The sequence below is a fragment of the Pseudomonas sp. HMSC08G10 genome, from assembly GCF_001808425.1.
GTDB lineage: Bacteria > Pseudomonadota > Gammaproteobacteria > Pseudomonadales > Pseudomonadaceae > Aquipseudomonas > Aquipseudomonas guariconensis.
Genome location: NZ_KV793306.1, coordinates 1 through 54,603 on the forward strand (window position 1 = coordinate 1; position 54,603 = coordinate 54,603).

At 63.8% G+C, this 54,603-nt stretch carries 53 protein-coding genes, 1 pseudogene and 1 riboswitch (1 of these 55 only partly in view); of the genes and pseudogenes, 34 read left to right on the forward strand and 20 right to left on the reverse strand.

Going from position 1 to position 54,603, the window contains the following annotated elements; translation table 11 throughout:
* The 5 genes from HMPREF3173_RS24965 to HMPREF3173_RS10425 form a co-directional block, all read left to right on the forward strand.
* A partial coding sequence (locus HMPREF3173_RS24965) for a hypothetical protein (RefSeq protein ID WP_256544477.1) occupies positions 1-123 on the forward strand: 123 nt, incomplete at its 5' end.
* Positions 124-278: 155 nt separating this feature from the next.
* The gene (locus tag HMPREF3173_RS10410) at positions 279-833 is read left to right on the forward strand and encodes a UPF0149 family protein (RefSeq protein ID WP_070572921.1); all 555 of its coding nucleotides are present in this window, start codon (positions 279-281) and stop codon (positions 831-833) included.
* A gap of 158 nt (positions 834-991) precedes the next feature.
* On the forward strand, positions 992-1,621 hold the full coding sequence (locus tag HMPREF3173_RS10415; RefSeq protein WP_070572923.1) for a glutathione S-transferase family protein: 630 nt from the start codon (positions 992-994) through the stop codon (positions 1,619-1,621).
* A gap of 18 nt (positions 1,622-1,639) precedes the next feature.
* Positions 1,640-3,655 carry a pyridoxamine 5'-phosphate oxidase family protein gene (locus HMPREF3173_RS10420; protein WP_070572924.1) on the forward strand — a complete coding sequence of 672 codons (2,016 nt, stop codon included), beginning with the start codon at positions 1,640-1,642 and terminating at the stop codon, positions 3,653-3,655.
* A 46-nt stretch (positions 3,656-3,701) separates the two neighbouring features.
* Positions 3,702-4,601 (forward strand): LysR family transcriptional regulator, encoded by a 900-nt coding sequence (locus HMPREF3173_RS10425; RefSeq protein ID WP_070573408.1) that lies wholly within the window; start codon positions 3,702-3,704, stop codon positions 4,599-4,601.
* Between the two features lie 85 nt (positions 4,602-4,686).
* Here the strand turns inward: HMPREF3173_RS10425 and HMPREF3173_RS10430 are convergent, their stop codons facing one another.
* From HMPREF3173_RS10430 to HMPREF3173_RS10435, 3 genes are all read right to left on the reverse strand, one after another.
* On the reverse strand, positions 4,687-5,937 hold the full coding sequence (locus HMPREF3173_RS10430; protein ID WP_043214574.1) for a ribonucleotide-diphosphate reductase subunit beta: 1,251 nt from the start codon (positions 5,935-5,937) through the stop codon (positions 4,687-4,689).
* A gap of 513 nt (positions 5,938-6,450) precedes the next feature.
* Positions 6,451-6,582 carry a hypothetical protein gene (locus HMPREF3173_RS24970; RefSeq protein WP_256544354.1) on the reverse strand — a complete coding sequence of 44 codons (132 nt, stop codon included), beginning with the start codon at positions 6,580-6,582 and terminating at the stop codon, positions 6,451-6,453.
* Positions 6,583-6,753: 171 nt separating this feature from the next.
* Positions 6,754-9,633, reverse strand: a complete 2,880-nt coding sequence (locus HMPREF3173_RS10435) for a ribonucleoside-diphosphate reductase subunit alpha (RefSeq protein WP_070572926.1) — start codon at positions 9,631-9,633, stop codon at positions 6,754-6,756.
* A 779-nt stretch (positions 9,634-10,412) separates the two neighbouring features.
* Between HMPREF3173_RS10435 and HMPREF3173_RS10440 the strand changes: the two genes are divergently transcribed.
* Both HMPREF3173_RS10440 and HMPREF3173_RS10445 read left to right on the forward strand, forming a co-directional pair.
* Complete coding sequence (locus tag HMPREF3173_RS10440) at positions 10,413-11,126, forward strand: response regulator (RefSeq protein ID WP_070572928.1); 714 nt, start codon at positions 10,413-10,415, stop codon at positions 11,124-11,126.
* On the forward strand, positions 11,123-12,727 hold the full coding sequence (locus HMPREF3173_RS10445; RefSeq protein WP_070572930.1) for an ATP-binding protein: 1,605 nt from the start codon (positions 11,123-11,125) through the stop codon (positions 12,725-12,727). The genes HMPREF3173_RS10440 and HMPREF3173_RS10445 overlap by 4 nt, the downstream gene beginning before the upstream one ends.
* A 3-nt stretch (positions 12,728-12,730) precedes the next feature.
* Here HMPREF3173_RS10445 and HMPREF3173_RS10450 read toward each other — a convergent pair whose 3' ends face one another.
* Together HMPREF3173_RS10450 and HMPREF3173_RS10455 are read right to left on the reverse strand one after the other, a co-directional pair.
* Positions 12,731-13,432 (reverse strand): 4'-phosphopantetheinyl transferase family protein, encoded by a 702-nt coding sequence (locus HMPREF3173_RS10450; RefSeq protein WP_070572932.1) that lies wholly within the window; start codon positions 13,430-13,432, stop codon positions 12,731-12,733.
* A gap of 77 nt (positions 13,433-13,509) precedes the next feature.
* The gene (locus HMPREF3173_RS10455) at positions 13,510-14,301 is read right to left on the reverse strand and encodes a dienelactone hydrolase family protein (protein ID WP_070572935.1); all 792 of its coding nucleotides are present in this window, start codon (positions 14,299-14,301) and stop codon (positions 13,510-13,512) included.
* 131 nt (positions 14,302-14,432) lie between these two features.
* Between HMPREF3173_RS10455 and HMPREF3173_RS10460 the strand changes: the two genes are divergently transcribed.
* The 4 genes from HMPREF3173_RS10460 to HMPREF3173_RS10475 all read left to right on the forward strand — a co-directional run bounded on the left by HMPREF3173_RS10460 (position 14,433) and on the right by HMPREF3173_RS10475 (position 18,935).
* Positions 14,433-15,035 (forward strand): outer membrane beta-barrel protein, encoded by a 603-nt coding sequence (locus tag HMPREF3173_RS10460; RefSeq protein ID WP_043214562.1) that lies wholly within the window; start codon positions 14,433-14,435, stop codon positions 15,033-15,035.
* Between the two features lie 138 nt (positions 15,036-15,173).
* A complete protein-coding gene (locus HMPREF3173_RS10465; protein ID WP_070572937.1) occupies positions 15,174-15,851 on the forward strand; it encodes a response regulator in 678 nt (225 codons plus the stop codon).
* Positions 15,848-17,194: an ATP-binding protein gene (locus HMPREF3173_RS10470; protein ID WP_070572939.1), complete on the forward strand. Its 1,347-nt coding sequence runs from the start codon at positions 15,848-15,850 to the stop codon at positions 17,192-17,194. The genes HMPREF3173_RS10465 and HMPREF3173_RS10470 overlap by 4 nt, the downstream gene beginning before the upstream one ends.
* 418 nt (positions 17,195-17,612) lie before the next feature.
* Positions 17,613-18,935 carry a dicarboxylate/amino acid:cation symporter gene (locus HMPREF3173_RS10475; RefSeq protein WP_043214554.1) on the forward strand — a complete coding sequence of 441 codons (1,323 nt, stop codon included), beginning with the start codon at positions 17,613-17,615 and terminating at the stop codon, positions 18,933-18,935.
* Between the two features lie 140 nt (positions 18,936-19,075).
* Here the strand turns inward: HMPREF3173_RS10475 and HMPREF3173_RS10480 are convergent, their stop codons facing one another.
* Positions 19,076-19,570: a SprT family zinc-dependent metalloprotease gene (locus tag HMPREF3173_RS10480; protein ID WP_070572941.1), complete on the reverse strand. Its 495-nt coding sequence runs from the start codon at positions 19,568-19,570 to the stop codon at positions 19,076-19,078.
* Positions 19,571-19,698: 128 nt separating this feature from the next.
* Complete coding sequence (locus HMPREF3173_RS10485) at positions 19,699-20,298, reverse strand: Yip1 family protein (protein ID WP_043214549.1); 600 nt, start codon at positions 20,296-20,298, stop codon at positions 19,699-19,701.
* 253 nt (positions 20,299-20,551) lie between these two features.
* Here HMPREF3173_RS10485 and ttcA point away from each other — a divergent pair, with 253 nt between their 5' ends.
* Together ttcA and HMPREF3173_RS10495 are read left to right on the forward strand one after the other, a co-directional pair.
* Positions 20,552-21,376 (forward strand): tRNA 2-thiocytidine(32) synthetase TtcA, encoded by an 825-nt coding sequence (ttcA, locus tag HMPREF3173_RS10490; RefSeq protein ID WP_043214547.1) that lies wholly within the window; start codon positions 20,552-20,554, stop codon positions 21,374-21,376.
* A gap of 3 nt (positions 21,377-21,379) precedes the next feature.
* Positions 21,380-22,051 carry a DNA-3-methyladenine glycosylase I gene (locus tag HMPREF3173_RS10495; RefSeq protein ID WP_070572943.1) on the forward strand — a complete coding sequence of 224 codons (672 nt, stop codon included), beginning with the start codon at positions 21,380-21,382 and terminating at the stop codon, positions 22,049-22,051.
* A gap of 93 nt (positions 22,052-22,144) precedes the next feature.
* Here HMPREF3173_RS10495 and HMPREF3173_RS10500 read toward each other — a convergent pair whose 3' ends face one another.
* Genes HMPREF3173_RS10500 through arsC form a run of 3 tightly spaced genes read right to left on the reverse strand, consistent with a single transcriptional unit; the run spans position 22,145 to position 23,506 of the window.
* Entirely contained in the window at positions 22,145-22,558 is a 414-nt protein-coding gene (locus HMPREF3173_RS10500; protein WP_070572946.1) for a DUF2069 domain-containing protein, read from the reverse strand.
* Positions 22,551-23,156, reverse strand: a complete 606-nt coding sequence (wrbA, locus tag HMPREF3173_RS10505) for an NAD(P)H:quinone oxidoreductase (RefSeq protein WP_070572948.1) — start codon at positions 23,154-23,156, stop codon at positions 22,551-22,553. The genes HMPREF3173_RS10500 and wrbA overlap by 8 nt, the downstream gene beginning before the upstream one ends.
* A complete protein-coding gene (gene arsC, locus HMPREF3173_RS10510; RefSeq protein ID WP_043215202.1) occupies positions 23,153-23,506 on the reverse strand; it encodes an arsenate reductase (glutaredoxin) in 354 nt (117 codons plus the stop codon). Before arsC ends, wrbA begins: the two co-directional genes overlap by 4 nt.
* An 85-nt stretch (positions 23,507-23,591) precedes the next feature.
* On the opposite strand from arsC, the gene HMPREF3173_RS10515 reads away from it, so the two are divergent.
* Positions 23,592-24,056: a TlpA disulfide reductase family protein gene (locus HMPREF3173_RS10515; protein WP_043215201.1), complete on the forward strand. Its 465-nt coding sequence runs from the start codon at positions 23,592-23,594 to the stop codon at positions 24,054-24,056.
* Positions 24,057-24,123: 67 nt separating this feature from the next.
* Here HMPREF3173_RS10515 and HMPREF3173_RS10520 read toward each other — a convergent pair whose 3' ends face one another.
* The 4 genes from HMPREF3173_RS10520 to HMPREF3173_RS10535 form a co-directional block, all read right to left on the reverse strand.
* Positions 24,124-24,528 carry an META domain-containing protein gene (locus HMPREF3173_RS10520; RefSeq protein WP_070572950.1) on the reverse strand — a complete coding sequence of 135 codons (405 nt, stop codon included), beginning with the start codon at positions 24,526-24,528 and terminating at the stop codon, positions 24,124-24,126.
* A complete protein-coding gene (locus HMPREF3173_RS10525; protein WP_070572952.1) occupies positions 24,525-24,962 on the reverse strand; it encodes a hypothetical protein in 438 nt (145 codons plus the stop codon). The genes HMPREF3173_RS10520 and HMPREF3173_RS10525 overlap by 4 nt, the downstream gene beginning before the upstream one ends.
* Before the next feature lie 31 nt (positions 24,963-24,993).
* Positions 24,994-25,983, reverse strand: a complete 990-nt coding sequence (locus HMPREF3173_RS10530) for a 2-hydroxyacid dehydrogenase (protein WP_070572954.1) — start codon at positions 25,981-25,983, stop codon at positions 24,994-24,996.
* A gap of 150 nt (positions 25,984-26,133) precedes the next feature.
* Positions 26,134-28,896: a response regulator gene (locus tag HMPREF3173_RS10535; protein WP_070572956.1), complete on the reverse strand. Its 2,763-nt coding sequence runs from the start codon at positions 28,894-28,896 to the stop codon at positions 26,134-26,136.
* Positions 28,897-29,134: 238 nt separating this feature from the next.
* Here HMPREF3173_RS10535 and HMPREF3173_RS10540 point away from each other — a divergent pair, with 238 nt between their 5' ends.
* The 7 genes and pseudogenes from HMPREF3173_RS10540 to HMPREF3173_RS10570 all read left to right on the forward strand — a co-directional run bounded on the left by HMPREF3173_RS10540 (position 29,135) and on the right by HMPREF3173_RS10570 (position 37,441).
* A complete protein-coding gene (locus HMPREF3173_RS10540; protein ID WP_043215192.1) occupies positions 29,135-29,851 on the forward strand; it encodes a response regulator transcription factor in 717 nt (238 codons plus the stop codon).
* Positions 29,852-29,853: 2 nt separating this feature from the next.
* Positions 29,854-31,250: pseudogene (locus HMPREF3173_RS10545) on the forward strand (histidine kinase sensor domain-containing protein).
* Between the two features lie 94 nt (positions 31,251-31,344).
* Entirely contained in the window at positions 31,345-32,244 is a 900-nt protein-coding gene (gene cysM / locus HMPREF3173_RS10550; protein WP_043215206.1) for a cysteine synthase CysM, read from the forward strand.
* Positions 32,244-33,602 (forward strand): 23S rRNA (uracil(1939)-C(5))-methyltransferase RlmD, encoded by a 1,359-nt coding sequence (gene rlmD / locus HMPREF3173_RS10555; protein WP_070572958.1) that lies wholly within the window; start codon positions 32,244-32,246, stop codon positions 33,600-33,602. The genes cysM and rlmD overlap by 1 nt, the downstream gene beginning before the upstream one ends.
* Positions 33,603-33,699: 97 nt before the next feature.
* Positions 33,700-35,940, forward strand: a complete 2,241-nt coding sequence (relA, locus tag HMPREF3173_RS10560) for a GTP diphosphokinase (protein WP_043215189.1) — start codon at positions 33,700-33,702, stop codon at positions 35,938-35,940.
* 103 nt (positions 35,941-36,043) lie between these two features.
* Positions 36,044-36,877, forward strand: coding sequence for a nucleoside triphosphate pyrophosphohydrolase (gene mazG, locus HMPREF3173_RS10565; protein ID WP_070572961.1), 834 nt, complete (start codon positions 36,044-36,046; stop codon positions 36,875-36,877).
* A gap of 24 nt (positions 36,878-36,901) precedes the next feature.
* Positions 36,902-37,441 carry a DUF2058 domain-containing protein gene (locus tag HMPREF3173_RS10570; protein ID WP_043215184.1) on the forward strand — a complete coding sequence of 180 codons (540 nt, stop codon included), beginning with the start codon at positions 36,902-36,904 and terminating at the stop codon, positions 37,439-37,441.
* A gap of 45 nt (positions 37,442-37,486) precedes the next feature.
* Here the strand turns inward: HMPREF3173_RS10570 and HMPREF3173_RS10575 are convergent, their stop codons facing one another.
* The 4 genes from HMPREF3173_RS10575 to purM form a co-directional block, all read right to left on the reverse strand.
* Positions 37,487-37,669 (reverse strand): hypothetical protein, encoded by a 183-nt coding sequence (locus HMPREF3173_RS10575; protein WP_043215180.1) that lies wholly within the window; start codon positions 37,667-37,669, stop codon positions 37,487-37,489.
* 237 nt (positions 37,670-37,906) lie between these two features.
* A complete protein-coding gene (locus HMPREF3173_RS10580; RefSeq protein ID WP_043215178.1) occupies positions 37,907-38,617 on the reverse strand; it encodes a DUF3108 domain-containing protein in 711 nt (236 codons plus the stop codon).
* Positions 38,618-38,625: 8 nt separating this feature from the next.
* Positions 38,626-39,279 carry a phosphoribosylglycinamide formyltransferase gene (gene purN, locus HMPREF3173_RS10585; RefSeq protein WP_070572963.1) on the reverse strand — a complete coding sequence of 218 codons (654 nt, stop codon included), beginning with the start codon at positions 39,277-39,279 and terminating at the stop codon, positions 38,626-38,628.
* The gene (purM, locus tag HMPREF3173_RS10590; RefSeq protein WP_070572965.1) at positions 39,279-40,337 is read right to left on the reverse strand and encodes a phosphoribosylformylglycinamidine cyclo-ligase; all 1,059 of its coding nucleotides are present in this window, start codon (positions 40,335-40,337) and stop codon (positions 39,279-39,281) included. The genes purN and purM overlap by 1 nt, the downstream gene beginning before the upstream one ends.
* Before the next feature lie 343 nt (positions 40,338-40,680).
* Here purM and HMPREF3173_RS10595 point away from each other — a divergent pair, with 343 nt between their 5' ends.
* The 5 genes from HMPREF3173_RS10595 (at position 40,681) to HMPREF3173_RS10615 (ending at position 45,161) form a co-directional block, all read left to right on the forward strand.
* Positions 40,681-41,736: a DUF2066 domain-containing protein gene (locus HMPREF3173_RS10595; RefSeq protein ID WP_070572967.1), complete on the forward strand. Its 1,056-nt coding sequence runs from the start codon at positions 40,681-40,683 to the stop codon at positions 41,734-41,736.
* A gap of 12 nt (positions 41,737-41,748) precedes the next feature.
* Positions 41,749-42,822 (forward strand): AI-2E family transporter, encoded by a 1,074-nt coding sequence (locus HMPREF3173_RS10600; protein WP_043215674.1) that lies wholly within the window; start codon positions 41,749-41,751, stop codon positions 42,820-42,822.
* Positions 42,823-43,014: 192 nt separating this feature from the next.
* Positions 43,015-43,719, forward strand: coding sequence for a DnaA regulatory inactivator Hda (hda, locus tag HMPREF3173_RS10605; protein ID WP_070091725.1), 705 nt, complete (start codon positions 43,015-43,017; stop codon positions 43,717-43,719).
* Positions 43,720-43,845: 126 nt separating this feature from the next.
* Positions 43,846-44,484, forward strand: a complete 639-nt coding sequence (locus HMPREF3173_RS10610; RefSeq protein WP_043215669.1) for a C40 family peptidase — start codon at positions 43,846-43,848, stop codon at positions 44,482-44,484.
* A gap of 140 nt (positions 44,485-44,624) precedes the next feature.
* Positions 44,625-45,161: a C40 family peptidase gene (locus HMPREF3173_RS10615; protein ID WP_070572969.1), complete on the forward strand. Its 537-nt coding sequence runs from the start codon at positions 44,625-44,627 to the stop codon at positions 45,159-45,161.
* Positions 45,162-45,168: 7 nt separating this feature from the next.
* Here HMPREF3173_RS10615 and HMPREF3173_RS10620 read toward each other — a convergent pair whose 3' ends face one another.
* The gene (locus HMPREF3173_RS10620; RefSeq protein ID WP_070573409.1) at positions 45,169-46,470 is read right to left on the reverse strand and encodes a PQQ-dependent sugar dehydrogenase; all 1,302 of its coding nucleotides are present in this window, start codon (positions 46,468-46,470) and stop codon (positions 45,169-45,171) included.
* Between the two features lie 126 nt (positions 46,471-46,596).
* Positions 46,597-47,175, reverse strand: a complete 579-nt coding sequence (locus HMPREF3173_RS10625) for a hypothetical protein (protein WP_070572971.1) — start codon at positions 47,173-47,175, stop codon at positions 46,597-46,599.
* 139 nt (positions 47,176-47,314) lie between these two features.
* Positions 47,315-47,539, forward strand: a riboswitch (cobalamin riboswitch).
* A gap of 121 nt (positions 47,540-47,660) precedes the next feature.
* Between HMPREF3173_RS10625 and cobO the strand changes: the two genes are divergently transcribed.
* The 8 genes in view from cobO to cobT are tightly spaced (at most 1 nt apart) and all read left to right on the forward strand, a layout consistent with a single transcriptional unit that may run on beyond the window.
* On the forward strand, positions 47,661-48,272 hold the full coding sequence (gene cobO / locus HMPREF3173_RS10630) for a cob(I)yrinic acid a,c-diamide adenosyltransferase (RefSeq protein WP_043215681.1): 612 nt from the start codon (positions 47,661-47,663) through the stop codon (positions 48,270-48,272).
* On the forward strand, positions 48,269-49,564 hold the full coding sequence (locus HMPREF3173_RS10635; RefSeq protein WP_070572973.1) for a cobyrinic acid a,c-diamide synthase CobB: 1,296 nt from the start codon (positions 48,269-48,271) through the stop codon (positions 49,562-49,564). The genes cobO and HMPREF3173_RS10635 overlap by 4 nt, the downstream gene beginning before the upstream one ends.
* Positions 49,561-50,211 carry a 5,6-dimethylbenzimidazole synthase gene (bluB, locus tag HMPREF3173_RS10640; RefSeq protein WP_070572975.1) on the forward strand — a complete coding sequence of 217 codons (651 nt, stop codon included), beginning with the start codon at positions 49,561-49,563 and terminating at the stop codon, positions 50,209-50,211. The genes HMPREF3173_RS10635 and bluB overlap by 4 nt, the downstream gene beginning before the upstream one ends.
* Positions 50,208-51,116, forward strand: a complete 909-nt coding sequence (gene cbiB, locus HMPREF3173_RS10645) for an adenosylcobinamide-phosphate synthase CbiB (RefSeq protein ID WP_070572977.1) — start codon at positions 50,208-50,210, stop codon at positions 51,114-51,116. The genes bluB and cbiB overlap by 4 nt, the downstream gene beginning before the upstream one ends.
* A complete protein-coding gene (cobD, locus tag HMPREF3173_RS10650; protein WP_070572979.1) occupies positions 51,109-52,101 on the forward strand; it encodes a threonine-phosphate decarboxylase CobD in 993 nt (330 codons plus the stop codon). The genes cbiB and cobD overlap by 8 nt, the downstream gene beginning before the upstream one ends.
* Positions 52,098-53,552 (forward strand): cobyric acid synthase, encoded by a 1,455-nt coding sequence (locus HMPREF3173_RS10655; RefSeq protein WP_070572981.1) that lies wholly within the window; start codon positions 52,098-52,100, stop codon positions 53,550-53,552. Before cobD ends, HMPREF3173_RS10655 begins: the two co-directional genes overlap by 4 nt.
* 1 nt (position 53,553) lies before the next feature.
* Positions 53,554-54,075, forward strand: coding sequence for a bifunctional adenosylcobinamide kinase/adenosylcobinamide-phosphate guanylyltransferase (gene cobU / locus HMPREF3173_RS10660; protein ID WP_070572983.1), 522 nt, complete (start codon positions 53,554-53,556; stop codon positions 54,073-54,075).
* A protein-coding gene (gene cobT, locus HMPREF3173_RS10665) for a nicotinate-nucleotide--dimethylbenzimidazole phosphoribosyltransferase (RefSeq protein ID WP_070572985.1) crosses the window boundary here: on the forward strand, positions 54,072-54,603 show its 5' portion. The gene runs 524 nt beyond the window's last position; the window shows 532 of its 1,056 coding nt (coding positions 1-532); its start codon is at positions 54,072-54,074; its stop codon lies beyond the right edge, outside the window. Before cobU ends, cobT begins: the two co-directional genes overlap by 4 nt.

The following is a 54,603-nucleotide window of genomic DNA, read 5'->3' on the forward strand; positions in this document are numbered from 1 at the left end:
CTGCCGCTGCTCGAGCACTGCATCAAGACCCCAGGTGTACACGTGATTGACTGCCCGGTGGACTACAGCGAGAACGACCGCATCCTCAACCAGGAACTGCGTGAGCGCGCACTGGCGGTCTAACGACTGACGGCCTGTTGCGGGTAAGCCCCGCTCCCATGGCATTACACCTTGGGAGCGGGCATGACCGGCGATGACTATCGTTCAACCCACAATTCCCGCTATACCTTCCCCCATGTGCTAGGGTGCACCCAAACTTCTGCCCTAGGACACTCATGATGCTCCCCGCCCTCAACGAAAAAGAACTCGACCGTCTCGAAGACCTGTTGATCACCTACGGCAACGACTATTCGGTACTCAACCTGGCCGAGCTCAACGGTTTTTTCACCGCCCTGGCCAGCTCACCGAATGCCGTCATGCCTGAGCAGTGGCTGCCTGCGGTCGCGGGTGGCAAGGTCCCCAAGTTCAAGAAGCCCGCCCATGAGGAGGCCTACACCGCACTGATGCTGCGTTACGCCAACCAGGTGGCTGAATCCCTGGCCGATGATCTTGAGCACTTCGAGCCGCTGTTCGAAGAGAGCGAAGGCGAAGAGGGGCCGTCGATCATTCTCGAGGAATGGTGCTTCGGCTACATGCGCGGTACCCAGGTGGCCGAGTGGAGCGAGTTGCCGCCGGAGCAGGACGGGCTGCTCAAGGCCATTTCCCTGCATGGGTTGGAGGATAATTTCGAGTTGCTCGACGCGATGAGTTTCGATGAGCTCCAGGCATGCGTGCCGCAAGTGGTCGAGGCAGCGCGGGGGTTGTACCTGTATCAGAAGCGGCAGCCGCACTGAGCATGGATCTAATCCGACGCCTGCGATAGCGCGGTTCACACGATTATTCCACCAGCCGAAATACTGGATTGCTCACAGCACTGATTCTGTTGCTCACCGATCCGGGGCAGCATGTCCTCCAGCAGCGCCACTCCCGGCGCTGATCCGGAGCCCAGAACATGCCAAGCCCGATCAAACTCTACAACTTTCCAAAGTCCGGCCATGCTCACCGCATCGAGCTGATGCTGTCGCTGCTCGAACTGCCCACCGAACTGGTCTTCGTCGACCTGGCCAAGGGCGAGCACAAGCAGCCCGATTTCCTGGCCATCAACCCATTCGGCCAGGTGCCGGTGATCGACGACAACGGTACTGTCATCGCCGACTCCAATGCCATTCTGGTGTACCTGGCCAAGGCCTACGGCGGTGAGCGTTGGCTGCCCGAGGATCCGGTCGGCGCCGCTCGCGTGCAACGTTGGCTGTCGGTCGCGGCCGGTCCTCTGGCCTTCGGCCCGGCGGCTGCGCGCCTGGTGACGGTGTTCGGCGCTTCGTTCAACACCGATGAAGTCATCGGCCGCGCCCACACCCTGCTCAAGGTGATCGACGGCGAGCTGGCCAAGGGCCCGTTCCTGGTCGGTGACCACGCGACCATCGCCGATATCGCCAACTACTCGTACATCGCCCATGCACCGGAAGGCAACGTGTCGCTGGAGCCTTACCCCAACGTGCGTGCCTGGCTGGCCCGTATCGAGGCGCTGCCAGGCTTCGTACCGATGCCGCGCACCGTTATCGGTTTGCAGACCACGCTCTGAGTCCCGAGGAATGCCGCCATGCGATCACCCTGGCATGCAGGTGAGAAACGGCTGCAGGAGCAAGCCGGTGTTGCAGAGCGCATGGAGGCATTTGGGCAAAAAGTCATCCGCGACTACATGCCCGACCAGCATCGCGCGTTCTACCATCAGTTGCCGTTCATGGTGGTCGGTGCCGTGGATGCCGAGGGCAAACCCTGGGCGACGCTGCTCGAAGGCCCCGAGGGCTTCGTCAGCTCGCCTGATCCGCGGCAGTTGCTGATTGGCACCGAGCTTGCCGCCGACGATCCGGCAACGCCGGGATTGGTGGCTGGCGGTGCCGTCGGTCTGTTGGGGATCGAGTTGCACACCCGCCGGCGCAATCGTCTCAATGGCGTGATTCGCAGGGCCAGTGCCGGCCAGTTGGAGGTGGAGGTCGAGCAGTCGTTCGGCAACTGCCCGCAGTACATTCAATTGCGCGAATACACCCGTGTCGACGTACCGTCGCAAGGGCGTCAGGATTCAACGGCGATCGATGCCAGGGCTCGCGCCATGATCGAGAGCGCGGATACGTTCTTCGTGGCCAGCTACGTCGAGCATGAAAGCGGCCAACGCTCGGTGGATGTCTCCCACCGCGGTGGTCGGGCCGGATTTGTGCGGGTCGAAGGCAACCGCCTGACCGTCCCCGACTATGCCGGCAATCTGCATTTCAACACCCTCGGCAACTTGTTGGTGAACCCTGTCGCAGGCCTGCTGTTCGTTGATTTCGCCAGTGGCGACGTGCTTCAGGTGGTCGGGCGGGCCGAGGTCATTCTCGACAGCCCACTGATCAGTGCTTTCGAAGGTGCCGAGCGAATCTGGACCCTGGATGTCGAACAGGTGGTGTTGCGTCCAGCTGCCGTGTCGCTGCGCTGGGCATTCCATGAGTACGCCCCCACCAGCATGGCGACCGGCATCTGGGCCGAAGCCGAGCTGCGCCTGCAACAGCGTGAACGGCAACGTCAATGGTTGAGCTGGCGAGTATCGCGCATCGAGCAGGAGAGCCGTGATATCCGCTCGTTCTACCTGCAACCTGGGGACGGCGCCGCCGTAACCTTTGCGCCCGGCCAGCATATTCCCGTGCGTTTGCGGACTGAAGGGCAGACGCCACTTATCCGCACCTATAGTTTGTCCAGCGCGCCGTCCGACGGTTACTTGCGTATCAGTGTCAAGGCGCAGGGGCCGGCTTCATGGCATCTGCACCGAGCGTTGAAGGTCGGTGATCTTTTAGATGTACGCCTGCCTATGGGCAGCTTCACGCTGGACCAAGACAGCGAACGCCCCCTCGTGCTGATTGGCGCGGGCGTCGGCATCACGCCGCTGATCGCCATGCTCCGTGAGCAACTGGCCAGCGGGCAGGGCCGGCGCATTTATCTGTTCCATGGCGGACGTACCTTGGCTGACCTGCCGTTCCAGCAGGAGCTAGACGCACTCCAAAAGCAATCCGCTGGCCTGCTGAATATCCATCGTGCCCTGAGTCAGCCGGAAGCGCACGCGGTGCAGGGCCGTGACTATACCTTCGCCAGCCGCCTGGGCATCGACCAGATCAAGACCACACTGGCACTGGACGACTACGACTTCTACCTCTGTGGTCCGGCCAGCTTCACCCAGGATCTGTACGAAGGCCTGCGCAGCGTGCATGTGCCCGATGCGCGCATTCATGCCGAAGCCTTTGGCCCTTCCACCTTGCGTCGTCACACCGACGACAATCAGCCCACGCTGCAACAGCCTCCGCCTGCCAAAGAGCCTGTGCCGGTGTACTTCGCCAGCTCCGCCAAGGAGGCCCGCTGGGCACCGGACAGTGGCACGCTGCTAGAACTGGCAGAGCGCCGTGGCCTGTCGCCGGAGTTCAGTTGCCGAGGCGGCTCCTGCGGCACCTGCAAGACCCGACTGGTCAGTGGGCAGGTCCACTACCTGAACCCGCCCGCCGAACTGCCTGAACCTGGTAGCGTACTGATCTGCTGCGCCATTCCGGCTCAGGCTGAAGAAGGTGTGCAGCCCTTGGTGCTGGAGCTCTAGCGTCAGCGCTGGAATAATCGCCCCATGACAACGCATGGGGCGCGGCATGGACCAGATTCACCTAATGAAAGTGTTCGTGGCCGTGGGCGAGCAGGAAAGCTTCGCCGCCGCTGCCCGCCGCCTGGCGATTTCGCCTGCGGCCGTGACCCGGGCGGTCACCGCGCTGGAGGAGCAACTTGGGGTCAAGCTGCTCTTGCGCACCACCCGCAGCGTGCGTCTGACCGAGGCCGGTGGCCGTTACCTGGAAGATACGCGGCACATTCTGGCCAGCATCGTCGAAGCCAATGAAGCCGCTGCCGGCATCAACGCCGCGCCCAAGGGCGACCTGGCGGTGACCGCGCCGATCCTGTTCGGCAAGAAGTTCGTCATGCCCTGCATCGTCCGTTACCTGCAGCAGTACCCCGAGGTGGACGTGTCGGCGTATTTTCTCGACCGTGTGGTGAATCTGGTGGAGGAGGGCCTGGACGTGGCTGTACGCATCGGGCAGTTGCCGGATTCTGGGCTCAAGGCACTGCGCGTGGGCCAGATGCGCCGCTTACTGTGCGCCTCGCCGGAGTATCTGGAGCGCCACGGCACACCGCGCCATCCTTCGGAATTGCACGGGCATCAGATCATCGCTGCCGGGGCGCTGTCGCCGCGCACGGACTGGCGCTTCGGCGCGATCGACGAGCCGACGCTGGTACGCATGAAGCCGCGCCTGACCGTGACCAGCAACGACGCTGCAATCGCCGCCGCCAGCGCTGGCCTCGGCATCGCCCGGCTGCTGTCCTATCAGGTGGCTGATGAACTGGCGGACGGGCGCCTGCAGGTGATCTTGGCCGATTACGAGGAGGCGTCCTGGCCGATCCACATCCTGCACCGCGAAAGCAAATACGGCTCGACCAAGGTGCGCACCTTCATCGACATGCTGGCCGAGCACCTGCGCAGCCAGTCGCATCTGGCCTGACTGTTGGCACGCGAAGCGGTCCCAGAGGTATCAACTCAAAATAAAAAGGCTGCCCGGAGGCAGCCTTTTCTAGGTGGCTGGACGATCAGTCCCAGCTCAGCGCACCACCGGTCTGGTACTCGATAACGCGAGTCTCGAAGAAGTTCTTCTCCTTCTTCAAGTCCATGATCTCGCTCATCCAAGGGAACGGGTTGGTGGTCCCAGGATATTCTTCTTTCAGACCGATCTGGGTCAGGCGACGGTTGGCGATGAACTTGAGGTAATCCTCCATCATCGCGGCGTTCATGCCCAGTACGCCGCGTGGCATGGTGTCACGGGCATATTCGATCTCCAGCTGGGTCCCTTGCAGGATCATCTGGGTCGCTTCTTCCTTCATCGCGGCATCCCACAGGTGCGGGTTTTCGATCTTGATCTGGTTGATCACGTCGATGCCGAAGTTCAGGTGCATGGATTCGTCACGCAGGATGTACTGGAATTGCTCGGCGACGCCGGTCATCTTGTTGCGGCGGCCCATGGAGAGGATCTGGGTGAAGCCGCAGTAGAAGAAGATGCCTTCCAGGACGCAGTAGTAGGCGATCAGGTTGCGCAGCAGCTCTTTGTCGGTCTCGACGGTGCCGGTGTTGAACTCGGGGTCGGAGATGGCGCGGGTGTACTTCAAGCCCCAGGCTGCCTTTTTAGCGACCGATGGGATCTCGTGGTACATGTTGAAGATCTCGCCTTCATCCATGCCCAGCGACTCGATGCAGTACTGGTAGGCGTGGGTGTGGATCGCCTCTTCGAAGGCCTGACGCAGGATGTACTGGCGGCACTCGGGGTTGGTGATCAGGCGGTACACGGCCAGGGCCAGGTTGTTGGCCACCAGGGAGTCGGCGGTGGAGAAGAAGCCGAGGTTGCGCATGACGATGCGGCGCTCGTCTTCGGTCAGGCCGTCCATGCTCTTCCACAGGGCGATGTCGGCGGTCATGTTGACCTCTTGCGGCATCCAGTGGTTGGCGCAGCCGTCGAGGTACTTCTGCCAGGCCCAGTCGTACTTGAACGGAACCAGCTGGTTGAGGTCGGCGCGGCAGTTGATCATGCGCTTTTCGTCAACGCGCACGCGGGCGGAGGAGCCTTCGAGTTCGGCCAGGCCTTCGGCGATGTCGAGTTCGTTCAAGGCGGCCTTGGCGCGCTTGACGGCGTCGGAGTCGTCGGCGGTCGCTGCGCGGGCTTCCTGGGCGGCGGCGTCACCGGCGCTGTCGAGTTTGTCGAGGGTGGCGGCGGCGTTGGCCTGTGCGGGGGTGGCGCCTTTGGCGGCGACTTCACCGTCTTCCTTGTCGAATTCGTCCCAGCTCAGCATGGTCCTGGCTCCTGCTAGAGGGTTGCGCGGGGCAACCGATTGGATTTTAAAAGGTGACGCCTGCAAGGCCCCAAGGGCGATACGGCAGGCAGTGAGCGCGCGCGCTCGTCACGTTTGAAGGTGTCGGATCAGCGCCTGTCCATGCCTCGCAGGAGGGGCCAGGACGCCTGAATACAGTGTGGCAACGATAAAACGTGCGGGCTGGCCAAGCGGTTGGGTACGGCTTGTGTCACGCAGTCGATCATTGGCTAAACCCTTTTTCGAGGGGGGCGAAGTATAACGGAATTCGCTACCGATCGGAGCGACGCTGGGCCGGTCTGCTGTAATTTTTCGACCGGTATCAGGCGCGTCCGTTCACGAATCACGCGTCGTTTCCACGGGGAAGGAGTTTAGCGGAAAAATCGCAGATGTGGTGTTTGATTTTTTGATCTAACACAAAATATTGTGTTTTTGAGGTGGGGTTTTCAGCGTCGAAAAACCGCACCCGGAGGGCCTTGGCCTTCCGGGCGGGTCTTAGCGGCAGCGGTTGCGCAGCGTCTGGACGATGTGCGTCCTGGGGTTGTTGCGCGCCTCTTCGACCGTGGTGAAACGGCCGGTTTCGGCATTGCGGCCAATCTTGCGAGTTGCAGGTTTCTTCCGAGCCATCGTGATGTCTTCCGTGTGGGTCAGTGAAGCCCGTGTGCTGGCGTCCAGGGCACGGGGCAGTACTGTTTTATCCCTTCGCGAAAGCGACGTGCAGAGGGCAGAGTCTCTCGATGACGCGGATACAAAAATGCCGCAAGCGGCGCCCTAAGGCGCCTCCCGCGGCATGGGGTGTTACTGGCAGGCTTCGCAGTCTGGCTCGTCGATCGCGCAGGCCTTAGGTACCGGGGCTGGGCCCGCTGCCTGGACCGGGGCGCTGTCGCCGCCGCTGGAAACGGCGTTGAGCTTGCCGGTGTTGATGGTCGACTTCTCGGTGCTGGTGGCGGCCAGGGCACGGAGGTAGTAGGTGGTCTTCAGACCACGGTACCAGGCCATGCGGTAGGTCACGTCCAGCTTCTTGCCCGAGGCGCCGGCGATGTACAGGTTCAGCGACTGGGCCTGGTCGATCCACTTCTGGCGACGGGAGGCGGCGTCGACGATCCACTTGGTCTCGACTTCGAACGCGGTGGCGTACAGGTCCTTGAGCTCTTGCGGAATACGCTCGATCTGCTGCACCGAACCGTCGTAGTACTTCAGGTCATTGATCATGACCGAGTCCCACAGGCCGCGAGCCTTGAGGTCTCGGACCAGGTACGGGTTGATCACGGTGAACTCGCCCGACAGGTTCGATTTGACGTACAGGTTCTGGTAGGTCGGCTCGATCGATTGCGAAACGCCGGTGATGTTGGCGATGGTCGCGGTCGGCGCGATGGCCATGATGTTCGAGTTGCGGATGCCTTTCTTGACGCGCTCGCGAACAGGAGCCCAGTCCAGGGACTCTTCCAGGTTGACGTCGATGTACTTGGCGCCACGGGCCTCGATCAGGATCTGCTGGCTGTCCAGCGGCAGGATGCCCTTGGACCACAGGGAGCCTTCGAAGGTCTGGTACGCGCCGCGCTCGTCGGCCAGGTCACAGGATGCCTGGATGGCGTAGTAGCTGACCGCTTCCATCGACTTGTCGGCGAACTCGACCGCAGCGTCCGAGCCGTACGGGATGTGCTGCAGGTACAGCGCGTCCTGGAAGCCCATGATGCCCAGGCCGACCGGACGGTGCTTGAAGTTCGAGTTCTGAGCCTGGGGCACCGAGTAGTAGTTAATGTCGATCACGTTGTCGAGCATGCGCACGGCAGTCTTGACGGTACGCGCCAGTTTCGTGGTGTCCAGCTTGCCGTCGACGATGTGGTTCGGCAGGTTGATCGAACCCAGGTTGCACACGGCGATTTCATCGGCGTTGGTGTTCAGGGTGATTTCGGTGCACAGGTTCGAGCTGTGCACCACGCCCACGTGCTGCTGCGGCGAACGCAGGTTGCACGGGTCCTTGAAGGTCAGCCATGGGTGGCCGGTCTCGAACAGCATCGACAGCATCTTGCGCCACAGGTCTTTGGCCTGGACGGTCTTGAACACCTTGATCTTGTTGTACTCGGTCAGGGCTTCGTAGTACTCGTAGCGCTCTTCGAAGGCCTTGCCGGTCAGGTCGTGCAGATCAGGCACTTCCGAAGGCGAGAACAGGGTCCACTTGCCGTCGTCGAAGACGCGCTTCATGAACAGGTCCGGGATCCAGTTGGCGGTGTTCATGTCGTGGGTGCGACGACGGTCGTCACCGGTGTTCTTGCGCAGCTCGAGGAATTCCTCGATGTCCAGGTGCCAGGTTTCCAGGTAGGCGCAGACCGCGCCCTTGCGCTTGCCGCCCTGGTTGACCGCGACGGCGGTGTCGTTGACGACTTTCAGGAACGGCACGACGCCTTGCGACTTGCCGTTGGTGCCCTTGATGTACGAACCCAGGGCACGTACCGGAGTCCAGTCGTTGCCCAGGCCACCCGCAAACTTCGACAGCATGGCGTTGTCGTGGATGGCTTTGTAGATGCCCGACAGGTCATCCGGCACGGTGGTCAGGTAGCAGCTCGACAGCTGCGGACGCAGGGTACCGGCGTTGAACAGGGTCGGGGTCGAAGCCATGTAATCGAACGAGGAGAGCAGGTTGTAGAACTCGATCGCACGGGCTTCTTTGTCTTTTTCCTGCAGCGCCAGGCCCATGGCCACGCGCATGAAGAACACCTGTGGCAGCTCGAAACGTACGCCATCCTTGTGGATGAAGTAGCGGTCGTACAGGGTCTGCAGGCCCAGGTAGGTGAACTGTTGGTCACGCTCGTGCTCGATGGCCTTGCCCAGACGCTCCAGGTCGTAGCCTTTGAGGGCAGGGTCGAGCAGCTCGAACTCGACGCCTTTCTCGACGTAGGCCGGCAGGGCCTTGGCGTACAGGTCGGCCATTTCGTGGTGGGTGGCGCTGTCGGCCACGCCCAGGAAGCCCAGGGCCTCGGCACGCAGGGTGTCCATCAGCAGACGGGCGGTGACGAAGGAGTAGTTCGGCTCGCGCTCGACCAGGGTACGGGCGGTCATAACCAGGGCGGTGTTGACGTCCTTGATGGCCACGCCGTCGTACAGGTTCTTCAGGGTGTCGCGCTGGATCAGCTCGCCATCGACTTCGGCCAGGCCTTCGCAGGCTTCGCTGATGATGGTGTTCAGGCGCGCCATGTCCAGCGGCGCCAGGCTGCCGTCGGCCAGGGTGATGCGGATGCTTGGGTGCGGCTCGACCACGGATTCGGTGTTGGCGCGGGTGGCACGCTCCTTGGCGCGCTGTTCGCGGTAGATCACATAGTCACGGGCGACTTTTTGCTCGCCGGCGCGCATCAGGGCCAGTTCGACCTGGTCCTGGATTTCCTCGATGTGAATGGTGCCACCCGATGGCATGCGACGTTTGAAGGTCGCGGTGACCTGCTCGGTCAGGCGAGCGACGGTGTCGTGGATGCGCGACGAGGCAGCGGCAGTGCCGCCTTCAACTGCGAGGAACGCCTTGGTGATGGCCACGGTGATCTTGTCGTCGGTGTAGGGAACGACAGTACCGTTACGCTTGATCACGCGCAGTTGACCGGGTGCGGTCGCGGCCAGATCCTGGTTCGAATCGGCGGCCTGCGGCACCTTGGCCTGCGGGTTCTCGCGAGTTGTGTCGGTTTGCATGGGTGGGTGTCTCCACAGTTTCTATATTGTTCAGGCGCCTTTGGGGCGCCCACCGTTCCATCCACTAGCCTGATGGCCACGAGCGGGGACGCGCATGCACGCGCATCCGCCCGCTCGGGCGTACCGACTTCGGGACAGACTCAGGAATAAGGGGCAATAACCTGCCGCTCCCTGGCCGAAGTCAAAGGTTTTGGGCTGAGCCCAAAAACTGTTGCTGATGAGTGCCAGGCCTGGCCTGCAACACCCATGCCCGAACAAGACCCTGGACGGGCTTGCCTCGGTCGCCTCCGCAGGAGCGGTTTGGCTGTTGGAATCACGTTAAGTTCAGCCAGACAAATCGCTTGAACTTCTCTGTTGACTTGTGTTTGTGATTTTGCTCGAACCCCAATATCTAGTGGTTCGCTGCGATGGGGATACAAGATAATGCGGTCTCAGGGGCTTTGCAAGGTGAGCGCCTGTGGATAACTTGTGCGTACTTTGTGTGTGATCCGTGGGTATTCGCTGTAGGCCTTGTCCTAGCTGGCCTTCACTTTTTTTCTGCGTTCCCATGCCCTGTCGCTGATTTTTTCGGGCGCGAACCCTATCACAAAAATCGCCCCGGTCGAGGGCCTGCGACAGGCGACTTGGCGTGGTTGGCAGGGGGCGAGGGTGGGACGTAGTATCCAGGGGCAATGTTGCCTTTTGGTGACCGGTGGCTGACGGGCCCGATGCCATCGCCGGTTGTACACTGCAACGCCAGCAGGCGGCTCCAGAACAAGAATAATCAGTGAAGGCGGACCATGGACCAGCCCAACAACCGGATATTGATCGTCGAGGACGACCAGCGACTGGCGGAACTCACCGCCGAATACCTGCAGGCCAACGGCTACGAGGTGGCAGTGGAGGGCGATGGCGGCCGGGCGGCGCGGCGTATCATCGACAGCCAGCCGGACCTGGTGGTCCTCGACCTGATGCTGCCCGGCGAAGATGGCCTGAGCATCTGTCGGCGCGTCCGTGGCCAGTATGCCGGCCCCATCCTCATGCTCACCGCTCGCAGCGATGAACTCGATCAGGTCCAGGGCCTGGACATGGGCGCCGACGACTATGTGTGCAAACCGGTGCGTCCACGCTTGCTGCTGGCGCGCATTACCGCCTTGCTGCGGCGCAGCGAAGCCCCGCAGAGCAAGCGTCAGGCGCTGCAGTTCGGTGCATTGCGCATCGACAACCGCGTGCGCGAGGCCTGGTTGGGCGAGCAGGCGATCGAACTGACCGGCGCCGAGTTCGACCTGCTCTGGCTGTTGAGCAGCAATGCCGGGCGGGTGTTGTCCCGCGAGGAGATCTTCACCTCTCTGCGTGGCGTGGGCTACGACGGCCAGGACCGCTCCATCGATGTGCGTATTTCCAAGATCCGCCCCAAAATCGGCGACGACCCGATCCACCCGCGTCTGATCAAGACCCTGCGTAGCAAGGGCTACCTGTTCGTCGGCGAGGCCGCTCAGGCAGCGGCCCCATGAATTCGATCTTCCTGCGCATCTACGGCGGCATGCTCGCCGTGCTGGTGCTGGTGGCAGTGCTTGGGGTGCTCAGCCTGCATCTGGTCAACCAGGTGCGCGCTGAACGGCACCGCGAGGGGCTGGCCCAAGGCACCTTCAGCCTCATGGCGGATAACCTGGCCCTGCAAGATCCGGTCGAGCGCAAGCGCTCGCTGTTGATCTGGGAGCGCTTGCTCGGCGTGCCGCTGGATTTGCAGCCGTCCTCGGCCTTCACCCTGGATGGTGGACAGCGCACGCGCTTGCGTCGGGGCCTGGTGGTGGTGGAAAAGACCGGCCCGCATGCCGTGCGCGTTTTGCGCCAGGTCGGCGATGAAGACCAGCTGTTGGTGGCCCAGGTCAAGCAGGTCAGCGAACAGTTGGCTCGCGCCACGCTCTATCTGCTGGCCGATGAGCTGGTGCGCTACCCGGTCACCGAACAGCAGCGACGCCTGGCCGAGATCAGCAAGAGCAAGGGCTTTGGCTTCGAGATCGCCCTGCAGCGCCTGGAGCGGGCAGGCCTGGACGACGACCAGCGGCGTCGGGTGGAGGAGGGCGACACGGTGATGGCGTTGGGCAAAGACGGCGATTCGGTGCGGGTGTTCTCCGGATTGACCGGTTCGCCCTGGGTGCTGGAGATCGGACCGTTGCATCAGCTCAACCCGTATCCGCCGCAGTTGCTGGTCCTCATCGCCTTCCTTGGTTTGTGCCTGATCGGCCTGGTGGTCTACCTACTGGTGCGTCAGTTGGAGCGACGCCTGTCGGGGCTGGAAGTCGCGGCCACGCGCATTGCCCAGGGCAGCCTGGAGACCCGCGTGCCCGAGGGGGACGCCGACTCGGTGGGGCGCCTGGCGGCAGCCTTCAATGGCATGGCCGAGCACCTGCAGCGCTCCTTGACCATGCAGCGCGAGCTGGTGCGGGCGGTGTCCCATGAATTGCGCACGCCGGTGGCGCGCCTGCGCTTTGGCCTGGAAATGATCGAAAGCGCTAGCACCGAGCAGGCCAGGGCCAAGCACCTGGCCGGCATGGACAGCGACATCCAGGATCTGGACAAACTGGTGGACGAGATGCTGACCTACGCCCGCCTGGAGCAGGGCACACCGGCCTTGAAATTCCAGGCGGTGGACCTCGACGCCCTGCTCGAGCGCGTGATCCAGGAGCTGTCGCCGTTGCGGGTCGAGGTCAAGGTGGTACGCGGCGACTGCCAGGGTGCGGATGCGACAGGCGCCTGGGTCGATGCCGAACCCCGCTACCTGCACCGGGCGCTGCAGAACCTGGTGGGCAATGCCATGCGGCACGCCGAATCCCAGGTCAGGTTGAGCTATCAATTGGGCCTGGAGCGCTGCCGCATCGATGTGGAAGACGATGGGCCCGGAATTCCCGAAGGGGTCTGGGATCGCATCTTCACCCCTTTCACCCGCCTCGACGACAGCCGTACCCGCGCCTCCGGCGGGCATGGCCTGGGGTTGTCGATCGTGCGCCGGATCATCTACTGGCACGGGGGGCGGGCAATGGTCGGGCGCAGCGAAGCGTTGGGCGGGGCCTGCTTCAGCCTGATCTGGCCGAGCCACCGGGCGCAGGTCTAGGGGTTACACGCTGATCAGGCTGAGCAGGTAGCCGTCCTGGACGCAGAACTGGCCCTCCAGCTCGCGGCCAGCCTGCCAGTCGGCTGACAGGTCGGTGAGCAGGCGCAGGCGGGCATAACCCTCGACAGACCATTCCAGCAGCTCGGCGTGTTCGAAGTAGAAGCGCTGCCGGGTCAAGGGGTAGAGCGCCTTGAACAGGCTTTCCTTGAGTGAGAACGTCAAAGTCACGCCCAGGCCGAGCTGGCTGTAGTCCAAGCGCTGGAGCTCGGCGGGGGTGAGGATCTCGCCAGCCAGGCGTTCGGCGCGTTCGTCGTTCAGCAAGGATTCCTGGTCCAGGCCCAGGCCACCGCTGTCGCCGTCGGCGGCAACCACAGCGGCGGCCCAGCCTTTGCCATGGGTGATCGAGCCGTGAATGCCGGCCGGCCAGATCGGCGAACGGTCCTCATGGGTGGCGGGCACGTAGTCGCGTCCATCCAGGGCATGCAGCGCCGCACGTGCGCAGACCCGGCCTGCCAGGTACTCGGCCTGGCGCTTGGCCACCGAGCGCTGCAGGCTGGCGCTTTGTTCGATGCCAGCGCGCTGGAAGTCGTCCGCCGCCAGGCGCGCGGGGTCGAAGGTGCAACTGACTAGCACCGCGCCGGGAACCGGGCGGGGCAGGGGCCAGTGGTGCTTGAGGGGGGAGCAGCAGGTGGGGTGTCTGGTCATGGTGAGTATTGTGCCAGTGGCGCCCTGATGCGCAAACCAGGCGAGTGCCGCACCCTCGACTGCCACCCCGACAGTCTTCAGTCGAAGGATTTCTTGAGGAAGGCCTGCATGTCCGCCCACGAGCGGTCATCCGCCTCTTTGTTGTAGCCAATGTCCGGCCCGCCATGGTCGCCGTGGCTCAAGCGGTCGGCATCGGGGTTGGTGAATCCATGCTTGGCTCCGGCAATGGAGACGAATGTCATGTCGGCGCCGGCGTTTTGCATTTCCTGCTTGAACGCCGCCACTTGCGCTGGCGGGATCATGCTGTCGGCCTCGCCGTGCTCTACCAGGATTTTCGCCCTGATCACACCCGGCTTGGCTGGCGTCTGAGTGGCCAGTGGGCCATGGAAGCTCACCACGGCGTCGAGTTTCTCGCCTCGGCGCGCGGCATCGAGCACTACCTTGCCGCCGAAGCAGTAACCCACCGCCGCCAACTGATGTTTGTTGGTGTTGGGCTGGATTTTCAGCAGCTCAAGCCCCGCATCGAAGCGCCGTGCAGCAGCCTTGGGGTCCTTCGTCGCCGCCGCCATGAACGCTTGGGCGTCCTTCGGATGTTCGGTGTGCTTGCCATCGCCATACATGTCGATGGCCAGGGCGTTGTAACCCAGCGCCGCCAGGTCCCGGGCCCGGCGCTTGGCATAGTCGTTCAGCCCCCACCATTCATGCACCACGATAATGCCGGGGCGCTTGCCCTCGACCGCATCGTCGTAGGCGTAATAGCCCACCAAGCGCTGGCCATCGGCGTCCTGATAGGGAATTTCGCGGGTCTGCACCGCCGCTTGGGCGACGGCAACGCTGCACAACAGGGCCAGGGCAAGCAGGGAACGCATGGTCGGTACTCCTTGGGCAAAGGGTGCGATTCGTTCAGCCGGGGTTCAGGCAGGGTTCAGCCGCGGTTCAGGGCTCACTCCCTACTCTAGCCACCAGACACAGACATCGCATCCAACTGGAGTATCCCACCATGAAAACACTCAATACCTTGATGGTCGCCATGGCCGTATGTGCCGCCAGTCTCACCGCCCAGGCCGCCGATGACACCTTCGCAAGCCTCACCTATGGCCAGACCAGCGACAAGGTCCGTAAGTCCGGCCTGCTGCAACGCAACACCGATCACCTGAACGCCGACGGCATCATCGGCAAGGACGGCACCTGGGGCGTGCGCGTGGGCAAGATCAATGACGATGCCCGCTATTACCTGACCTACGACAATGTCTCGGGCGATCACAGTGGCATCAAGCTACGCCAGGAAAACCTGCTTGGCAGCTACGATGCGTTCTTGCCGGTGGGCGACACCACCAAGTTGTTCGGTGGCGGCAGCCTGGGCTTGACCAAACTGTCCCAGGAATCCTCCGGTTACAGCCGTGACACCGATGTGGGTTATGCCGTAGGCCTGCAGGCCGGCGTGCTGCAGCAGATCACCAACAACGCCTCGGTGGAGCTGGGCTACCGTTACCTGCGCAGCAACGCCAGCACCGAACTGGCCGAACATGGCGGTCCCAAGGCAGGCACCCTGCGTCTGACCAGCAGCGCCCAGACCTACCTGTCGGCCAACTACACCTTCTGACCCAGAAGAGGGGCCAGGGCAACGCTGGTATGCTGCACCGGTCCCTCCGCGACCAAGCCCGCTCCTGCCGCCAGGTCGTGCAGAAGCGGGCTTGACCGGCACGGGAGGCGGATACAGGTATGAATCAAGGAGAGTGACATGAAACTGCTGGTGGTCGAGGACGAGGCGCTGCTACGCCACCACCTGTACACGCGCCTGGGCGAGAGCGGGCATGTGGTCGAGGCGGTGGCCGATGCCGAAGAGGCGCTCTACCAGGCCGAGCAATACAACCACGATTTGGCCGTGGTCGACCTTGGGCTGCCGGGCATGAGCGGCCTGGACCTGATCCGCCAGTTGCGCAGTCAGGGCAAGACCTTCCCGATCCTGATCCTCACCGCCCGCGGCAACTGGCAGGACAAGGTCGAAGGCCTGGCCGCCGGGGCCGACGACTATGTGGTCAAGCCGTTCCAGTTCGAAGAGCTGGAGGCGCGCCTGAATGCCTTGCTGCGCCGCTCCAGCGGTTTCACCCAGTCGACCATCGCGGCAGGGCCCCTGGTGCTGGACCTCAATCGCAAGCAGGCGACCTTGGACGAGCAACCGCTTGCCCTGACCGCCTATGAATACCGCATCCTCGAATACCTCATGCGCCATCACCAGCAAGTGGTGGCCAAGGATCGTCTTATGGAGCAGCTCTACCCCGATGACGAGGAGCGCGATCCGAATGTCATCGAGGTACTGGTCGGACGTCTACGGCGCAAGCTCGAGGGCGACCGTGGTTTCAAACCGATCGACACGGTGCGTGGCCTGGGCTACCTGTTCACCGAGCGCTGCCGATGATCCGCTCCCTGCGTGTGCGCCTGATGCTGGCGGCGGCGCTGTTGGCGTTGTTGTTCATGCTGGCGCTGCTGCCGGCCCTGCAAAAGACCTTCAGCCTGGCGTTGCAGGAGTCGATCGAACAGCGCCTGGCCTCGGATGTGACCACCTTGATTTCCGCCGCGCGGATCGAGCAGGGGCGGCTGCAGATGCCCGAGCAGTTGCCCGACGAACGCTACAACCTGCCCTACACCGGCCTGCTCGGCTACATCTTCGATCGCCAGGGCGCTCTGGTGTGGCGTTCGCGCGCCACCAACGGGCAGAACATCAACTACCGCCCCCGATATGACGGGCGCGGCAATGAGTTTGCCCGGATTCACCAGGATGACGGCGAGGAATTCTTCGTCTACGACGTGGAGGTCAAGCTGCTCGGGGGCAAGAGTGCCGCATTCAGTATCGTGGCGCTGCAGCCGGTGCGTGAGTACCAGCACACCCTCGATGGCCTGCGTGAAAAGCTCTACTTGGGTTTCGGGGCCGCCCTGCTGGCGCTGATGGTGCTGTTATGGGCCGGCCTGACCTGGGGACTTCGTTCGTTGCGCAGGCTGAGCCTGGAGCTTGACGAAGTGGAAGCGGGGGCGCGTGATGGCCTGAGCGGCGAGCACCCGCGTGAACTGCTGCGCCTGACCGGTTCGCTCAACCGCCTGCTGCGTAGCGAGCGTGAGCAGCGCCAGCGCTACCGCGATTCGCTCGATGACCTGGCGCACAGCCTCAAGACGCCCCTTGCGGTGCTGCAAGGCGTCGGTGAAAGCCTCGGCCAGGGTGACAGCGAACGCGAGCAGGCGCGGGTGCTGCAAAGCCAGATCGAACGCATGAGCCAGCAGATCGACTACCAACTGCAGCGCGCCAGCCTGCGCAAGAGCGGTCTGGTCCGCCATCGGGTGCAACTGCGACCGGTGCTCGACAGCCTGTGCAACACGCTGGACAAGGTCTACCGCGACAAGCGCGTGGCCGTCAGCCTCGACATGCCCCCGGATGCCTGGGTGCCGATGGAGCAAGGGGCAGCGCTGGAGCTGTTCGGCAACCTGCTGGAGAACGCTTATCGGCTGAGCCTAGGCCAGGTGCGTGTGAGCTTGCAGGAAGCGCCTGGGCAGTTGGTGCTATGCGTCGAAGACGATGGCCCTGGCGTACCGGGCAGTCAGCGTGAGCGCATTCTCAAACGGGGCGAACGGCTCGATCGGCAGCATCCGGGGCAGGGCATCGGCCTGGCGGTGGTCAAGGACATCATCGACAGCTATGACGCCGAGCTGAGCCTGGATGATTCGACACTAGGAGGCGCGGCGTTCCGGATCGTGTTCCATCTGGAGTGAAACCCATTGGGGTCGCTGCCCGGTCCATCGCACGCTCCGTTAGCTCACCTCTGGGGCGCGCAGATCCTGGGGGGCGGGTTTACCCGCGAAGCTAACGCCAAAGGGCGGGCCACGCGTACGTTTTCCCTCCCTGGGCGGATTCCCGCCAACAGCCTCGTTCCAATCCCGCCAACGGGCGGAAATCCGCCAACCTCAACCTACGCGACTGCCCCGCCATGGGGCGCCGAAAGCCCCGTAATACGGGGTCTGCACTGATTACGAGCATTTTGGCATCGGCCTTGCTATCGACCTGGCAGAGGCCTGTCACAAGGCAGCTCGAACACAACGACAAATCCCTCCAAGTGCAGGAGGGTTCGCGCTTTAGGTGCCCCACCGCCCTGGGAAGGGTGGGCTCGGCACACTTGAGGAAAAACTAGCCATGACGACACGTCAGCCGTTGTACAAATCCCTGTATGTCCAGGTGTTGGTCGCCATCACCATCGGTATCCTGCTCGGTCACTACTACCCGGAAACCGGCGTAGCCCTCAAACCCCTGGGCGACGGATTCGTCAAACTGATCAAGATGGTCATCGCCCCGATCATCTTCTGCACCGTCGTCAGCGGCATCGCTGGCATGCAGAGCATGAAGTCGGTCGGCAAGACCGGCGGCTATGCGCTGCTGTACTTCGAGATCGTTTCCACCATCGCCTTGATCATCGGCCTGGTCGTGGTCAATGTGGTCCAGCCCGGTGCCGGCATGCATGTCGACGTCAGCACCCTGAACGCCAGCAGCGTCGCCGCCTACGCCGCCGCGGGCGCGCAGCAGACCACCGTGGGCTTCCTGCTCAACATCATCCCCAACACCGTGGTAGGCGCCTTCGCTAATGGCGACATCCTTCAGGTGCTGATGTTCTCCGTGCTGTTCGGCTTCGCCCTGCACCGCCTGGGCAGCTACGGCAAGCCGGTGCTGGACCTGATCGACCGCTTCGCCCATGTCATGTTCAACATCATCAATATGATCATGAAGCTGGCCCCGGTCGGTGCCTTCGGCGCCATGGCCTTCACCATCGGCCAGTACGGTGTGGGCTCGCTGGTGCAACTGAGCTACCTGATGATCTGCTTCTACGTCACTTGCCTGCTGTTCATCCTGGTGGTGCTGGGCGGTATCTGCCGGTTCCATGGCTTCAGTGTACTCAAGCTGATCCGCTACATTCGTGAAGAGCTGATGATCGTGCTCGGCACCTCCTCCTCGGAATCGGCCCTGCCACGCATGCTGGCCAAGATGGAGCGCCTGGGTGCCAAGAAGTCGGTGGTCGGCCTGGTGATCCCTACCGGCTACTCATTCAACCTGGATGGCACCTCGATCTACCTGACCATGGCTGCAGTGTTCATCGCCCAGGCTACTGACACCACCATGGACATCACCCACCAGATCACCCTGCTGCTGGTGCTGCTGATCGCCTCCAAGGGTGCAGCAGGCGTCACCGGTTCCGGCTTCATCGTGCTGGCCGCGACCCTGTCCGCCGTGGGTCACCTGCCGGTGGCAGGCCTGGCGCTGATCCTGGGTATCGACCGCTTCATGTCCGAGGCGCGTGCGCTGACCAACCTGATCGGCAACGCCGTGGCCACGGTAGTCGTGGCCAAGTGGGTCAACGAGCTGGACACCGACACGCTGCAGGCCGAGCTGGCCTCCGGTGGTTCACCGCTGGTCGACCCTCGTCCGGTCGATGACCTGGGCGTGGCCGAAGGCCCGGCGCGTTGATTGCGTTGTGAAATCGAAGAAGGCGACCCTCGGGTCGCCTTCTTTATTTGAAATGCCTGCCGGCCTGTTTGCAGGTAAACCCGCTTGCACAGGTTTGGCGCAAGCCTTGTGGGGGCGGGTTTAGCCGCGAATGCTGTTTGTCATTCGACGCGGGTCTCGCCGCTGTAAACCAGGATCTCACGACACCGCCTGCACAGGTAGCGTCGCCCCTGGCGCACCAGCTTGTGCCGCTGGGCGGTAAACGGGAAGTCACTTTCCGGGCAGGGGCAGCGATAGATATAGCGGGTGGCCACGCGCCGCTGCACTTCATAGTTATGGCAACGGTTCGGTGGCAGTTCGTACACGCCCCGCATGATCAGTTGCCATTCCTCGCCATGGGCCTGGATCTTGTCGCCGAATAACTGATGCGCCACCAAGTGCGCGACTTCGTGGGCGACGGTCTGGCGCAGGAAGTCTTCCTGATTTTCTCGGTACAGCTGCAGGTTGAAGCGCAGCAGGTTTTCGTGCAGATGAGCGACGCCGGCTTTCTGGCCGCGCAGCTTGAAGCTGACTTGCGGACGAGGGAAGGTGCGTTTGAAGAAGAATTCAGCTTGCTGGTAACAGGTTTCGACGCGTTGTTTGAGCAGCTCGGGCATGGCGGGGTGGTTCTCCTGAGCGGGCAATTATGCCGCAAGCGCCAGGTGCCTGCCGGGCCATCTGTCAGCACACAGCCAGAGGCCGCCTTGCGGCGGCCTCGGGGTGACGCTCCTATGTTGCGTTGGATCTAGTTGGTATAGACAGGCCCCACACCCAGCCCCCAGATGATCACCGTGGAGGCCATGATAGCCACCAGCACCACCAGGCCTACCGCCAGCACGGAGCTGGAGAACAGGAAGCCTTCGTCGGTGGGGATGTTCATGAAGGTCGGCAGGCCGACATAGAGCAGGTAGACCGTGTAGCAAATGGCCGCCGTGCCCACCAGCATGCCAAGCCAGAGGTGCGGGTAGAGCGCCGCCAGGCCGCCGATGAACAGCGGGGTGGCGGTGTAGGTGGCAAACGCCACGCATTGCGCCATGGATGGGGTGGCATCGTAGGTGCGGGCCATCCAGTGGATGAAGGCCCCCATGACCGCGACCCCGGCGAGCATCGCCAGGTAGGACATGATGCTCATCCATAGTGCGCTTTCCATCGTCAGCATCACCGCCGGTCGATCACCGATGACCCAGCCGACCTGGGTGGTGCCGATGAACGCCGACACAGCCGGGATCGCGGCGAGTATCAGCGTGTGGGTCAGGTACATGTGGCTGATGCTTTCGTCCTCGCCACGAATCTCCTTCCACTCCTGGTCAGGGTGGGTAAACAGCCCCAGAACGTGATGGATCATGCCGGTCACTCCTATCGTCGTTGTCAAACGCCCCCCAAGTGGAGCGCTTGCGGCCCGAGGCCTGGACACCGATGCAAGCGGTCGTGTGGCCTTATCTCGCAGTATAGGAAGCCGTTACCTACATAAACCTGGGTTTTTAGAGCAAATTGCGCTGTCAGATGCGCGCTTGATTCTTTATCGGAATGGCCTACGCCCCCGCTCGGTTTGTGCGTAAAATAGCCCGCTTTTGTCACACCTCGCGGATCCAAGCGCTATGGGCACCCTCTCGGTCAACCAGAACAAACTGCAAAAACGCCTGCGTCGCCTCGCTGGCGAAGCCATCACCGACTACAACATGATCGAGGATGGCGACAAGGTCATGGTCTGCCTGTCCGGCGGCAAGGACAGTTACACCATGCTCGACGTTCTGTTGCACCTGCAGAAGGTGGCGCCGATCAAGTTCGAGATCGTCGCTGTGAACATGGACCAGAAGCAGCCAGGCTTCCCTGAGCACGTGCTGCCGGCCTATCTCAAGGAGCTGGGCGTCGAGTACCACATCGTCGAGAAGGACACCTACTCGGTGGTCAAGGAGCTGGTCCCGGAAGGCAAGACCACCTGCTCGCTGTGTTCGCGTCTGCGCCGCGGCACGCTGTACACCTTCGCCGACGAGATCGGTGCGACCAAGATGGCCCTCGGGCACCATCGCGACGACATCGTCGAGACCTTCTTCCTCAACATGTTCTTCAACGGCTCGCTCAAGGGCATGCCGCCGAAGCTGCGCGCCGACGACGGTCGCAACGTGGTGATCCGCCCGCTGGCCTACTGCAGCGAGAAGGACATCCAGGCCTACTCGGACATGAAGGGCTTCCCGATCATCCCTTGCAACCTGTGCGGCTCTCAGGAAAACCTGCAGCGCCAGGTGGTCAAGGACATGCTGGTGGAATGGGAACGCAAGCACCCGGGCCGCACCGAGAGCATCTTCCGCGCTCTGCAGAACGTCGCGCCATCGCAGCTGGCCGATCGCAACCTGTTCGATTTCACCAGCCTCAAGATCGACGAAAGCGCCACTCCGCGTTTTCTCGATGTACTGAACATCTGACCCATGCGCGACTACCAGTGGCTGCATGAGTACTGCCTGAACCGCTTCGGCTCGGCACAGGCCCTGGAGGCCTTCCTGCCGCAGCCGCGCACGCCAGCGCAATTGCGTGACATCAGCGATGACCGCTACCTGTCGACGCTGGCCCTGCGGGTGTTCCGTGCAGGGCTCAAGCACAGCTTGGTGGACGCCAAGTGGCCGGCCTTCGAGCAGGTGTTCTTCGGCTTCGATCCGGAAAAGGTCGTGCTGATGGGCGCCGAGCACCTTGAGCGGTTGATGCAGGACGAGCGGATCATTCGCCATTTGGGCAAGCTTAAGAGCGTGCCACGCAATGCGCAGATGATTCTCGACGTGGCGAAGGAGCAGGGCAGTTTCGGCGCGTTCATCGCCGATTGGCCGGTGACCGACATCGTCGGGCTATGGAAGTACCTGGCCAAGCATGGCAATCAGTTGGGCGGGTTGTCGGCGCCGCGCTTCCTGCGCATGGTCGGCAAGGACACGTTCATTCCCACCGATGACATGAGCGCAGCCCTCATCGCCCAAGGCGTGATCGACAAGCAGCCGACCAGCCAGCGCGATTTGGCGCTGGTGCAACAGGCGTTCAATCAGTGGCATGAGCAGAGTGGGCGACCGTTGTGCCAGCTGTCGGTGATGCTGGCGCATACCGTCAATCATTGAGAGGTGCGACGCGTGCTTCGCGGGTAAACCCGCTGCCACAGGGGCGGTGCAGTACTTGTGGCAGCGGGGTTACCCGCGAAAAGGCCGTCGCTTCTACTGCCCTTCACCGGCCACACGCCGCTCATGCTGGAACTTCCAGCGCACATACAGCAGGGCACTGACGAACAGCCCCAGGCTCACCAGCACCTCCATCCAGCCGAACACCGCCCGTGCCGGGTCGAACGCCGCCAGCACTCCCTTGATGAAATAGATATTCACCACGAAGCACGTCCAGGCATGGGCCCGGGCGCTGCCCGTCAGCATGCCCGGCACCAGCAGCAACAGAGGGATCAGCTCGATGGCCAGGATCACTTCGACCCGCGCCCCATGCAGGTCCGCGAACCACAGGTTGTTGACCGCCAGCAGGGCGATCAGGCCGAAAAAGCAAGCCAGGCTCAGCGCCCGGGTGACGCGCACCCGTGGAATGAGCCACTCCAGCGCTGGCAATACCTTGGGCTTTCTAGCCACGCTCGCCCCCCAAAGCCTTGGCGGTGCTCGCCAGGCGTTGGCCCAGGGCGCGGCACAGGGCGATTTCGTGCGGGTCGAGTTCGCGCTTGCCATCAGCTCCAGCGTGGTGGCTGGCGCCATAGGGCGTGCCGCCACCACGGGTCTCGAGCAGCGCCGACTCACTGTACGGCAGGCCTAGCACCAGCATGCCGTGGTGCATCAGCGGCAGCATCATCGACAGCAGTGTGGTCTCCTGGCCGCCGTGCAGGCTGGCGGTCGAGGTGAACACGGCCGCTGGCTTGCCGACCAGTTCGCCGCCCAGCCACAAGCTGCTGGTGCCGTCGAGGAAGTACTTGAGCGGCGCGGCCATGTTGCCGAATCGGGTTGGGCTGCCCAGCGCCAGGCCCGCGCAGTGGCGCAGATCGTCGAGGGTGGCGTAGAGCGCGCCGCTGGCCGGGATGTCCGGCGCCACGGCTTCGCATTCGGTGGAGATCGCCGGCACAGTGCGCAGGCGCGCCTCCAGGCCGGCCATCTCGACGCCGCGGGCGATATGCCTGGCCATCTCGCTGGTCGAGCCGTGGCGGCTGTAATAGAGCACTAGAACGTAGGGATCGCTCACGGCAGGATCTCCAGTACTTTCTCCGGCGGACGGCCAATCACCGCCTTGTCACCGGCGACCAGGATCGGACGCTCGATCAGCTTGGGGTGCTGGACCATCGCGTCGATCAGTTGCGCGTCGCTCAGGGCGGGGTTGGCCAGATCCAGGGCCTTGTATTCTTCTTCACCGGTGCGCAGTAGCTGGCGCGGGGCGATGCCCAGCTTGCCGAGCAGGGTTTTCAGGGTGACGGCATCCGGCGGGGTGTCCAGGTAGCGCACGATGGTCGGGGCCAGGCCGCGCGCTTCGAGCAGTTCCAGGGCGCCGCGGGATTTCGAACAGCGCGGGTTATGATAGAGGGTCAGATCAGTCATGACGGGTCGCATCCAGCTGGGTGTGACGGCTATTCTAACCGCAGCGACTGTGTCGTTTGCTTGAAACTTCTAGAAGGATTGACCCATGGCAAGGCGTTTGGCAGCAGTACTGGCCATCACCGCGAGCCTGTTGCTCGGCGGTTGCGGTGCGGACTACGGCGTGGACCAGCACGGCAACACGGTAAAGGCCGAGCAGATCGACGGGCACTGGCTGGTGCTCAACTACTGGGCCGAGTGGTGCGGCCCGTGCCGTACGGAAATTCCCGAGCTCAACGCTGCGGCCAAGCAGTGGGAGGCCCAGGGTATCAAGGTGGTCGGGGTGAACTTCGATGGATTGCAGGGCCAGGATCTCAAGCAGGCAGCCGAAACTCTCGGCATCGCCTTTACCGTCCTCGCCCAGGACCCGGCCGAGCGCTACGAACTGCCGCGCAGCGAGGCGCTGCCGGTGACCTACATCATCGATGACAAAGGCAAGGTGCGTGAGCAACTGATGGGGGAGCAGACCCTCGAAGGGCTGCAAGCGAAGATCAAGGCCCTAAAGGGCGCTTAAGCGCTTCAAGCGGCAAGAAAGAGCGGACCGTGTTGGGCATGCTTTTTCTTGCAGCTTGCAGCTGCTCCTAACCTTCCTCGGGCCAGAAGCGCAGTGGCTTGCCCTCGGCCGGCCAGAAGCGGATCTGCTCGATGGACGAAACGTCCCAGCGCTGCACGGTCTCCAGCGCCTGAAGGAAGCGTTTTTCCTGATCCATCAAGGCAGGGGCGCACAGCTTGCGGGTCTTGCCGATCTTGCCGAAGCTGATGCGGTCGCCCTGCAGGGTGTAGGGCGCGAACCAGTGGTTGCAGCCAGCATTGCCATAAGCACGGCCGTCCTCGCCGAGGATCAGGGTCAGGTGGCTGTAGTCGATCAACGGGCGCTCGCCGATCCACTCCAGCACATAGCTTTGCTCCGGTTGCAATTTCGAAGGCTCCGATGCGCAGCCGAGCAGGCCGACGGCAATCAGTGCACCGGTCAACAGATGCTTCACTGCGCGCTCCCTTGGCAGGCCGGGCACAGGTGCTGGTCGCCACGGCTGGCCCAACCCAGCTCGGCGATGCGGGCGCTGGCCGCGGGCTGGCGGGCCTTGTTGCCGAGCTTGCCGTCGACGGCGAACTCGAAGTCCAGCTCAGCCTGGCAGCTGTTGCACTTGACCTTCCAGTTGAGGATCTCCAGCTCATTGAAGATCGGGCCGCTGGCCACGGCGACCCATTGGCCGCGCGGGTTGATCAGGTGGCGCACGCTCTCCACGGTCAGGCGCATGGAAAGATCCTTGCTGCCTTTGAGGGTCACCAGCAGGACATCGTCCCTCTGGATCGAGCCACCGTTGCCAGTCACCTGATAGCGGCCTGGCACCAGGGCGCGGCATTCGATCAGGGTGTGTTGCGGGTTGAAAAGGGTGTAGCGGAAATCGTGTTCGACCATGGGTCCTCCAAAATTGCCGCGTATCCTAGCATCAACCGTTCACCAGATTCTGCGGATCGCCCGCCGTCCAGCGGATGATGTTGTCCAGGGTGGTCGAGGCGATGGCCGCCAGCGCTTCATGGGTGAGAAACGCCTGGTGTGCGGTGACGATCACGTTGGGGAAGGTCAGCAGCCGGGCGAGCACGTCGTCCTGCAGCGGCAGGTCGGAACGGTCCTCGAAGAACAGCTGCGCCTCCTCTTCATAGACATCCAGCCCCAGGTAGCCGAGCTGGCCACACTTGAGCGCGTCGATCAGGGCCGGCGTGTCGACCAGCGCGCCGCGCCCGGTATTGATCAGCATGGCGCCGGGTTGCAGGGTGGCCAGGCTCTGGGCGTTGATCAGATGGCGGGTGTGCTCGGTCAGCGGGCAGTGCAGGCTGATGATGCGCGCCTGGCTCAGCAGTTCGGGCAATTCCACGTAGCGGGCGCCCAGGGCAAGCAGTTCAGGGTTGGGGTAGGGGTCGTAGGCCAGCAACTGGCAGCCGAAACCGGCCATGATGTGGGCGAAGGCGGCGCCGATCTGGCCGGTGCCGACCACGCCGACCGTCTTGCCGTGCAGGTCGAAGCCGGTCAGGCCATGCAGGGTGAAATCACCTTCGCGGGTGCGGTTGTAGGCCCGGTGCAGGCGTCGGTTGAGCGCCAGGATCAAGGCCACGGCATGCTCGGCCACGGCATGGGGTGAATAGGCCGGTACCCGCACCACCGCCAGCCCCAGGCGCCGGGCGGCGGCCAGATCGACGTGGTTGTAGCCTGCCGAGCGCAAGGCGATCAGACGGGTCCCGCCGGCAGCCAGGCGTTCGAGCACCGTGGCATCGAGTTCATCGTTGATGAACGCGCAGACCACCTCGAAGCCCTGGGCCAGGGCGACGGTGTCCTGGGTCAGCCGCGCCGACTGGTAGTGCAGCTCCAGGCCACTGTCGCGGGCGGCCTGGGTGAAGCTTTCCTGGTCGTAGTGCTGGCTGCTGAACAACAGGACACGCATGGTGTGAATCTCCAGGTTTCGTCATCGCGGCAGTGTAGACAGCCTGCGAAGAAGGGCGTTGATCTTGCTCAGTGGCGTCACTGTTCGGAAAAGTGCAACGCCCCCGATTTTGGGGCCGTCCTGCGGCCCCAGGGCTTTGCGCTCAGGCGCTCAGGCGCTCAGCCGAGCCTGAGCCGCGAGCCGCACAATGGCCCGGTCCAGCTCGTCCAGGGCTTGCGCCGCCTGGGGGCTGTCCTGCTTGAGCAAGGTCTCGCTGCGCTGGCAGGCCGCGCGCAGTTGCGGCACGCCACAGTAGCGTGAGGCGCCGTTGAGGCGATGGACCCGTTCGATCATCGCCGTGCGATCACCCAGCTCGCGGGCGGCGCGGATCGATTCACGGTCGGTCTCAAGAGACGCCAGCAGCATGGCCAGCATGTCCGCGGCCAGGTCCGGCTTGCCGGCGGCCAAGCGCAGGCCTTCCTCGGGGTCGAGCACCTTCAGCTCGTTACTGTCGATGGCCCGTTCGCTGCCGCGCTCCGGCATGGACGGCACCAGGCTCATACCGGTCCATTTCATCACCACTTGGGACAGCTGGCGCTCGCTGATCGGCTTGGTCAGGTAATCGTCCATGCCGCTGTGCAGCAAGGCCCGTTTCTCGTTGGCCATGGCGTGTGCGGTGAGCGCGACGATGGGCAGCGGGCTGCCGCTCTGGCTGGCTTCCCAACGGCGGATCTGCTCGGTGCAGGCGCGTCCGTCCATTCCCGGCATCTGCACATCCATCAGCACCAGGTCGAAAGGCTCGTCCTGCACTGCCTTGACCGCGGCATAGCCGTTGTCCAGCGCCAACACCTCGGCGCCCAGGCCTTCGAGCAGGGTCTGCACCAACAACAGATTGGCTGGGTTGTCGTCCACGCAGAGAATCCTCGGCGCCCGGGTATTGCCGCTGGCGCGCGCGTCGTTGGTCGCTCGGCGCGGTTGCACCAGTTCGAGCAGCAGGCGGCGCAGCTTGCGCGTGCAGGTGGGCTTGGACAGCAACTGGCCATGGGGATTGGGCAGGTAGGGGTGATAGAGCGCCTGCTCGGTAGTCGGGCAAAGCACCACGCACAGGCAGCCCAGGCGTTCCAATTGCTGGTGATAATGGCCCAGTTGCTCCGGCGAGAGCGTGCCCAGGTTGGCCCCCAGCACCGCGAACTCGAAGGGTTGGCCTGCCTGGCTCGCCGCCTGCACGCCTTGCAGCAACTGGTCGAAGGAGGCGAACAGGCTGACGCTCAGGCCGCAATCTTCCAACTGGTGCTCCAGGGCATGGCGCGCCAGTTCGTGGCCATCAACGATGGCGGCGCGGCGCCCGAGCAACGGTTGCAGCGGTTGCTCCTGCGCGTCGTCATGAGCGCGCGGCAGGCTGAGGCTGATCCAGAACTGCGAACCTTCGCCTGGGGTGCTGTCCACGCCTATCTCGCCACCCATCTGCTCGATCAGGCGCTTGGAGATCACCAGGCCCAGGCCGGTACCGCCGGGCTGGCGTGACAACGAGTTATCGGCCTGGCTGAAGGCCTGGAACAAGGTGCGCACATCCTGGGGCGAGAGGCCGATGCCTGTGTCTTGCACGCTGATGCGCAGTTGCACGCTGTCTTCCTGTTCATCCTCGATCATGGCGCGCACGACGATGGTGCCTTCGCGGGTGAACTTGATGGCGTTACTCACCAGATTGGTGAGGATCTGCTTGAGCCGCAGCGGGTCACCGATCAGCGACAGCGGGGTGTCGCGGTAGACCAGGCTAAGCAGCTCCAGCTGCTTGGCGTGAGCCGCGGGGGCGAGGATGGTCAGCGTGTCCTGGATCAGGTCGCGCAGGTTGAACGGAATGCTGTCGAGCACCAGTTTGCCGGCCTCGATCTTGGAGAAGTCGAGGATCTCGTTGATGATCCCCAGCAGGTTGTCGGCGGACTTCTCGATGGTATTGAGGTAGTCGAGCTGGCGCGGGGTCATCTCGCTGCGTTGCAAAAGGTGGGTGAAGCCGAGGATGCCGTTGAGCGGTGTGCGGATCTCGTGGCTCATGTTGGCCAGGAACTCGGACTTGATGCGGCTGGCCTCCAGCGCCTCCTTGCGCGCCATGTCCAGTTCGATGTTCTGGATCTCGATGGTTTCTAGGTTTTGGCGCACGTCTTCGGTGGCCTGGTCGATACTGTGCTGCAGTTCCTCATGGGCATTTTGCAGGGTCTCGGCCATGCGGTTGATGCCCGCCGCCAGTTCATCCAGCTCATGGCTGCCCATCGCCGGCAGGCGCTGTTCCAGGTTGCCTTCCTTGAGTTGGGTGACGGCGTGCTTGATGCGACTGAGCGGATCGTTGATCGTCCGGCTCATGCGCAGGGCGAGCAACACGGTGAGCGACAGGCAGCCGAAGATTAACAACAGGCTGGTGAACAGGTTGCGATAGCCGCGCAGCAAGGTGCCGTCGTGGGACAGTTCGATTTCGACCCAGCCGAGCAGGCGCTCGGCTTCGGCGGGGACCGCCTGGGAGGCCAGGTCACGATGATGGCCGAAGACGGGCATCAAGTAGCGGGTAGCGTCATTGCCGGAGCGTTGCAGTAATTGAGTGCCGGTGCCCCCGGTCGGCGCCTGGTTGAGCATGCTCGGGCCAGCATGGGCCAGGCGCGAGCGGTCGGGGGCCAGGAATGCCACGGCGCGCACATCAGCTTGCTCCAGGGCTTGGGCGGCGATGCGTTCGAGCAGCTCCTGGGCTTGGGCCGGGTTGGCCAGGGAGGGCGCTGCCAACGGCGCGAGCTGCTCGGCGAGCATCTTGCCGCGTTGGAGCAACTGAGTACGCAGCTCGTTTTGCTGTAGCCAGTTGAAATAACTTCCCAGCACCAGGGCCATCAGGCTGGCTGGCAGCAGGGCCAACAGCAGGACCCGGCTTCTGATTCCCAAACGATCGAGCACATTTGTCTCCTGTCATGTGCTTGCCTGCCGTCAGCATAAAGACGGCCCCAGGCGGAACGTTACTCTCCAGGGCCGTCTGATGCACTTCTTTGTAGCTCTTTTTGCGGTTCCCAGCCTTGGCGGCCTGAATCATCAGTTGCGCCTGCGTTGGCCTCAGGTCATCGGCGAGCGCGACCCGGTTGCCTTGGCTGGATGCATGGCCAATAATCATGCAGTTGAGAATTAATGTCAGAAGCCAATGAATCCCGAAGCTATTCACCCGTCTACCATTCTGGCCATCGAGGACGACCCGGTGCTGGGTGCCTACCTGCACGACGAGTTGCAGCGCGACGGCTTCCTGGTGACCTGGTGCCGTAACGGCCTCGAGGGCCTGGAGGCCGCCAGCCGCCAGGCCTTCGATGTGGTGTTGATGGATATCCTGTTGCCCGGCCTCAATGGTCTGGACGCCTTGGCCCGGCTGCGCAAGCACAGCACCACCCCGGTGATTCTGATGTCCGCGCTGGGCGCCGAGTCCGATCGCATCAGCGGTTTCAAGCGCGGCGCCGATGACTACCTGCCCAAGCCCTTCAGCATGGCCGAATTGCGGGTACGCATCGAAGCGATCCTGCGACGGGTGGCGCTGGAGCGCCGGCACCAGGCGCCACGGGAGGTGGTCAGCGGGCAGCTGCGTTTCGACGAAGCGGCTTGCGATGTCTGGCTCGACGGCCGTTCGGCAGGGCTCACACCCAGCGAGTACCGCCTGCTCGAGACGCTGCATCGCAGTCAGGACGAAGTGCTCAGCAAACCCTTCCTTTACCAACAGGTCTTGCAGCGCGGTTATTCCCGCCATGACCGTAGCCTTGACATGCATGTCAGCCAGATACGTCGCAAGCTCAAGGCGCTCGGCTACCACGAACGGCAGATCCGCACTGTCTGGGGCAAGGGCTATACCTTGTGCGCCGGCGAGGCCGAGTGACAGTGCTGGATCGGCATTCGCTGTTCTGGAAGCTGGCCATTCTGCTGGTGGGCTTCTGCCTGTTGATGATTGGCCTGAGCTACACCTGGGGCCGGCACATGGAAACCCGCAACGCCTTCCTCGACGCGCCGGCCCGGGCACAGCTGCTCGGTTATGCTGCCGAAGCCGAGCAGGCCTGGCGCCAAGAAGGCAGGGCAGGCGTGGACCGCTGGCTAGCCGGCATGCACCAGCGCGAGTCCGGCTGGGTGAATGTGCTCGATGCCCAACTGCGCCCTTTGGGCAGCGCCACGCTGTCCACCGATGAAATCCAGCAACTGACACGTCTGCGTGGAGTCGACTGGCCCATGAGCCGGCGCAGCATCACCCAGCCTTGGCTGCGCCTGCCGTTTCCAGAGGCGCCGGAGCAGGGCATGTTGGTGATCGAGTTGCCGCAGCGGCTGAATCCCGGGCGGTACCTGCTGTTCTGGCAGATCCTGACCAACGGCGTGATTCCTGGCCTGTTCACCTTGTTGTTGTGTGTCGGTCTGTACCGGATGCTGATCGTGCCGCTGAATCAGTTGCGCGAGCAGGCCAACGCCTGGCGTGCCGACCAGCTGTCGGCCCGTCTGGATTCGCGTACCGTCGGGCGGCATGACGAGCTGGGCGAGCTGGCCAGGGCGTTCGACCAGATGGCCGAGCGCCTGCAGGAGAGCGTGGCCATGCAACAGCAGATGCTGCGCGACCTTTCCCATGAGATGCGCACGCCCTTGAGCCGCTTGCGCGTGGCCTGCGACGGCGAGACCGATCATCAGTGCCTGCGCGAGCGGGTGGCGCGGGAAATCGACTGCATGCAGCAATTGGTCGAAAACACCCTGCAACTGGCCTGGCAGGATGCCGAGCGGGCACCGATGAACCTCGAGCCGATCCAGCTCCAGGCCCTGTGGGACATGCTCGCCGAGGATGCCTGCTACGAAAGCGGCTGGACGCCTGAACGCTTGCGCTGTGAATTGCCCGCCCAATGCTGGGTGCAAGGCAACCTCAACCACCTGGCCCAGGCACTGGAGAACATGCTGCGCAATGCGATCCGCCATTCGCCCGAACACGGGCTGGTGCGCTTGGGCGGCTACCGCGAAGGTAATTATTGGCGGCTATGGCTGGAAGATCAGGGGGGAGGCGTGGACGAGGCGGATCTGGATCGGATCTTCGCGCCATTCTCCCGCCTCGATGGCTCCCGACCCGGGGATGGCGGCTTCGGCCTGGGGCTGAGCATTGCTCGCAGTGCGATTCAGCGCCAGGGTGGCACGTTGTGGGCCGAAATGGCAAGCAAGGGCTACGCCTGTGCATGCGTTTGCCGGCGCATGTGGCATCGGATCGAGAGGCAGGTCCGCGCTCTCAGGTGTGGGCCGGTACGAGCTTATAGCTTGTAGCTATAGCGACTACAGATTGCGTGATATGGCGAGCAAAGGTTTGCCGGTATGATAGTCGCCCCTGCCGTCCGGATTGCGAACAACGCCATGACCTTGCAGTACCCAACCATCGCCGATTGCGTCGGCAATACGCCTCTGGTTCGCCTGCAGCGTATCGCCGGCGAGACCACCAACACCCTCCTGCTCAAGCTCGAAGGCAACAATCCCGCGGGTTCGGTCAAGGACCGCCCAGCGCTGTCGATGATCACCCGCGCCGAGTTGCGTGGCCAGATCAAACCGGGCGACACGCTCATCGAAGCCACGTCCGGCAACACCGGCATCGCCCTGGCCATGGCGGCGGCGATAAAGGGTTACAAGATGATCCTGATCATGCCGGACAACTCGACCGCCGAGCGCAAGGCGGCGATGACCGCCTACGGTGCCGAACTGATCCTGGTCACCAAGGAAGAGGGCATGGAAGGGGCGCGAGACCTGGCCGAGAAGCTGCAGGCCGAAGGTCGCGGCCTGGTGCTCGACCAGTTCGCCAACGGCGACAACCCGATTGCCCATTATTCCAGCACTGGCCCTGAGATCTGGCAGCAGACGCACGGCACCATCACCCATTTCATCAGCTCCATGGGCACCACCGGGACCATCATGGGCTGCTCCCAATACCTCAAGGAGCAGAACCCGGCAGTGCAGATCGTTGGCCTGCAACCGATGGAAGGCTCGGCCATCCCTGGCATTCGCCGCTGGCCCGAGGAGTACCTGCCGAAGATCTTCGACGCCACCCGGGTCGACCGCGTGGTCGATATGTCCCAAGACGAAGCCGAGCAGACCACCCGTCGTCTTGCTCGTGAAGAGGGGATTTTCTGCGGCGTTTCTTCCGGTGGTGCGGTCGCGGCTATGTTGCGCCTGTCCCGCGAGGTCGAGAACGCGGTCATGGTGGCGATCATCTGCGACCGTGGCGACCGCTATCTGTCCACTGGCCTGTTCGACGCAACCTGATGTCCAGAAAGAAAAGCAACAGCGGCCTGCGCTTCCAGCCGGCTGGCGGCAATCGTGCGCCACAAGTGCCGGTCGGCAAGAAACAACGCCTGCACATCGAGCGCCTGGCCGGTGACGGTCGTGGCATCGCCTTTGTCGAGGGGCGCACTTGGTTCGTCAGTGGCGCTTTGGCTGGAGAGTCCGTCGACGCCCGCGTGCTGGGCGCCCGTGGCAAGGTGGTCGATGCACGCTTGGAGCGGGTGCTGCAGGCTAGCCCCGAACGGCGCGAGGCGCCGTGCCAGTATTATGAGCGTTGCGGTGGCTGCAACCTGCAGCACCTGCCTCACGACGGTCAATTGACACTCAAGCAGCGGCTGCTCGCCGAGCAACTGCAGCGGGTGGCCGGCGTACAACCCGAGCAATGGGCCACGCCACTGGTCGGCCCTGAATTCGGCTATCGGCGCCGGGCCCGGATCGCCGTGCGCTGGGACCTGAAGGCGCGTCACCTGGACGTGGGCTTTCGGGCCGAGGCCAGCCAGGACGTCGTAGCCATCGACGAATGCCTGGTGCTGGTACAGCCCTTGCAGGCGATTTTCCGCCATCTGCCGACGGTGCTGTGCAGCCTGAGCAAACCTCAGGCGTTGGGGCATGTCGAGCTGTTCAGCGGCACCGCGCAAGCGGTTCTGGTGCGGCATGTGGCGCCGTTGCCGGCGGAGGATCTGGCGCGCCTGGAGGCCTTCTGCAAGCAGGCTGGCGCCCAGCTGTGGTTGCAGGGCGACGGCGAACCGGCGCCGGTTGAGGCCGGTCAGACGCTTGGTTTTGCACTCGAGCCCTGGGGGCTGGAGTTGGCTTGGCGGCCGGGGGATTTCGTCCAGGTCAATGCTCAGGTCAATACGTTGATGATCGAGCAGGCGCTGGCGTGGCTGGCCCCTCAACCCGAGGATCGGGTGCTGGATTTGTTCTGCGGCTTGGGCAACTTTGCCCTGCCGCTTGCCCGGCGGGCCCGGGAAGTGGTGGCCGTGGAAGGTGTACAGGCCATGGTCGAACGGGCCGAGGCCAATGCCCGTAGCAACAATGTGCATAATGCACGGTTTTTTCAGGCCGATTTATCGCAGCCTTTGGCGGGCGCCGGATGGGCCGCCGAGGGCTTTTCTGCGGTACTCTTGGATCCACCGCGCGACGGTGCTTTCGAGGTGGTGCAAGGCATCGCACGCCTCAAGGCCAAGCGGCTGGTCTATGTGTCCTGCAACCCGGCCACGCTGGCGCGAGACGCCCAGGTTCTGGTCGGGCAGGGGTACCGGTTAACAAGGGCCGGGATCCTCGACATGTTTCCTCAGACGGCACATGTCGAGGCCATGGCGTTATTCGAAGCGGGCTAGCCAGGCTGGCCCCTTGGTGCGGCGTCCAGGGACTGGGCGGCGTACGGTGATTGCCAGCGCACCCGCGTGGTGCGCTGTATGGAAAGGTAAAAGAAAGATGGTACAGGTGAGAGTGCACCAGCCGGTCAATACCGACGGTAGTATCAATCTCGAAGCATGGCTGGATCATGTGGTGAGCGTCGACTCGGCGCTGGACCGCAAGGCGCTCAAGGAGGCCTGCGATTTCGCCCAGGAGGTCGAGAAGAAGGGCAACCCGGCCAAGCATTCCTGGGCCGACGGTACGTCCAGCTTCCAGGCGGGCCTGGAGATCGCCGAAATTCTTGCCGACCTCAAGCTCGACCAGGATTCCCTGGTGGCTGCGGTGATCTATCGCTCGGTGCGCGAGGGCAAGGTGACCCTGGCCGAGGTCGGCCAGCGCTTTGGCCCGGTGGTGTCCAAGTTGATCGACGGCGTGCTGCGCATGGCCGCCATCAGCGCCAGCCTCAGCCCGCGCCAGTCGCTGGTGCTCGGTTCCCAGGCGCAGGTCGAGAACCTGCGCAAGATGCTGGTGGCCATGGTCGACGACGTGCGCGTTGCCCTGATCAAGCTGGCCGAACGTACCTGCGCCATTCGAGCGGTCAAGGCCGCCGATGACGAGAAGCGCCTGCGTGTGGCGCGCGAAGTGTTCGACATCTATGCTCCGCTCGCCCACCGCCTGGGCATCGGTCACATCAAATGGGAGCTGGAGGACTTGTCCTTCCGCTACCTCGAACCCGATCAGTACAAGCAGATCGCCAAGCTGCTGCATGAGCGCCGGCTCGACCGCGAGCGCTTTATCAGCGACGTGATGAACCAGCTGCAGAACGAACTGCTGGCCACGGGCGTCAAGGCCGACATCAGCGGCCGGGCGAAACACATCTATTCCATCTGGCGCAAGATGCAGCGCAAGGGCCTGGAGTTCAGCCAGATCTACGACGTGCGCGCCGTGCGTGTGCTGGTCCCGGAGATCCGCGACTGCTACACCGCGTTGGGCATCGTCCATACCCTGTGGCGGCACATCCCCAAGGAATTCGACGACTACATCGCCAACCCCAAGGAGAACGGCTACCGCTCCCTGCACACCGCAGTGATCGGCCCGGAGGGCAAGGTGCTGGAAGTGCAGATCCGCACCCATTCCATGCACGAGGAAGCCGAGCTCGGTGTGTGCGCCCACTGGCGCTACAAGGGCACCGACGTCAAGTCCAGCTCCAACCACTACGAAGAGAAGATCTCCTGGCTGCGCCAGGTGCTCGAGTGGCACGAGGAACTGGGCGATATCGGCGGCCTGGCCGAGCAACTGCGGGTCGACATCGAGCCGGACCGGGTCTATGTGTTCACCCCCGATGGCCATGCCATCGACCTGCCCAAGGGCGCCACGCCGCTGGACTTTGCCTACCGCGTGCACACCGAGATCGGCCACAACTGCCGGGGCGCCAAGATCAATGGGCGTATCGTCCCGCTCAACTACAGCCTGCAGACAGGCGAGCAGGTGGAGATCATCACCAGCAAGCACGGCAGCCCGAGCCGTGACTGGCTGAACTCCAACCTCGGTTACGTCACCACGTCCCGGGCGCGGGCCAAGATCGTTCACTGGTTCAAGCTGCAGGCGCGCGACCAGAACGTCGCTGCCGGCAAGACCCTGCTCGAGCGTGAACTCAGCCGCCTGGGTCTGCCCCAAGTGGACTTCGAACGCCTGGCCGAAAAAGCCAACGTCAAGACCGCCGAGGACATGTTCGCTGCCCTGGGCGCAGGTGACCTGCGTCTGGCGCATATGGTCAACGCGGCCCAGCAGTTGCTCGAACCGGAGCGCAGCGAGCAGATCGAACTGATCCCGCGCAAGGCCAGCGGTACCCGTTCCGGCAAACGTGGCGATATTCAGATCCAGGGCGTCGGCAACCTGCTCACCCAGATGGCCGGCTGCTGCCAGCCGCTGCCGGGCGACGCCATCGTCGGCTATATCACCCAGGGTCGCGGGGTGAGCATTCACCGCCAGGACTGCGCCTCGGTGCTGCAATTGGCCGGCAAGGAGCCGGAGCGGATGATCCAGGTCAGCTGGGGGCCGATCCCGGTGCAGACGTATCCGGTCGACATCATCATTCGCGCCTACGACCGTCCGGGGTTGCTGCGCGACGTGTCGCAGGTGCTGCTCAACGAGAAGATCAACGTGCTGGCGGTCAACACCCGCTCGAACAAGGAAGACAATACCGCGCTGATGTCCTTGACCATCGAGATCCCAGGCCTGGACGCCCTCGGGCGTTTGCTGGGCAGAATCTCGCAGCTGCCGAACATCATCGAGACGCGGCGTAACCGTACCCCTTGAGACCGAGGTGCCTTTTGGCGGGTGAACCCGCTCCCACAGGGATTTCACCCCGCTTGTGGAAGCCGGTTCAACCGCGAGAAGCCGCCGCCGAAGGACCTGCCCGATGACCTACACTGTCGATGACCTGCTGCACCTGATGGCCCGTCTGCGCGACCCGCAATACGGCTGTCCGTGGGACCTGAAGCAGGACTACGCGAGCATTGTCCCGCATACCCTTGAAGAGGCCTACGAGGTCGCCGACACCATCGAGCGTGGCGATTTCGAGCACTTGCAGGGTGAGTTGGGCGACCTGTTGTTCCAAGTGGTCTACTACAGCCAGCTGGCGCGGGAGGAGGCGCGTTTCGAGTTCGCAGGCGTGGTCGACGCGATTACCCGCAAGCTGATTCGCCGTCACCCTCATGTGTTTCCTACCGGCGACCTGTATGCCCCGCTGGACACTCCGCGTCTGGACGAGGCGCAGGTCAAGTCGCGCTGGGAAGAGATCAAGGCCCAGGAGCGTGCCGAAAAGAGCAAGCCCGAACAGTTGTCGTTGCTCGACGACGTGCCGGCGGCCCTGCCGGCCTTGTCCCGCGCGGCTAAGCTGCAAAAGCGCGCGGCCACGGTCGGTTTCGACTGGCCGGATGCCCTGCCGGTGCTGGACAAGGTCCGTGAGGAACTGGACGAAGTGCTGCAGGCCATGGCCGATGGCGACGCTGATGCACTGGAAGATGAAATCGGCGATTTGCTGTTCGCCGCGGTCAACCTGGCCCGCCATCTCAAGCAAGACCCGGAAAACGCCCTGCGCCGCGCCAACCGCAAGTTCGAGCGGCGTTTTCGTTTCATCGAACAGGCATTGCGCGACAATGGCCGGCCGATCGAAGATTGTACCCTCGATGAACTGGACGCCCTGTGGGGCGAAGCCAAGCGTCAGGAAAAGAACCTGCCCAGCTGCGGCTGAGCTGTTGCATAAGTGAGTGAATACATGAGCCTTTCCCTTCGCGACCAATTGCTCAAGGCCGGTCTGGTCAACCAGAAACAGGTCAAGCAGGTCAACAAAGCCGAGAAGAAACAAAAGCGCCTGGAGCATAAAGGCCAGGCCGAGGTCGACGACACCCAGCAGCGCCTGGCCAAGGAAGCCATGGCCGAAAAGGCCAAGAAAGACCAGGAGCTGAACCGCCAGCTTCAGGAAAAGGCCGAGCAGAAGGCCCGGGCCGCGCAGATCAAGCAACTGATCGAGGCGACCCGCCTGCCCAAGCTCAATACCGAGGACTACTACAACTTCGTCGACGACAAGAAGGTCAAGCGCATCGCCGTCAACGCCTTGATGCGCAGCAAACTGAGCAACGGCGCCCTGGCCATCGTGTCTTTCGGCGGCGGTTACGAAGTGATCCCGCGTGAAGCGGCGGTGAAGATCCAGGAGCGTGACCCCAATCGCATCCTGCTGCTCAACACCCATGTCGAAGAAGCGGACGAGGACGATCCGTACGCGGCCTACAAGATCCCAGACGATTTGATGTGGTAAAAGACGAAAACCCCGCTCAGGCGGGGTTTTTCGTGGGCAGTGCGGTCATTGTGGGCTGTGCTGGTTCTCCAGGCATTCCAGCTCGCTGCGGTACTGTTGGGCTTCGTGTTCGGAGTGGAACATCCCCACCAGTTCGCCCTGCTGATGTACATCCCAGATCCGCAGGCCGTGGGCCTGGCTTTCGTGGGACATTTTCGATTCGTCGCGTTCGGTTACTTGGACAGTCATCGTTAAACTCCACTTTCGGTTGGCTGCGGCAACATGTCGCAGGCCTTCTTTATAGAGTTAGTTAGCAGGCTAAGTAAATAAAACGACGATGAAACAAAGTTCATGAAGGGCTGTTTGCGGCTAAACCCGCTCCCATAGGTAAACAGTGTTTATAGGAAGCGGGTTTGCCCGCAAGCCGGCGGGACAGGCAACAAAAAGCCCCGCACTAGGCGGGGCTTCGGGGGCTCACAACGGTGATCAGTTGCCTTTCACCGACTTGCCGTCGACCGTGCCATCCTGCAGCACGATCACGTATTCCTTGCCATCGGTCTCGACCTGGCGCAATTGCACCAGCAGGTAGTCCCACTCCTTGGCGAACCACAGCTCGGTGATGCGCTTGCTCTGGCTCGGATCGCGGACGCGCTCGACCTTCACGGCATCGACCTGGCCGGTCTTGGTGGTGACTTTCTCGGTACCGAGCACGCGGAAGTCATAGGTGTCGATCTCGTCACCGTCGACGACCTGGTAGGTCATGCTCTTCTTGCCTGCGGCCACGTCATGCTGCAGGGCCAGCTGATAGGACGATTTGTCCAGCACGCCGCGGTTGAGCGGCAGGTTGATCGCATCGCCACGGTCGGTGCCGGTGACCTTCTTGCTGTTCCAGTCGAAATCCAGATCGACTTTCTTCGCCTTGCCCAGGCCGCCGCGCTCGAAGTGATACTTCTGCGGCAGCAGGGTGTCGTTGTCCAGGCGCAGGGTACTTTGCTCGGTCAGGCTGGCGATCATCATGGACGCCTTGAAGTTCAGGCTCCAGGTACCGTTGGCGTTTTTTTCCAGGCTGCGCTCGGCGGTGCCGCTCATGGGCAGCTGCTTCCAGTCGGCGGTGTAGCTGGCCGAGAAAGGCTTCAGATCAGCTGCCTGGAGGGGCAGGGCGAGCACGGCGAGAGCCAAGAGCAGGGCACGACGCATAAATTCTCCTAGGGTCGAATCAAGTGACCGCTGGCCGCCAGGGGCTGGCCATCCAGTAGTGCACCTTGTTCGCCCAGACGCAAGCGTCCTTCGGCGAACCAGCGCACCGCCAGCGGGTAGATCTGGTGTTCCTGGCGATGAACGCGCTGTGCCAGGCTGTCGGGTGTGTCGCCTGGCTCCACCGGTACCACTGCCTGTACGACCAGAGGGCCGCCATCGAGTTCCTCGGTGACGAAGTGTACGCTGCAACCATGCTCCGCGTCGCCCGCCTCCAGCGCGCGCTGGTGAGTGTGCAGGCCCTTGTATTTGGGCAGCAGCGACGGGTGGATGTTCAGCAGGCGGCCTTGGTAGTGGCGCACGAAGCCGCCGCTGAGGATGCGCATGAAGCCCGCCAGCACCACCAGATCAGGCTTGAAGCCGTCGATCAACGCCATCAGCGCCGCATCGAAGGCTTCACGGCCATCGAAGCCGCCGTGCGCGAGCACGGCGGTCTCGATGCCCGCTGCCTGGGCCCGTTGCAGGCCATAGGCATCGGCGCGATTGGAGATCACGCCACGGATGCGCACCGGGCTGTCTTCGCCACGGCTGTTGTCGATCAGCGCTTGCAGGTTGCTGCCGGAGCCCGACAGCAGTACTACGACATTGCAGGTCTTGCTTGGCATCAGTGCGCCTTGAGGTTCTGCAGTTCGACCTGGGCGGCGCCAGCCGGCGCTTCGGCGATGCGGCCGATGACCCATGGCTGTTCGCCGGCGTCACGCAGCACTTGCAGGGCGCTGTCGACTTTGTCCTGGGCCACGCAAATGACCATGCCCACGCCGCAGTTCAGCACGCGGTGCATCTCGTGCTCGTCGACGTTGCCTTTTTGCTGCAGGAAGTCGAATACCGCCGGGCGCTGCCAGCTGGCCACGTCGATGATGGCCTGGGCGTTGTCGGGCAGGACGCGTGGGATGTTGTCCAGCAGACCACCGCCGGTAATATGGGCCATCGCCTTGACCGCGCCGGTGTCCTTGATCAGCTTGAGCAGCGGCTTGACGTAGATGCGGGTCGGAGCCATCAGCAGATCGGCCAGAGGCTTGCCGTCGAGTTGGGTATTCTCGATGTCGGTGCCGGAGACTTCGAGGATCTTGCGGATCAGCGAGTAGCCGTTGGAATGCGGGCCGGAGGATGGCAGGGCGATCAGGGCGTCGCCGGTGACGACCTTGGAGCCGTCGATGATTTCGGATTTTTCCACCACGCCGACGCAGAAGCCGGCCAGGTCGTAATCCTCGCCTTCATACATGCCAGGCATCTCGGCGGTTTCACCACCGACCAGCGAGCAGCCGGCCAGTTCGCAGCCGGCGCCAATGCCGGTGACCACGGTGGCGGCCACGTCGACGTTGAGCTTGCCAGTGGCGTAGTAATCGAGGAAGAACAGCGGTTCGGCACCGCAGACCACCAGGTCGTTGACGCACATGGCGACCAGGTCCTGGCCGATGCTGTCGTGCTTGTTCAGGTTCAGCGCCAGGCGCAGCTTGGTGCCGACGCCGTCGGTGCCGGAGACCAGAACCGGCTGCTTGTAGCCGGCCGGGATCTCGCAAAGGGCGCCGAAGCCGCCCAGGCCACCCATGACTTCAGGGCGTGCGGTGCGCTTGGCCACGCCCTTGATGCGTTCGACCAGTGCTTCGCCGGCGTCGATGTCTACACCGGCGTCCTTGTAGCTCAGGGAGGGTTGCTTGCTCATTGATCCAGGCCTTTAAGAGGGAGGGATTCGGGAAAACGACCGCGACGGCCAAGGCCGGCTCGAAGGGCGGCGGCTGCCTGTACGTCACTGGTCTGCGAAGGCGCGCGATTTTATCAGGGTTGCCGGGCAGCGGCCATCCTCAGGCCGACGGGCAGGCCGCGAATCTGGCAAAAAACATCCTTTCACAGGCCGCGACTGGTTGCCGCGCCAGTGCCTGTATAAGGTAATAGCAATGGCGGCGGGCCGAATCTGTCCGGCATGGCGGAGCGTTTTGCGCGGTGTCGTGGTCACAGCAGCAGATTCGGGGCTCGGTGCCCCTTGGTTATCTGGACAGGAATCCTCCATGCGTTTTCTCAATTACCTGGCTGCCGCCTGCCTGGTCGCGGGCAGCGTCGTCGCACAGGCCGAGCCGGTTTCCGGGCTCTACCAAGTCCGTGAACCGATCGAAGGGCAGGGCAGCGAAGCCCGCGCCCAGGCCACTGGCAAGGCTTTGGACACACTGGTGCTGCGTTTGACCGGCGATCCCAAGGCCGCGCAAAGTCCAGCCCTGGCAGCCCTGCGCAAGGACCCGCAACAAATCATCAACCAGGTGGGCTCCGAAGCCGGCCCACCTGAAACCCTGTTGGTGGAATTCGACCCCGGCAGCACCGAGCGTGCCCTACGCCAGGCTGGCCTGGCACTGTGGGGCAGCAACCGTCCCTCGATACTCGGCTGGTGGCTGAACGACAGTGCCGAGGGCAGCAACCTGGTCGGCGACGGCCAGTCGACAGCTGCGCCACTGCGCCGCGCCGCCCAGCACCGAGGTTTGCCGCTGCGCCTGCCTTTGGCCGATCTGCAGGAGCAACTGGTCGCCACCGCCAAGCAGCTCGAAGGCAGCGACCCTGCGCCGCTGCGCGAGGCATCCGAGCGCTACGGCGCCGATGCGTTGCTGGCTGTGCATGCCCACGAGGCCGATGGCAAGTGGCAGGGCAAATGGCAGTTGTGGCTGGGCGACCAGCGTGAGCAAGGCACTGCCGAAGGCGCTGATCAGGCCGCCCTGGCCGATGCGGTGATGCTGGCGATCAGCACGCGTCTGGCGCCGCGCTACGTCACCCGCCCGGGCGCCAGCAGTGAGCTGCAATTGCAGGTGCAGGGCATGAACCTGCAGCATTATGCAGAGCTCAGTCGGGTACTCGAACCCTACGCCCCGCGTTTGCGGCAAGTCGACGGCGGTACCCTGACCTACAGCGTCACCGGTAACCGCGAACAGTTGCGTGCTCAGCTGGGGCTGGCCAAGTTGCAGGAGTTGCCCCCTGAGCAGTCCTCTGCTCCGGCACCTGCTCCGGCGGCAGATGGACAACCCGCCGCCGCCCAGCCGGCTGCGCCCAAGCCGTTCGACGGCCTGCGTTTTCGCTGGTAAGGAGTGCCAGGCATGATCGAGGTTCGCCGTTGGGCGTGGCTGGGTGTGGCGCTGCTGGTCGCTGCGCTGCTTTATTTCCTGCACAACATATTGTCGCCGTTTTTGGTAGGCATTCTTTTAGCGTATCTGGCCGACCCGCTGGTCGATCGGCTGGAGCGCATGGGGCTGTCGCGCACCTGGGGCGTGGTAGTGGTGTTCAGCCTGTTCACGCTCATTTTCCTGGCCTTGCTGCTGGTGCTGGTTCCGATGCTGGCCAAGCAGCTGGTGCGCCTGTACGAACTGACACCACAGATGCTCGACTGGTTGCAGCATGTCGCCTTGCCCTGGGTGCAGAGCCGCCTAGGCCTGGCCGACGGGTTCTGGAAGTTCGACAAGATCAAGGCCGCCATCGGTGCGCACATGGGCCAGACCACCGATATCGTCGGCATGCTGTTGTCCCAGGCCACTGCCTCGGGCCTGGCATTGCTCGCCTGGCTGGCCAATCTGGTGTTGATTCCGGTGGTGGGCTTCTACCTGCTGCGCGATTGGGACCTAATGATGGCCAAGCTGCGCAGCCTGCTGCCGCGTCAGCGTGAGCGCCAGGTGATGGGGCTGGCGGGCGAGTGTCATGAAGTGCTGGGGGCGTTCGTGCGAGGCCAGTTGCTTGTAATGCTGGCGCTTGGTTTGATCTATGCAGGAGGTCTGATGCTGGTGGGCCTGGAGCTGGGCCTGTTGATCGGCCTTCTGGCAGGGCTTGCGGCCATCGTGCCTTACATGGGCTTCATCATCGGTATCGGTGCGGCCTTGATCGCCGGTCTATTCCAGTTTGGCGGCGACCTGTACCCGATGTTGGGCATCGTTGCGGTGTTCATGGTCGGCCAGGCTCTCGAGGGGATGGTGCTTACGCCACTGCTGGTGGGCGATCGAATCGGGCTGCACCCGGTAGCGGTGATTTTCGCCATCCTGGCCGGGGGCGAGCTGTTCGGCTTTACCGGTGTGCTGCTCGCGCTGCCAGTGGCGGCGGTGATCATGGTGCTGTTGCGCCATGTGCACGACCTCTACAAGGAGTCGGACATGTATGCGGGGGATATCGATCCGCAGCTTTGAGGCGAGAGGGCTGCTTTGCAGCCCTTTTCCTAGGCAAGGGGTGCGATGGGCTTCAAACGGTAAAATGCTCTCGCAACTCCTTGATTTTCCTTATGCTCTTACCCTCGCGCATTGTGCCGCCCGCGCTGCGGGTATAGACTTTGCACACTGTTCACCAAAGGCCCCCTGTGGTCCTCGCGACCGCCCGCCAGCATGAAACCGATCCAGTTGCCCCTGGGTGTGCGCCTGCGCGATGACGCCACCTTCATCAACTATTATCCGGGCGCCAATGCCGCGGCATTGGGCTACGTCGAGCGGCTATGCGAAGCCGACGCCGGCTGGACCGAGAGCCTCATCTACTTGTGGGGCAAGCAGGGCGTGGGTCGTACCCATCTGCTCCAGGCCGCCACCCACCGCTTCCAGCAGTTGGGCGAACCTGCGGTCTACCTCCCTCTGGCACAACTGCTCGACCGAGGCGTGGAACTGCTCGATTACCTTGAGCAGTACGAGCTGGTGTGCATCGACGATCTGCATGTCATTGCGGGCAAGGCGGATTGGGAAGAGTCCATGTTCCATCTGTTCAACCGCCTGCGCGATAGCGGTCGACGCCTATTGCTCGCGGCCTCCGCCTCGCCGCGCGAGCTGCCGATCAAACTCCCTGACCTCAAATCCCGGCTGACCTTGGCGCTGATCTTCCAGATGCGCGGATTGTCCGACGAGGACAAGCTGCGCGCTTTGCAACTGCGCGCTTCCCGGCGCGGTCTGCACCTTACCGATGAGGTCGGTCATTTCATCCTGACACGCGGTGCGCGCAGCATGAGCGCGCTGTTCGACCTGCTCGAGCGTCTCGACCAGGCGTCGCTTCAGGCCCAGCGCAAGCTGACCATTCCGTTTCTCAAGGAAACCCTGGGCTGGTAACCCCCGAAAAGCGCGGGCCAGAGCCCGAAAACAGAAAAGTCACATTTTTTTCGATAAAATTTGCAAATGGCCATGATAGAGGGCATAGTTTCACCCTTCTAAAGGATTACAGACACGGTCGTGCCCATGCTGAAGCGCTTCGCACCCCTCGTGCCACTTGCACTCGTGACCCTGCTTTTTGGCTGCGCCTCCCAAGGCCCCGTTTCCCAGCCGCAGGATCAACACTCGATCGCCGCGCACTCCGCGAGCCTGATCAAACCCTCCGCCTCTTCCGTCTTCGGTGAAGAGCCGCTGGCCACTGAAGAAGACCTGGAAGCCTTTTCCAGCAACAGCAAGCCCTACGAGCTGCCAGCCCTGGCCGACAGCATCCTGGAGCGTGGCATGTCGCTGATCGGCACCCGTTACCGTTTTGGCGGTACTTCGGAGAAATCCGGCTTCGATTGCAGCGGTTTCATTGGTTATCTGTTCCGCGAAGAAGCCGGCCTGAACCTGCCGCGCTCGACGCGTGAAATGATCAACGTCGATGCGCCGAAGGTGTCCCGCAACAAGCTCAAGCCTGGCGACCTGCTGTTCTTCAGCACCAACGGTCGTGGCCGTGTCAGCCATGCCGGCATCTACCTGGGTGACAACCAGTTCATCCACTCCAGCAGCCGCCGCAGCGGCGGAGTACGCATCGACAGCCTTGGCGATCGTTACTGGAGCAAAACCTTCATTGAAGCCAAGCGCGCCTTGGCGATGGCGCCGACCACAATCTCGCGCAACTGATATCAAAATGATGTACCCTGCCGCGGCGGCGATGCTGAAAAGCTCGCCGCCGTGCGCATTTACAGAAAGCGTCTAATCTAAATTCTCACCACTTTTGGCTTCGGCTGCGGCCGAACGGTTCCAGACAGGATGTTCTGACCATGGCGATGTTGGCGCGCTTCGCATTCCTTTCCCTGGCGGCACTGCTCGCGGCCTGCTCCAGCCATGCTCCGGCACCGGCTCCGGTGGTCAAGCCGAAGGTCATTTTCAATCAGCAAGCGTCGTCTTCGCCCATGGCCGAGGATGTGCTGTTCCGTGCGATCGGCCTGGTAGGCACGCCGTATCGCTGGGGCGGCAACACGCCGGATTCGGGGTTCGATTGCAGTGGCCTGATCGGCTACGTCTATCGGGACGCCGCCGGGATCAGCCTGCCGCGTTCGACCCGCGAGATGATCGTCATGCGGGCGCCCAATGTGGACATCAACGCCTTGCAGTCCGGAGATCTGGTGTTCTTCGCCACCAGCGGTGGATCGCAGGTCAGCCACGCCGGGATCTACGTGGGGGAAGGGCGTTTCGTGCATGCGCCATCCACAGGCGGCACGGTGCGCCTGGATTATCTCTCCAACAGCTACTGGTCCCGGGCCTATCTGCAGGCCAAACGCGTATTGCCAACTGGGCATCTGGCTCAAAATCCCTGAGCTGCGCTCACTTTCGGCTCACGCGCCAAACCACATTGCCCACATCGTCCGCCACCAAGAGCCCGTCTCGGTCATTGACCACGCCCACCGGGCGTCCCATGGCCTTGCCCTTGCCATCGAGAAAACCGGTCAACAGGTCGATCGGTTTGCCTGCGGGCTTACCCTCGCTGTCGAACGGCACGAAAATCACCTTGTAGCCACTGTGCGGCTTGCGGTTCCAAGACCCATGCTGGCCCACGAAGGCTCCCTGCTCGAAGGGCGGCGGCAACGCGCCGGCCTGGGCAAACGCCAGCCCCAGCGATGCGGTATGGGCCCCCACTGCATAGTCTGGGACGATCGCCTGGGCGACTTTGCCAGGATCCTGCGGCTCGACCCGTTGATCCACATGCTGCCCGTAGTAACTGAAAGGCCAGCCATAGAAACCGCCGTCCTTCACCGAGGTGATGTAGTCGGGCACCAAGTCGCTGCCGATCTCGTCGCGTTCATTGACCGCCGTCCATAGCGCACCGGTACGGGGCTCCCACGCCAGCCCGTTGGGGTTGCGCAGGCCTGAGGCGAAGATGCGGTGTTCACCGCTGGCCGGGTCCACCTCCCAGATCGCGGCGCGGCCTTGTTCCTTTTCCAGGCCGTTTTCGCCGACATTACTGTTTGAACCTACGGTGACGTACAGCTTCTTGCCATCGGGGCTGGCGATGACGTTTTTGGTCCAGTGGTGATTCAACGGGCCGCCGGGCAGGTCAGTGACCGGGCGACCTTCGGCGCGGATCTGCATCGCGCCATCCTCGTAGTGAAAGCGCAACAGTCGGTCGGTGTCGGCCACATAGAGGTCCTTGCCCACGAGGGTCATACCGAAGGGGGAGTTGAGCCCTTCGATGAACGTACTGCGCACCTCGGCGACGCCATCATGGTCGGCATCGCGCAGCAGGGTGATGCGATTGGCGCTGGCGACCCCGGCACCGGCACGCTCCATGACTTTGCCCATTACCCAGCCGCGCAGGCCCTTGCCGTCCTCGGGCTTGGGCGGGGCATTGGTTTCGGCCACCAGGACATCGCCATTGGGCAGTACATAGAGCCAGCGTGGGTGATCGAGGTCCCTGGCGAAGGCCACCACTCGGGTGCCCGCGGCGGCCGTCGGTGTGGCGCCGTCCGGCCAGCCGATCGCCGGGGCGATATTGACGGTCGGGATCAGGGTCTTGTTGGGCTCGGGCAGGCGAGGCGAGGGGCCGAAGCCGTCGCTGACCTCCAGGCGCGCGGACTCGCCGCAGGCGCCTAGGCTGGCACTTAGGGCCAGCACCATCGCGATACGCATCCTGTCCATGCTCGCAATCCTCATTGGCTTGTGAGAATTGAGAGTCGGATGCGTCGGGGTAGGTTCACTCCGGGCGACTGGGGCTAGCGACCGCCGGATGGCTTCCGCGTGGGTTCATCGGTTTTCCTACGCCTGCTTGAGCAACAATGCCACCCCAGGGAAATACTGCCCCAGTTCGTTGTGCAGCGAACGATAGGCGTAGGGGAAATGCCAAGCGATGGCGCAGGCTGTGTGTTTTTGCAGGTCGTCGACCAAGTCTTGCAGCTCCTCGGGGCTGGCGTGTTGGCCAGCCTTCCAGGGGCTGACGAACAATGCACCGGCCTTGAGCTGGCTGGGGTAGGCGATCGGGCGGGCAAGGGTGGCGGTTTCCTGCAGGGCGGCGGCCAGGTCCAGACGGGCGATTCGCGGCCAGCGTTGGCTGACATGCAGATGAACGGATTGCTCGGCGGTGCTGATCGACAGGTCGCAACGCCCTTCGCGTTCACCTTCGTCGCGTTGTTTCTTGCTGGGGTAGTGCGCCAGGGCGACCTGTTCGGCCTGCCAGGCGGCGGCTGCGAGCAGCCCGCTGTTGGTGGCCGCGCCGTGCCAGTAGGGCGCCTCGCTGTCGCCATGGACCTGGTTGAAGCGGTCGATGCACTCGATCCAGCCTTCCAGGGCCGGTCGCAGGAACTCCAGATGCTGGTTGTTGATGATCAGGCCTCGCATGCTGCGCTCTCCTTATTGTGTGATCGCATTGCCGAACACTGATGGCTATGTGATATCACTGCTGCGCCTCCGGCACAAGCCATGAAGTCGAGCATGGCGTCAGGCGCGCTTCATTGACGCTCCCGCCCCAACCCTCTAACCTTCGCGGCGTGTTTCAGGTGCTCTGCCAGCCTTCGGCTGGGCAGGGTGAAACTGGGAAGCCGGTGGGCGCCAGCAAGGCGCGAATCCGGCGCTGCCCCCGCAACGGTAGGTGAGTCAAAGGTCGTGCAGGGCCACTGGATACAGGTATCCGGGAAGGCGCGCGATCCATGGGCCAAGGCCCTGCTCACGAGCCCGGAGACCGGCCTGTCACTGCCAACGGCATCACGGAGGGTGATGCGCGGTGCACCGTGGCCTTCTGCCGCGGCCCCTGCGCGCTCTCCGCCTGCCTGTCTATCGACCTGTCGTCGCCGCCCATGCGCGCCGACAGCCTGCGGAGAATCCTGATGAGCGAATCCACCGAACGCGACGAACGCCACCTGGCGCGCATGCAGCGCAAGAAGGCGATCATCGACGAGCGCATCGCCAATGCCCCCAATGAATGCGGCCTGCTGCTGGTGCTCACCGGCAACGGCAAGGGCAAGAGCAGCTCGGCCTTCGGCATGCTCGCCCGCGCCATGGGGCATGGCATGCAGTGCGGCGTGGTGCAGTTCATCAAGGGCCGCGACAGCACGGGCGAAGAGCTGTTCTTCCGCCGTTTCCCCGAGCAGGTGCGCTACCACGTCATGGGTGAGGGCTTCACCTGGGAGACCCAGGACCGCCAGCGTGACATCGCCGCCGCCGAAGCCGCTTGGGCGGTGTCGCGCCAGCTGTTGCAGGACCCTTCGGTACAGTTCGTGGTGCTGGACGAGCTGAATATCGCCCTCAAGCACGGCTACCTGGACCTCGACCAAGTGCTGTCGGATTTGCAGGCCCGCCCGCCGATGCAGCACGTGATCGTTACCGGCCGCGCCGCCAAGCCTGAAATGATCGAGCTGGCCGATACCGTCACCGAGATGGGCGTGATCAAGCACGCCTTCCAGGCCGGCATCCGTGCCCAAAAGGGCGTGGAGCTATGAGCCAGCCCCGGCAGTGTCCGGCGGTGCTGATCGCGGCACCCGCTTCTGGCCAGGGCAAGACCACGGTCACCGCTGCCCTGGCGCGCCTGCACCGCAACCTTGGCCGCAAAGTCCGGGTGTTCAAGTGCGGGCCTGATTTTCTCGACCCGATGATCCTCGAGCGCGCCAGCGGCGCGCCGGTGTACCAACTCGACCTGTGGATGATCGGGGCTGATGAGAGTCGGCGTCTGCTCTGGGAGGCGGCAGGCGATGCCGACCTGATCCTGATCGAAGGGGTTATGGGGTTGTTCGATGGCACGCCATCGAGTGCGGACCTGGCGCGCCACTTCGGCGTGCCGGTGCTGGCGGTGATCGACGGCACAGCCATGGCGCAGACCTTCGGCGCCCTGGCCCTGGGCCTGGCGCACTACCAGCGCGACCTGCCTTTTGCCGGCGTGCTGGCCAACCGGGTCGGCAGCCTGCGTCATGCACAGTTGCTCGAAGGCAGCCTCACTGAAGGCTTGCGCTGGTATGGCGGGCTGTCCCGCGAGCGCGGTATCGAGCTGCCCAGCCGTCACCTGGGGTTGGTCCAGGCCAGTGAACTCAACGATCTGGACCTGCGCCTGGACGCCGCCGCCCAGGCCCTGGGCGAAAGCTGTGATGCCGCCTTGCCGCCCCCGGTGGTATTCGCCGCACCCACAACTGCACAGGCGCTGCCGTCCCTGGCGGGTGTGCGCATTGGCGTGGCCCGGGATGAAGCCTTTGCCTTCACCTATGGCGCCAACCTCGATTTGCTGCGTGCGCTGGGTGCGGAGTTGGTGTTTTTCTCTCCTGTACACGATCAGGCGTTGCCGTCCCTGGACAGCCTTTACCTGCCTGGCGGCTATCCCGAACTGCACCACCACGCCCTGGCCAGCAACGCGCCGATGCGCGAGGCGATCCGCGCCCATCACGCCCAGGGCAAGCCTTTACTGGCCGAATGCGGCGGCATGCTCTATTTGCTCGATGCCTTGACTGATGTGGCAGGCGAGCGCGCCGAGCTGCTGGGTCTGCTGCCGGGCGAAGCGGTGATGCAAAAGCGCCTGGCTGCCCTTGCCCTGCAAGCGGTGGGATTGCCTGAGGGCACTTTGCGTGGCCACACCTATCATCATTCCTTGACCGAGACGGCGCTCGAGCCGATCGCCCGAGGCCAGAGCCCCAATGGTGGGCGCGGCAACGAGGCGGTCTATCGGATCGGGCGCCTGACGGCGTCCTACGTACACTTCTATTTCCCCTCCAACCCCGACGCGACGGCGGCGCTGCTGAGACCATGAGCGAACATGCCTTTTCCGCTGCCGAGCGCGCCGCGGTCTACCGCGCCATCGGCGAGCGCCGCGACATGCGCCATTTCGCAGGCGGCGAGGTCGCGCCCGAGCTGCTCGCCCGCCTGCTGGCCGCTGCCCATCAGGCGCCCAGTGTCGGGTTGATGCAGCCTTGGCGCTTCATCCGCATCAGTGATCGCGCCTTGCGTGGCCAAGTCCAGGCGCTGGTGGAAAAGGAGCGAGCATGCACCGCCCAGGCCCTGGGAGAGCGCTCCGATGAATTCATGAAGCTCAAGGTCGAAGGTATCCAGGATTGTGCCGAGGTATTGGTGGCGGCACTGATGGACCACCGCGAAGCACACATCTTCGGCCGCAGGACCTTGCCGGAGATGGACCTGGCATCGCTGGCCTGTGCCATTCAGAACCTCTGGCTGGCAGCCCGTGCCGAGGGCCTGGGCATGGGCTGGGTGTCGTTGTTCGACCCGCAGGCGCTGGGCGAGCTGCTGGGCATGCCGGCGGGTGCCAAGCCGGTGGCCGTGCTGTGTCTGGGGCCGGTGGTCGAGTTCTACCCGGCGCCGATGTTGGTGCTGGAGCAGTGGGCCCAGGAGCGGCCGCTGAGTGACATGCTCTATGAGAACCATTGGGGAGAGCGGCAATGAGCGTTGCTTTGCTGACTGTGGCCGGGGTAGCTCTGGATGCCTTGCTGGGTGAGCCGAAACGGCGCCATCCGCTGGTGGGGTTCGGCAACTTCGCTGCGCGCCTTGAGCAGCGTCTGAACGCGGGCGGTCGGGGTTGGCGCAGCCATGGCGTCAGTGCCTGGCTGCTTGCCGTGGTGCCCTTGACTCTGCTGGCGCTGGTACTCTCCTGGCTGCCCTTTATCGGCTGGCTGGTGGATGTGCTGGCGCTGTATTGCGCCGTGGGGCTACGCAGCCTCGGCGAGCATGTTCAGCCTGTGGCTGAGGCCCTGCGCCGGGGGGATCTGGACGAGGCGCGGCGACGGGTGGGGTATCTGGTGAGCCGTGAAACCCGTGAGCTGGACGAGCCCGCCGTGGCCCGCGCCGCCACCGAATCGGTGCTGGAGAACGGCAGTGACGCGGTCTTTGCGGCGTTGTTCTGGTTTGTCGTGGCCGGTGCGCCCGGGGTGGTGCTGTATCGCCTGAGCAATACCCTCGATGCCATGTGGGGCTATCGCAACGAACGCTTCGAACGCTTCGGCTGGGCTGCGGCGCGTATCGACGATGCCCTGAACTACATTCCAGCCCGGCTGGTGGCACTGACCTACGCGCTGCTGGGCAAGACCCGCCTGGCCCTGGCCTGTTGGCGCAACCAGGCGCCGTTGTGGGACAGCCCGAATGCCGGCCCGGTGATGGCTGCGGGCGCAGGTGCCCTGGGCGTCGAGCTGGGCGGACCTGCGGTGTACCACGGCGAGTTGCACGAGCGTGCGCGCTTAGGGGAGGGGCCTATGGCCGACGCCGAGGCCATCGAGCGCGGTTGGAGCCTGGTGCAGCGCGGGGTATGGCTGTGGTTGCTGGTGATCTGCCTGGGAGCGTATTGGAATGCTTGAACATGGTGGTCGTCTGCTGCGCGCAGTGCGTCAGTACGGCATTGCCCGTGAACACTGGCTAGACCTTTCCAGCGGCATCGCCCCGTGGCCCTACGCCATCCCGGCGATTGCGGTGGAGGCTTGGGCGCGCCTGCCCGAAGTCGAGGACGGCCTGGAGCATGCAGCGCGCACCTACTACGGCGTCGGCAGCCTGCTGGCGGTGGCCGGCTCCCAGGCGGCGATCCAGGCCTTGCCATCCCTGCGACCGGCCGGGCGGGTTGGCGTGCTCGCGCCTTGCTATGCCGAGCACCCCCACGCCTGGCAGCGTGCAGGGCACCAGGTGGTCGAACTGGCCGATGAGCAGGTCGAACAGGACCTGGACAGCCTCGATGTGCTGGTGCTGGTCAACCCCAACAACCCTACGGGGCGGTGCGTACCGCGCGAGCGCTTGCTCGATTGGCACGCTCGCCTGGCGCGTCGTGGCGGTTGGTTGTTGGTCGACGAAGCCTTCATGGACAACACCCCCGCCCAGAGCATCGTCGATTGTGCCGATCGTGCGGGCCTGATCGTGTTGCGCTCGTTCGGCAAGTTCTTTGGCTTGGCGGGGGTGCGACTAGGCTTCGTCATGGCCGAGCAGGCCCTGTTGCAGCGCTTGGCCGAACTGCTCGGCCCCTGGACCATCAGCGGGCCGACGCGGGTCTTGGGGCAGTCTTGCTTCAATGACGCAGCGGCTCATCGCACCCAGATCACCCGTTGTGCCCACGCCAGTCGGCGTCTGGCGGCGCTGCTCGAAGAGGTGGGGCTGATGCCCAGCGGCGGCTGCGATCTGTTCCAGTACGTGCGTACGCCGCGGGCCGCGCACCTGCATGAGTTTCTCGCCCGTCGGGGCATCCTGGTGCGGCTGTTCGAACAGCCCCAGGCCGTGCGCCTGGGGCTGCCGGCCAACGAAGCGGACGAACAGCGCCTGCGCCAGGCCCTGGCGCAATACCAGAAGGAATCGGCATGACCACGCTCATGGTGCAAGGCACCACCTCCGATGCCGGCAAAAGCACGCTGGTCACCGCCCTGTGCCGCTGGCTGTTGCGCCAAGGCATCGGTGTGGTGCCGTTCAAGCCGCAGAACATGGCGCTCAACAGCGCGGTGACCGCCGACGGCGGCGAGATCGGCCGCGCCCAGGCGGTACAGGCCCAGGCGTGCCGCCTGGCGCCACACACCGACATGAACCCCGTGCTGCTCAAGCCCAACAGCGACACCGGAGCCCAGGTGATCGTCCATGGCCGTGCCGTCACCTGCATGAATGCCGTGGCCTACCACGACTACAAGGCCATCGCCATGCAAGCGGTGTTGCAATCCCACCAACGCCTGAGCACCGCCTACCCGGTGGTGATGGTCGAGGGCGCGGGCTCGCCGGCGGAAATCAACCTGCGTGCGGGTGATATCGCCAACATGGGCTTTGCCGAAGCGGTGGACTGCCCGGTGATTCTGGTGGCGGATATCAATCGTGGCGGGGTGTTCGCCCACCTGGTCGGTACCCTGGAGCTGCTGTCGCCGAGCGAGCAGGCGCGGGTCAAGGGCTTCGTCATCAATCGTTTTCGCGGTGACATCGCCTTGCTGCAGCCGGGCCTGGACTGGCTGGAGCAGCGCACCGGCAAGCCGGTACTGGGCGTGTTGCCGTACGTGACCGACCTGCACCTGGAAGCCGAGGATGCCATCGATGCACGCCAGGCGATCCAGGCCGGTCGCCTGTTCAAGGTGATCGTCCCGGTGCTGCCACGCATCAGCAATCACACCGACTTCGACCCGCTGCGCTTGCACCCGCAGGTCGACCTGCAGTTCATCGGCCCTGGCCAGCCGATCCCTGCGGCGGACCTGATCATCCTGCCCGGCTCCAAGAGCGTGCGGGGCGATCTGGCGCAATTGCGCGCACGCGGCTGGGACACTGCCATCGCTCGCCACCTGCGCTATGGCGGCAAGGTCATCGGTATCTGTGGCGGGCTGCAGATGCTCGGCCGTGAAGTTCACGACCCGCTCGGCCTGGAAGGCCCGGCAGGCTCAAGCCCGGGGTTGGGCCTGCTGGATTACGTCACGCAGCTGGAGGCTGAAAAGCAACTGCGCAACGTACGCGGCTCCCTGAGCCTGGAGCAGGCTGAGGTCGGGGGGTATGAAATCCACGCAGGCGTCACCCGCGGCCCGGCCCTGGAGCACCCCGCCGTGCACCTGGAAGATGGCCGTTGTGACGGCGCGATCAGCGCCGACGGACAGGTGTTCGCCACCTACCTGCACGGCCTGTTCGAGGGCAGCCACTCATGTGCGGCGCTGCTGCGTTGGGCCGGGCTGGAGGACGCCCAGACCATCGACTATGAGGCCTTGCGCGAGCGGGACATCGAGCGCCTGGCCGACCTCGTGGAACAACACCTGGACACCGCGCGCCTGCGCCAACTGTGTGGAGTCGCCTGACATGCGCAACCTGATCCTGGGCGGTGCCCGCTCCGGCAAGAGCCGCCTGGCCGAGCAATTGGCCCAGGCCAGCGGCCTGCCGGTGACCTATATCGCCACCAGCGAGCCGCTGGACGGTGAGATGAACGAGCGCGTGCAACTGCATCGCCAACGTCGCCCCGTCGATTGGGCGCTGATCGAAGAGCCCTTGGCCTTGGCCAGCGTGCTGCGTGCCGAAGCCGCCGAAGGGCGCTGCCTGCTGGTGGACTGCCTGACCCTGTGGCTGACCAACCTGCTGATGCTGGACGACGACACACGCCTGGCCCAGGAGCGCGATGCGCTGCTCGAATGCCTGGAGACACTGCCAGGCACCATCATCCTGGTCAGCAACGAAACCGGCCTGGGCGTGGTGCCCATGGGCGAGCTGACCCGTCGCTATGTCGACCAGGCCGGCTGGCTGCACCAGGCGGTGGCCGAGCGCTGCGAGCGCGTGGTACTGACCGTGGCTGGCCTTCCTCTCATGCTCAAAGGACCCTCCCTATGACTCAACCCTGGTGGCGTGACGCCTGCCAACCCCTCGACAGCGCCGCCATGGAGCAGGCCCGTGCCCGTCAGCAGCAACTGACCAAGCCGGCCGGCTCGCTCGGTCAACTGGAAGGCCTGGCCGTGCAACTGGCGGGCCTGCAAGGCTGTGAGCGACCGACCCTGGAACGGGTGGCCATTACGATCTTCGCAGGTGACCACGGGGTGGTGGAGGAGGGCATCTCCGCGTATCCACAAGCGGTGACCGGCCAGATGCTGCGCAATTTTGTCGGGGGTGGCGCGGCGATCAGCGTACTGGCGCGCCAACTTCAGGCCACTTTGGACGTGGTCGATCTGGGCACCATCGATCTTGAGCTTGCCTTGCCTGGGGTACGCCATCTGCGCCTGGGCGCCGGCACTGCCAACTTCGCCCGCCAACCGGCGATGACCGAGGCGCAATGGCAGGCGGCGCTCGCAGCCGGGCGCGACAGTGCGTTGCGTGCCGCCGAGCTGGGCGCCACGTTGTTCATTGGTGGTGAAATGGGCATCG

What these genes read in the sequence shown, in the direction of transcription:
- HMPREF3173_RS10410 (WP_070572921.1), top strand. Translation starts at nt 279, where the DNA reads ATGCTCCCCGCCCTCAACGAAAAAGAACTCGACCGTCTCGAAGACCTG.
- HMPREF3173_RS10415 (WP_070572923.1), top strand. Translation starts at nt 992, where the DNA reads ATGCCAAGCCCGATCAAACTCTACAACTTTCCAAAGTCCGGCCATGCT.
- HMPREF3173_RS10420 (WP_070572924.1), top strand. Translation starts at nt 1,640, where the DNA reads ATGCGATCACCCTGGCATGCAGGTGAGAAACGGCTGCAGGAGCAAGCC.
- HMPREF3173_RS10425 (WP_070573408.1), top strand. Translation starts at nt 3,702, where the DNA reads ATGGACCAGATTCACCTAATGAAAGTGTTCGTGGCCGTGGGCGAGCAG.
- HMPREF3173_RS10430 (WP_043214574.1), bottom strand. Translation starts at nt 5,937, where the DNA reads ATGCTGAGCTGGGACGAATTCGACAAGGAAGACGGTGAAGTCGCCGCC.
- HMPREF3173_RS24970 (WP_256544354.1), bottom strand. Translation starts at nt 6,582, where the DNA reads ATGGCTCGGAAGAAACCTGCAACTCGCAAGATTGGCCGCAATGCCGAA.
- HMPREF3173_RS10435 (WP_070572926.1), bottom strand. Translation starts at nt 9,633, where the DNA reads ATGCAAACCGACACAACTCGCGAGAACCCGCAGGCCAAGGTGCCGCAG.
- HMPREF3173_RS10440 (WP_070572928.1), top strand. Translation starts at nt 10,413, where the DNA reads ATGGACCAGCCCAACAACCGGATATTGATCGTCGAGGACGACCAGCGA.
- HMPREF3173_RS10445 (WP_070572930.1), top strand. Translation starts at nt 11,123, where the DNA reads ATGAATTCGATCTTCCTGCGCATCTACGGCGGCATGCTCGCCGTGCTG.
- HMPREF3173_RS10450 (WP_070572932.1), bottom strand. Translation starts at nt 13,432, where the DNA reads ATGACCAGACACCCCACCTGCTGCTCCCCCCTCAAGCACCACTGGCCC.
- HMPREF3173_RS10455 (WP_070572935.1), bottom strand. Translation starts at nt 14,301, where the DNA reads ATGCGTTCCCTGCTTGCCCTGGCCCTGTTGTGCAGCGTTGCCGTCGCC.
- HMPREF3173_RS10460 (WP_043214562.1), top strand. Translation starts at nt 14,433, where the DNA reads ATGAAAACACTCAATACCTTGATGGTCGCCATGGCCGTATGTGCCGCC.
- HMPREF3173_RS10465 (WP_070572937.1), top strand. Translation starts at nt 15,174, where the DNA reads ATGAAACTGCTGGTGGTCGAGGACGAGGCGCTGCTACGCCACCACCTG.
- HMPREF3173_RS10470 (WP_070572939.1), top strand. Translation starts at nt 15,848, where the DNA reads ATGATCCGCTCCCTGCGTGTGCGCCTGATGCTGGCGGCGGCGCTGTTG.
- HMPREF3173_RS10475 (WP_043214554.1), top strand. Translation starts at nt 17,613, where the DNA reads ATGACGACACGTCAGCCGTTGTACAAATCCCTGTATGTCCAGGTGTTG.
- HMPREF3173_RS10480 (WP_070572941.1), bottom strand. Translation starts at nt 19,570, where the DNA reads ATGCCCGAGCTGCTCAAACAACGCGTCGAAACCTGTTACCAGCAAGCT.
- HMPREF3173_RS10485 (WP_043214549.1), bottom strand. Translation starts at nt 20,298, where the DNA reads ATGATCCATCACGTTCTGGGGCTGTTTACCCACCCTGACCAGGAGTGG.
- ttcA (WP_043214547.1), top strand. Translation starts at nt 20,552, where the DNA reads ATGGGCACCCTCTCGGTCAACCAGAACAAACTGCAAAAACGCCTGCGT.
- HMPREF3173_RS10495 (WP_070572943.1), top strand. Translation starts at nt 21,380, where the DNA reads ATGCGCGACTACCAGTGGCTGCATGAGTACTGCCTGAACCGCTTCGGC.
- arsC (WP_043215202.1), bottom strand. Translation starts at nt 23,506, where the DNA reads ATGACTGATCTGACCCTCTATCATAACCCGCGCTGTTCGAAATCCCGC.
- HMPREF3173_RS10515 (WP_043215201.1), top strand. Translation starts at nt 23,592, where the DNA reads ATGGCAAGGCGTTTGGCAGCAGTACTGGCCATCACCGCGAGCCTGTTG.
- HMPREF3173_RS10525 (WP_070572952.1), bottom strand. Translation starts at nt 24,962, where the DNA reads ATGGTCGAACACGATTTCCGCTACACCCTTTTCAACCCGCAACACACC.
- HMPREF3173_RS10530 (WP_070572954.1), bottom strand. Translation starts at nt 25,983, where the DNA reads ATGCGTGTCCTGTTGTTCAGCAGCCAGCACTACGACCAGGAAAGCTTC.
- HMPREF3173_RS10540 (WP_043215192.1), top strand. Translation starts at nt 29,135, where the DNA reads ATGAATCCCGAAGCTATTCACCCGTCTACCATTCTGGCCATCGAGGAC.
- cysM (WP_043215206.1), top strand. Translation starts at nt 31,345, where the DNA reads ATGACCTTGCAGTACCCAACCATCGCCGATTGCGTCGGCAATACGCCT.
- rlmD (WP_070572958.1), top strand. Translation starts at nt 32,244, where the DNA reads ATGTCCAGAAAGAAAAGCAACAGCGGCCTGCGCTTCCAGCCGGCTGGC.
- relA (WP_043215189.1), top strand. Translation starts at nt 33,700, where the DNA reads ATGGTACAGGTGAGAGTGCACCAGCCGGTCAATACCGACGGTAGTATC.
- mazG (WP_070572961.1), top strand. Translation starts at nt 36,044, where the DNA reads ATGACCTACACTGTCGATGACCTGCTGCACCTGATGGCCCGTCTGCGC.
- HMPREF3173_RS10570 (WP_043215184.1), top strand. Translation starts at nt 36,902, where the DNA reads ATGAGCCTTTCCCTTCGCGACCAATTGCTCAAGGCCGGTCTGGTCAAC.
- HMPREF3173_RS10575 (WP_043215180.1), bottom strand. Translation starts at nt 37,669, where the DNA reads ATGACTGTCCAAGTAACCGAACGCGACGAATCGAAAATGTCCCACGAA.
- HMPREF3173_RS10580 (WP_043215178.1), bottom strand. Translation starts at nt 38,617, where the DNA reads ATGCGTCGTGCCCTGCTCTTGGCTCTCGCCGTGCTCGCCCTGCCCCTC.
- purN (WP_070572963.1), bottom strand. Translation starts at nt 39,279, where the DNA reads ATGCCAAGCAAGACCTGCAATGTCGTAGTACTGCTGTCGGGCTCCGGC.
- purM (WP_070572965.1), bottom strand. Translation starts at nt 40,337, where the DNA reads ATGAGCAAGCAACCCTCCCTGAGCTACAAGGACGCCGGTGTAGACATC.
- HMPREF3173_RS10595 (WP_070572967.1), top strand. Translation starts at nt 40,681, where the DNA reads ATGCGTTTTCTCAATTACCTGGCTGCCGCCTGCCTGGTCGCGGGCAGC.
- HMPREF3173_RS10600 (WP_043215674.1), top strand. Translation starts at nt 41,749, where the DNA reads ATGATCGAGGTTCGCCGTTGGGCGTGGCTGGGTGTGGCGCTGCTGGTC.
- hda (WP_070091725.1), top strand. Translation starts at nt 43,015, where the DNA reads ATGAAACCGATCCAGTTGCCCCTGGGTGTGCGCCTGCGCGATGACGCC.
- HMPREF3173_RS10610 (WP_043215669.1), top strand. Translation starts at nt 43,846, where the DNA reads ATGCTGAAGCGCTTCGCACCCCTCGTGCCACTTGCACTCGTGACCCTG.
- HMPREF3173_RS10615 (WP_070572969.1), top strand. Translation starts at nt 44,625, where the DNA reads ATGGCGATGTTGGCGCGCTTCGCATTCCTTTCCCTGGCGGCACTGCTC.
- HMPREF3173_RS10620 (WP_070573409.1), bottom strand. Translation starts at nt 46,470, where the DNA reads ATGCGTATCGCGATGGTGCTGGCCCTAAGTGCCAGCCTAGGCGCCTGC.
- HMPREF3173_RS10625 (WP_070572971.1), bottom strand. Translation starts at nt 47,175, where the DNA reads ATGCGAGGCCTGATCATCAACAACCAGCATCTGGAGTTCCTGCGACCG.
- cobO (WP_043215681.1), top strand. Translation starts at nt 47,661, where the DNA reads ATGAGCGAATCCACCGAACGCGACGAACGCCACCTGGCGCGCATGCAG.
- HMPREF3173_RS10635 (WP_070572973.1), top strand. Translation starts at nt 48,269, where the DNA reads ATGAGCCAGCCCCGGCAGTGTCCGGCGGTGCTGATCGCGGCACCCGCT.
- bluB (WP_070572975.1), top strand. Translation starts at nt 49,561, where the DNA reads ATGAGCGAACATGCCTTTTCCGCTGCCGAGCGCGCCGCGGTCTACCGC.
- cbiB (WP_070572977.1), top strand. Translation starts at nt 50,208, where the DNA reads ATGAGCGTTGCTTTGCTGACTGTGGCCGGGGTAGCTCTGGATGCCTTG.
- cobD (WP_070572979.1), top strand. Translation starts at nt 51,109, where the DNA reads ATGCTTGAACATGGTGGTCGTCTGCTGCGCGCAGTGCGTCAGTACGGC.
- HMPREF3173_RS10655 (WP_070572981.1), top strand. Translation starts at nt 52,098, where the DNA reads ATGACCACGCTCATGGTGCAAGGCACCACCTCCGATGCCGGCAAAAGC.
- cobU (WP_070572983.1), top strand. Translation starts at nt 53,554, where the DNA reads ATGCGCAACCTGATCCTGGGCGGTGCCCGCTCCGGCAAGAGCCGCCTG.